At 67.9% G+C, this 55,384-nt stretch carries 59 protein-coding genes (1 of these 59 cut by a window edge); 20 read left to right on the top strand and 39 right to left on the bottom strand.

The window, feature by feature from the left end:
* On the bottom strand, positions 1-225 hold the start of the coding sequence (locus AC5Y5Z_RS21640) for an ATP-dependent helicase (RefSeq protein ID WP_499927437.1). 2,874 nt of this gene lie to the left of the window's left edge; 225 of the gene's 3,099 nt are visible here — the first part of the coding sequence; the start codon lies at positions 223-225; the stop codon falls past the left edge of the window.
* 82 nt (positions 226-307) lie between these two features.
* On the opposite strand from AC5Y5Z_RS21640, the gene AC5Y5Z_RS21635 reads away from it, so the two are divergent.
* Positions 308-1,093: an alpha/beta fold hydrolase gene (locus AC5Y5Z_RS21635; RefSeq protein WP_499927435.1), complete on the top strand. Its 786-nt coding sequence runs from the start codon at positions 308-310 to the stop codon at positions 1,091-1,093.
* A gap of 2 nt (positions 1,094-1,095) precedes the next feature.
* A complete protein-coding gene (locus tag AC5Y5Z_RS21630) occupies positions 1,096-1,404 on the top strand; it encodes an MGMT family protein (protein WP_499927433.1) in 309 nt (102 codons plus the stop codon).
* On the opposite strand, the gene AC5Y5Z_RS21625 is transcribed toward AC5Y5Z_RS21630, so the two are convergent.
* The 4 genes from AC5Y5Z_RS21625 to AC5Y5Z_RS21610 form a co-directional block, all read right to left on the bottom strand.
* Positions 1,401-2,255, bottom strand: a complete 855-nt coding sequence (locus tag AC5Y5Z_RS21625; protein WP_463828229.1) for a TIGR02569 family protein — start codon at positions 2,253-2,255, stop codon at positions 1,401-1,403. The genes AC5Y5Z_RS21630 and AC5Y5Z_RS21625 overlap by 4 nt on opposite strands.
* Positions 2,256-2,369: 114 nt before the next feature.
* The gene (locus tag AC5Y5Z_RS21620) at positions 2,370-3,842 is read right to left on the bottom strand and encodes an APC family permease (RefSeq protein ID WP_463828230.1); all 1,473 of its coding nucleotides are present in this window, start codon (positions 3,840-3,842) and stop codon (positions 2,370-2,372) included.
* A 36-nt stretch (positions 3,843-3,878) separates the two neighbouring features.
* Positions 3,879-5,057 (bottom strand): adenylyltransferase/sulfurtransferase MoeZ, encoded by a 1,179-nt coding sequence (gene moeZ, locus AC5Y5Z_RS21615; RefSeq protein ID WP_463828231.1) that lies wholly within the window; start codon positions 5,055-5,057, stop codon positions 3,879-3,881.
* Between the two features lie 46 nt (positions 5,058-5,103).
* A complete protein-coding gene (locus AC5Y5Z_RS21610) occupies positions 5,104-6,129 on the bottom strand; it encodes a DUF3152 domain-containing protein (RefSeq protein ID WP_463828232.1) in 1,026 nt (341 codons plus the stop codon).
* A gap of 192 nt (positions 6,130-6,321) precedes the next feature.
* Here AC5Y5Z_RS21610 and fasR point away from each other — a divergent pair, with 192 nt between their 5' ends.
* Complete coding sequence (gene fasR, locus AC5Y5Z_RS21605; RefSeq protein ID WP_463828233.1) at positions 6,322-7,008, top strand: HTH-type transcriptional activator FasR; 687 nt, start codon at positions 6,322-6,324, stop codon at positions 7,006-7,008.
* Here the strand turns inward: fasR and AC5Y5Z_RS21600 are convergent.
* The gene (locus AC5Y5Z_RS21600) at positions 7,005-7,271 is read right to left on the bottom strand and encodes a DUF3107 domain-containing protein (protein WP_463828234.1); all 267 of its coding nucleotides are present in this window, start codon (positions 7,269-7,271) and stop codon (positions 7,005-7,007) included. The genes fasR and AC5Y5Z_RS21600 overlap by 4 nt on opposite strands.
* Before the next feature lie 196 nt (positions 7,272-7,467).
* Between AC5Y5Z_RS21600 and AC5Y5Z_RS21595 the strand changes: the two genes are divergently transcribed.
* Complete coding sequence (locus AC5Y5Z_RS21595) at positions 7,468-8,223, top strand: MmpS family transport accessory protein (RefSeq protein ID WP_499927503.1); 756 nt, start codon at positions 7,468-7,470, stop codon at positions 8,221-8,223.
* Positions 8,224-8,228: 5 nt separating this feature from the next.
* Here AC5Y5Z_RS21595 and AC5Y5Z_RS21590 read toward each other — a convergent pair whose 3' ends face one another.
* Positions 8,229-8,924, bottom strand: coding sequence for a ferritin-like fold-containing protein (locus tag AC5Y5Z_RS21590; protein ID WP_463828235.1), 696 nt, complete (start codon positions 8,922-8,924; stop codon positions 8,229-8,231).
* A 265-nt stretch (positions 8,925-9,189) separates the two neighbouring features.
* Here AC5Y5Z_RS21590 and AC5Y5Z_RS21585 point away from each other — a divergent pair, with 265 nt between their 5' ends.
* Both AC5Y5Z_RS21585 and AC5Y5Z_RS21580 read left to right on the top strand, forming a co-directional pair.
* Complete coding sequence (locus AC5Y5Z_RS21585) at positions 9,190-10,710, top strand: DEAD/DEAH box helicase (protein ID WP_499927429.1); 1,521 nt, start codon at positions 9,190-9,192, stop codon at positions 10,708-10,710.
* Positions 10,711-10,736: 26 nt separating this feature from the next.
* On the top strand, positions 10,737-11,951 hold the full coding sequence (locus AC5Y5Z_RS21580) for an Rv3212 family protein (RefSeq protein WP_473139225.1): 1,215 nt from the start codon (positions 10,737-10,739) through the stop codon (positions 11,949-11,951).
* Here AC5Y5Z_RS21580 and AC5Y5Z_RS21575 read toward each other — a convergent pair.
* Positions 11,948-12,748, bottom strand: a complete 801-nt coding sequence (locus tag AC5Y5Z_RS21575; protein ID WP_463828238.1) for a ParA family protein — start codon at positions 12,746-12,748, stop codon at positions 11,948-11,950. The genes AC5Y5Z_RS21580 and AC5Y5Z_RS21575 overlap by 4 nt on opposite strands.
* 86 nt (positions 12,749-12,834) lie before the next feature.
* Between AC5Y5Z_RS21575 and AC5Y5Z_RS21570 the strand changes: the two genes are divergently transcribed.
* From AC5Y5Z_RS21570 to AC5Y5Z_RS21560, 3 genes are read left to right on the top strand one after another with little or no spacing between them, the layout of a single operon-like run.
* Positions 12,835-13,446: an acid phosphatase gene (locus AC5Y5Z_RS21570; RefSeq protein ID WP_463828239.1), complete on the top strand. Its 612-nt coding sequence runs from the start codon at positions 12,835-12,837 to the stop codon at positions 13,444-13,446.
* Positions 13,416-14,531, top strand: coding sequence for an isochorismate synthase (locus AC5Y5Z_RS21565; RefSeq protein ID WP_499927501.1), 1,116 nt, complete (start codon positions 13,416-13,418; stop codon positions 14,529-14,531). Before AC5Y5Z_RS21570 ends, AC5Y5Z_RS21565 begins: the two co-directional genes overlap by 31 nt.
* Before the next feature lie 44 nt (positions 14,532-14,575).
* Positions 14,576-15,004, top strand: a complete 429-nt coding sequence (locus AC5Y5Z_RS21560; RefSeq protein WP_499927499.1) for a GNAT family N-acetyltransferase — start codon at positions 14,576-14,578, stop codon at positions 15,002-15,004.
* On the opposite strand, the gene AC5Y5Z_RS21555 is transcribed toward AC5Y5Z_RS21560, so the two are convergent.
* Positions 14,956-15,387: a hypothetical protein gene (locus AC5Y5Z_RS21555; protein ID WP_499927426.1), complete on the bottom strand. Its 432-nt coding sequence runs from the start codon at positions 15,385-15,387 to the stop codon at positions 14,956-14,958. The two genes, AC5Y5Z_RS21560 and AC5Y5Z_RS21555, sit on opposite strands and share 49 nt — an antisense overlap.
* A gap of 52 nt (positions 15,388-15,439) precedes the next feature.
* Between AC5Y5Z_RS21555 and AC5Y5Z_RS21550 the strand changes: the two genes are divergently transcribed.
* Positions 15,440-16,405: a diacylglycerol/lipid kinase family protein gene (locus AC5Y5Z_RS21550; RefSeq protein WP_463828241.1), complete on the top strand. Its 966-nt coding sequence runs from the start codon at positions 15,440-15,442 to the stop codon at positions 16,403-16,405.
* A gap of 285 nt (positions 16,406-16,690) precedes the next feature.
* On the top strand, positions 16,691-16,945 hold the full coding sequence (whiB1, locus tag AC5Y5Z_RS21545) for a transcriptional regulator WhiB1 (protein WP_036353357.1): 255 nt from the start codon (positions 16,691-16,693) through the stop codon (positions 16,943-16,945).
* A 66-nt stretch (positions 16,946-17,011) separates the two neighbouring features.
* Here whiB1 and AC5Y5Z_RS21540 read toward each other — a convergent pair whose 3' ends face one another.
* Both AC5Y5Z_RS21540 and AC5Y5Z_RS21535 read right to left on the bottom strand, forming a co-directional pair.
* Positions 17,012-18,514, bottom strand: coding sequence for a sensor histidine kinase (locus tag AC5Y5Z_RS21540; RefSeq protein WP_499927423.1), 1,503 nt, complete (start codon positions 18,512-18,514; stop codon positions 17,012-17,014).
* 9 nt (positions 18,515-18,523) lie between these two features.
* Positions 18,524-18,739: a biotin/lipoyl-binding carrier protein gene (locus AC5Y5Z_RS21535; RefSeq protein ID WP_463828350.1), complete on the bottom strand. Its 216-nt coding sequence runs from the start codon at positions 18,737-18,739 to the stop codon at positions 18,524-18,526.
* A 192-nt stretch (positions 18,740-18,931) separates the two neighbouring features.
* On the opposite strand from AC5Y5Z_RS21535, the gene AC5Y5Z_RS21530 reads away from it, so the two are divergent.
* On the top strand, positions 18,932-19,006 hold the full coding sequence (locus tag AC5Y5Z_RS21530; RefSeq protein ID WP_089025046.1) for a 50S ribosomal protein bL37: 75 nt from the start codon (positions 18,932-18,934) through the stop codon (positions 19,004-19,006).
* 3 nt (positions 19,007-19,009) lie between these two features.
* On the opposite strand, the gene rsrA is transcribed toward AC5Y5Z_RS21530, so the two are convergent.
* Positions 19,010-19,315, bottom strand: a complete 306-nt coding sequence (rsrA, locus tag AC5Y5Z_RS21525) for a mycothiol system anti-sigma-R factor (protein ID WP_473139229.1) — start codon at positions 19,313-19,315, stop codon at positions 19,010-19,012.
* On the bottom strand, positions 19,312-19,965 hold the full coding sequence (locus tag AC5Y5Z_RS21520) for a sigma-70 family RNA polymerase sigma factor (protein ID WP_463828351.1): 654 nt from the start codon (positions 19,963-19,965) through the stop codon (positions 19,312-19,314). Before AC5Y5Z_RS21520 ends, rsrA begins: the two co-directional genes overlap by 4 nt.
* A gap of 560 nt (positions 19,966-20,525) precedes the next feature.
* Here AC5Y5Z_RS21520 and AC5Y5Z_RS21515 point away from each other — a divergent pair.
* The 3 genes from AC5Y5Z_RS21515 to AC5Y5Z_RS21505 all read left to right on the top strand — a co-directional run bounded on the left by AC5Y5Z_RS21515 (position 20,526) and on the right by AC5Y5Z_RS21505 (position 22,065).
* Positions 20,526-20,699 (top strand): hypothetical protein, encoded by a 174-nt coding sequence (locus AC5Y5Z_RS21515; RefSeq protein WP_499927421.1) that lies wholly within the window; start codon positions 20,526-20,528, stop codon positions 20,697-20,699.
* 68 nt (positions 20,700-20,767) lie between these two features.
* Complete coding sequence (locus tag AC5Y5Z_RS21510; protein WP_463828245.1) at positions 20,768-21,616, top strand: SDR family oxidoreductase; 849 nt, start codon at positions 20,768-20,770, stop codon at positions 21,614-21,616.
* 26 nt (positions 21,617-21,642) lie between these two features.
* Positions 21,643-22,065, top strand: coding sequence for a YbaK/EbsC family protein (locus AC5Y5Z_RS21505; RefSeq protein WP_473139231.1), 423 nt, complete (start codon positions 21,643-21,645; stop codon positions 22,063-22,065).
* Positions 22,066-22,079: 14 nt separating this feature from the next.
* Here AC5Y5Z_RS21505 and AC5Y5Z_RS21500 read toward each other — a convergent pair whose 3' ends face one another.
* Positions 22,080-22,826, bottom strand: a complete 747-nt coding sequence (locus AC5Y5Z_RS21500) for an SDR family NAD(P)-dependent oxidoreductase (RefSeq protein ID WP_499927419.1) — start codon at positions 22,824-22,826, stop codon at positions 22,080-22,082.
* Positions 22,827-22,935: 109 nt separating this feature from the next.
* On the opposite strand from AC5Y5Z_RS21500, the gene AC5Y5Z_RS21495 reads away from it, so the two are divergent.
* Entirely contained in the window at positions 22,936-23,706 is a 771-nt protein-coding gene (locus tag AC5Y5Z_RS21495) for an SDR family NAD(P)-dependent oxidoreductase (RefSeq protein ID WP_499927417.1), read from the top strand.
* A gap of 50 nt (positions 23,707-23,756) precedes the next feature.
* Here the strand turns inward: AC5Y5Z_RS21495 and AC5Y5Z_RS21490 are convergent, their stop codons facing one another.
* On the bottom strand, positions 23,757-24,512 hold the full coding sequence (locus AC5Y5Z_RS21490; protein ID WP_499927415.1) for an SOS response-associated peptidase: 756 nt from the start codon (positions 24,510-24,512) through the stop codon (positions 23,757-23,759).
* A gap of 43 nt (positions 24,513-24,555) precedes the next feature.
* Here AC5Y5Z_RS21490 and aroA point away from each other — a divergent pair, with 43 nt between their 5' ends.
* On the top strand, positions 24,556-25,824 hold the full coding sequence (gene aroA, locus AC5Y5Z_RS21485) for a 3-phosphoshikimate 1-carboxyvinyltransferase (RefSeq protein WP_499927413.1): 1,269 nt from the start codon (positions 24,556-24,558) through the stop codon (positions 25,822-25,824).
* Positions 25,821-26,801, top strand: coding sequence for a ribosome small subunit-dependent GTPase A (gene rsgA / locus AC5Y5Z_RS21480; protein ID WP_473139236.1), 981 nt, complete (start codon positions 25,821-25,823; stop codon positions 26,799-26,801). The genes aroA and rsgA overlap by 4 nt, the downstream gene beginning before the upstream one ends.
* 142 nt (positions 26,802-26,943) lie before the next feature.
* Here rsgA and AC5Y5Z_RS21475 read toward each other — a convergent pair whose 3' ends face one another.
* The 11 genes from AC5Y5Z_RS21475 to AC5Y5Z_RS21425 all read right to left on the bottom strand — a co-directional run bounded on the left by AC5Y5Z_RS21475 (position 26,944) and on the right by AC5Y5Z_RS21425 (position 39,635).
* Positions 26,944-28,455, bottom strand: coding sequence for a GMC family oxidoreductase (locus AC5Y5Z_RS21475; RefSeq protein WP_499927410.1), 1,512 nt, complete (start codon positions 28,453-28,455; stop codon positions 26,944-26,946).
* 7 nt (positions 28,456-28,462) lie between these two features.
* Positions 28,463-29,329: a beta-keto acid cleavage family enzyme gene (locus AC5Y5Z_RS21470; RefSeq protein WP_499927408.1), complete on the bottom strand. Its 867-nt coding sequence runs from the start codon at positions 29,327-29,329 to the stop codon at positions 28,463-28,465.
* Positions 29,330-29,339: 10 nt separating this feature from the next.
* The gene (locus AC5Y5Z_RS21465; protein WP_499927406.1) at positions 29,340-29,876 is read right to left on the bottom strand and encodes a hypothetical protein; all 537 of its coding nucleotides are present in this window, start codon (positions 29,874-29,876) and stop codon (positions 29,340-29,342) included.
* Position 29,877: 1 nt separating this feature from the next.
* Positions 29,878-31,596, bottom strand: coding sequence for a GMC oxidoreductase (locus AC5Y5Z_RS21460; protein WP_499927404.1), 1,719 nt, complete (start codon positions 31,594-31,596; stop codon positions 29,878-29,880).
* Positions 31,577-33,055: a flavin-containing monooxygenase gene (locus tag AC5Y5Z_RS21455; protein WP_499927402.1), complete on the bottom strand. Its 1,479-nt coding sequence runs from the start codon at positions 33,053-33,055 to the stop codon at positions 31,577-31,579. Before AC5Y5Z_RS21455 ends, AC5Y5Z_RS21460 begins: the two co-directional genes overlap by 20 nt.
* Before the next feature lie 26 nt (positions 33,056-33,081).
* Entirely contained in the window at positions 33,082-34,191 is a 1,110-nt protein-coding gene (locus AC5Y5Z_RS21450) for an AraC family transcriptional regulator (protein WP_499927400.1), read from the bottom strand.
* A gap of 27 nt (positions 34,192-34,218) precedes the next feature.
* On the bottom strand, positions 34,219-35,499 hold the full coding sequence (locus AC5Y5Z_RS21445; protein WP_463828258.1) for a fatty acid desaturase family protein: 1,281 nt from the start codon (positions 35,497-35,499) through the stop codon (positions 34,219-34,221).
* An 87-nt stretch (positions 35,500-35,586) separates the two neighbouring features.
* Positions 35,587-36,732 (bottom strand): ferredoxin reductase, encoded by a 1,146-nt coding sequence (locus AC5Y5Z_RS21440; RefSeq protein WP_463828259.1) that lies wholly within the window; start codon positions 36,730-36,732, stop codon positions 35,587-35,589.
* Between the two features lie 83 nt (positions 36,733-36,815).
* The gene (locus AC5Y5Z_RS21435; RefSeq protein WP_463828260.1) at positions 36,816-37,316 is read right to left on the bottom strand and encodes a DUF6912 family protein; all 501 of its coding nucleotides are present in this window, start codon (positions 37,314-37,316) and stop codon (positions 36,816-36,818) included.
* Positions 37,313-38,176 carry a polyphosphate kinase 2 gene (gene ppk2 / locus AC5Y5Z_RS21430; RefSeq protein WP_463828261.1) on the bottom strand — a complete coding sequence of 288 codons (864 nt, stop codon included), beginning with the start codon at positions 38,174-38,176 and terminating at the stop codon, positions 37,313-37,315. The genes AC5Y5Z_RS21435 and ppk2 overlap by 4 nt, the downstream gene beginning before the upstream one ends.
* Before the next feature lie 40 nt (positions 38,177-38,216).
* Positions 38,217-39,635: a WS/DGAT/MGAT family O-acyltransferase gene (locus AC5Y5Z_RS21425; protein WP_473139245.1), complete on the bottom strand. Its 1,419-nt coding sequence runs from the start codon at positions 39,633-39,635 to the stop codon at positions 38,217-38,219.
* A gap of 170 nt (positions 39,636-39,805) precedes the next feature.
* On the opposite strand from AC5Y5Z_RS21425, the gene AC5Y5Z_RS21420 reads away from it, so the two are divergent.
* On the top strand, positions 39,806-40,270 hold the full coding sequence (locus AC5Y5Z_RS21420) for an Rv3235 family protein (RefSeq protein ID WP_463828263.1): 465 nt from the start codon (positions 39,806-39,808) through the stop codon (positions 40,268-40,270).
* Positions 40,271-40,318: 48 nt separating this feature from the next.
* Here the strand turns inward: AC5Y5Z_RS21420 and secA are convergent, their stop codons facing one another.
* The 3 genes from secA to AC5Y5Z_RS21405 all read right to left on the bottom strand — a co-directional run bounded on the left by secA (position 40,319) and on the right by AC5Y5Z_RS21405 (position 44,857).
* Complete coding sequence (gene secA, locus AC5Y5Z_RS21415) at positions 40,319-43,165, bottom strand: preprotein translocase subunit SecA (RefSeq protein ID WP_463828264.1); 2,847 nt, start codon at positions 43,163-43,165, stop codon at positions 40,319-40,321.
* Positions 43,166-43,231: 66 nt separating this feature from the next.
* Positions 43,232-43,915, bottom strand: a complete 684-nt coding sequence (gene hpf / locus AC5Y5Z_RS21410; RefSeq protein ID WP_463828352.1) for a ribosome hibernation-promoting factor, HPF/YfiA family — start codon at positions 43,913-43,915, stop codon at positions 43,232-43,234.
* Positions 43,916-44,224: 309 nt separating this feature from the next.
* Positions 44,225-44,857: a ComF family protein gene (locus AC5Y5Z_RS21405; RefSeq protein ID WP_499927396.1), complete on the bottom strand. Its 633-nt coding sequence runs from the start codon at positions 44,855-44,857 to the stop codon at positions 44,225-44,227.
* A gap of 155 nt (positions 44,858-45,012) precedes the next feature.
* On the opposite strand from AC5Y5Z_RS21405, the gene AC5Y5Z_RS21400 reads away from it, so the two are divergent.
* Positions 45,013-45,876, top strand: coding sequence for a L,D-transpeptidase (locus AC5Y5Z_RS21400; RefSeq protein ID WP_499927394.1), 864 nt, complete (start codon positions 45,013-45,015; stop codon positions 45,874-45,876).
* Positions 45,877-45,879: 3 nt separating this feature from the next.
* Here AC5Y5Z_RS21400 and AC5Y5Z_RS21395 read toward each other — a convergent pair whose 3' ends face one another.
* From AC5Y5Z_RS21395 to AC5Y5Z_RS21350, 10 genes are all read right to left on the bottom strand, one after another.
* Entirely contained in the window at positions 45,880-46,383 is a 504-nt protein-coding gene (locus AC5Y5Z_RS21395) for a hypothetical protein (RefSeq protein WP_463828267.1), read from the bottom strand.
* A 146-nt stretch (positions 46,384-46,529) separates the two neighbouring features.
* Positions 46,530-47,357: an LmeA family phospholipid-binding protein gene (locus AC5Y5Z_RS21390; protein WP_463828268.1), complete on the bottom strand. Its 828-nt coding sequence runs from the start codon at positions 47,355-47,357 to the stop codon at positions 46,530-46,532.
* Between the two features lie 25 nt (positions 47,358-47,382).
* Positions 47,383-49,125, bottom strand: a complete 1,743-nt coding sequence (gene lpqB, locus AC5Y5Z_RS21385) for an MtrAB system accessory lipoprotein LpqB (protein WP_473139289.1) — start codon at positions 49,123-49,125, stop codon at positions 47,383-47,385.
* A 14-nt stretch (positions 49,126-49,139) separates the two neighbouring features.
* Complete coding sequence (mtrB, locus tag AC5Y5Z_RS21380) at positions 49,140-50,834, bottom strand: MtrAB system histidine kinase MtrB (protein ID WP_463828269.1); 1,695 nt, start codon at positions 50,832-50,834, stop codon at positions 49,140-49,142.
* A 26-nt stretch (positions 50,835-50,860) separates the two neighbouring features.
* The gene (gene mtrA / locus AC5Y5Z_RS21375) at positions 50,861-51,547 is read right to left on the bottom strand and encodes a two-component system response regulator MtrA (protein WP_015354856.1); all 687 of its coding nucleotides are present in this window, start codon (positions 51,545-51,547) and stop codon (positions 50,861-50,863) included.
* A gap of 80 nt (positions 51,548-51,627) precedes the next feature.
* Positions 51,628-52,260, bottom strand: a complete 633-nt coding sequence (locus AC5Y5Z_RS21370; RefSeq protein WP_473139248.1) for a dTMP kinase — start codon at positions 52,258-52,260, stop codon at positions 51,628-51,630.
* 537 nt (positions 52,261-52,797) lie between these two features.
* Entirely contained in the window at positions 52,798-54,276 is a 1,479-nt protein-coding gene (gene ahcY, locus AC5Y5Z_RS21365; protein WP_463828271.1) for an adenosylhomocysteinase, read from the bottom strand.
* Between the two features lie 109 nt (positions 54,277-54,385).
* Complete coding sequence (gene alkX / locus AC5Y5Z_RS21360; protein ID WP_463828272.1) at positions 54,386-55,036, bottom strand: TetR family transcriptional regulator AlkX; 651 nt, start codon at positions 55,034-55,036, stop codon at positions 54,386-54,388.
* The gene (locus AC5Y5Z_RS21355) at positions 55,033-55,215 is read right to left on the bottom strand and encodes a rubredoxin (protein WP_463828273.1); all 183 of its coding nucleotides are present in this window, start codon (positions 55,213-55,215) and stop codon (positions 55,033-55,035) included. The genes alkX and AC5Y5Z_RS21355 overlap by 4 nt, the downstream gene beginning before the upstream one ends.
* Before the next feature lies 1 nt (position 55,216).
* On the bottom strand, positions 55,217-55,384 hold a 168-nt coding region (locus tag AC5Y5Z_RS21350), incomplete at its 5' end, for a rubredoxin (RefSeq protein ID WP_499927495.1).

Here is a 55,384-nt window from a genome sequence, read left to right as displayed (position 1 = left end):
CGAGCGCAGCAAGGCGGTGGTCACCGCGCTGCGTTCCCGCGTGCCGAGCCGGCCCGAACCGGTAAGCAGCAGAACAGCTTCCGGATCCACGCCCGAAGAGATCCGGGCGACGGCCGCCTCAACCAGCAGGCAGCTCTTGCCGGTTCCGGGGCCACCCAGCACGCGCACCAGGCCGCGCCAATCCGGGTGCACCAGTTGCTGCGCCGCGCCCCAGCTGTATGACATACCGGCATGCAACCACGCAGGTCCGACAAGTAGCGCTGACCAGCCCGGATGCCGGGATGAGACCGCCTGGCATCATCGACGCGTGACCACCGTCCTTCATGCGCACCGGTTCGGACCGCCCGGCCCGGTCCGGCTGCTGGCGCTGCACGGGCTGACCGGTCACGGCGAACGCTGGCGACACTTTGCCAACTACGTGCCCGAGATCGCCGTGGCCGCACCCGATCTGATCGGGCACGGCAGGTCGTCGTGGGCCGCGCCGTGGACGATCGAGGCCAACGTCGCGGCGGTGGCCGCATTGCTGGACGCCGAAGCCGACGCACCGGTGCTGGTGATGGGCCACTCTTTCGGCGGCGCGGTGGCGATGCATCTGGCTGCGGCGCGGCCGGATCTGGTGGGCGCCCTGTTGTTGCTCGACCCGGCGATCGGGTTGGACGGCCACTGGATGTCGCAGATCGCCGAGGCGATGCTGGCCGCCCCCGATTACCCGGACCGCGATGAGGCCCGCCAGGAGAAGGCCGGCGGTTCCTGGGCCGACGTGGACCCGGCCGTACTCGAAGCCGACCTGGCCGAGCACTTGATCCGACTACCCAACGGACGATACGGCTGGCGGATCAGCCTGCCGGCAATGATGTCCTACTGGAGCGAGTTGGCTCGCGACGTCGTGTTGCCACCCACCGGGATTCCCACGACTGTGGCGCGGGCCACGTGGACCGCACCGCCCTACGTCAGCGACGGGTTGATCGCCGCATTGCGTGACCGGCTGGGCGGCGAGTTCGAATTGGTGGACTACGAATGCGATCACATGGTGCCGCACGCCAAGCCCGATGCGGTCGCCGCGCTGGTGCGCAGGCTGTTGACAACGCGGTAGCGATGACGCAGATCACCGACGAGCAGATCGAGCGGGTGCGCTCGCTGGTCGCTGCCATCCCCCCGGGCCGGGTCGCCACCTATGGTGATATTGCCGCTGCCGCAAGACTTTCCAGTCCACGCATTGTCGGTTGGATCATGCGCACCGACTCCGCGGACTTACCCTGGCACCGGGTGATCACCGCGTCCGGGCGACCGGCCCGGCATCTGACGTCTCGGCAGCTGGAACTGCTGCGTGCCGAAGGGGTATTGTCGGTCGACGGACGGATCGCGCTGAGCGAGGTCCGCTACGAGTTCGATTCCAGGACTTAGAGATTCATCCGGACCAGTGCCGCAGTGCGGGCCAGCCCGGGAAACGCCTCGGCGGTGGAACGCGGGTGCAGAGCATGAACGGCCAAACGGAATATTAACGCGCGCAACAACATCTGCGACCACTCGGGCAGTGCGTTCCACCGTTCGATGAGACCGTCGTCGGCCTCCCCCCACGACAATGCATCGACGACGACGACCCCGGCCGCCCAGGAGGCGGGACGCCAGTACGGGGTGATGTCGGTGACGCCGGGCGGGGCGGTGCCGGCGAACAGCACTGTGCCGTACAGGTCGCCGTGTACCAGCTGGTTGGGGCTGCGGGTCGGCTTGCGCAACGTCGCGAGTTGGTTGATCAGCTCGACCGATCGTTCGGCGTCCGCCGAGGGCGGGGCGGTCCGCGCACCCGGCGGCACCGACTGCAGCGGACGTTCCTCCCAGGCGGCGCGATCGGCGGCGATGAAGACGTCGACGTCAGCCCAGGGGGCGGTGGGACCCTGGGTCAGAAAGCGGGGCCGCTCCAGTTTGCCGGTGGCCTCGTGCAGCCGGACCGCCGCAGAGACGACCTCGTCATGGCGGGCTTCGGGGGTGCCGGCGACGAAGGTGTCCGCCCGCCAGCCAGACACCACGTAGCGCCCGTCGGTGGACCGGACCGGGCGGGCCAGGCGCACCCCGTCGACGAACAAGGTCTCGCGCACCCGGGCCGACCACGCCGCACGGGCGTTGTCGGCAACCATGGATAACACCACCTCGCCGCACCGCCAGCCGCCCTCCCAGGCGGCACCCAGCGCCGCGGGCTCCGTACCGGTCAAGCCGAACGCCGCGAGCACGTGCTCCGGCGGCGGCTCGACACTCACGCCGGTCAGCCTAGTAGAGCCTGGCACAGCTACCACAGCTAACACCCGAATGCACCCGAGCTGATTCTGGCCGCCGGCAAGAAGGACGGATCTTCCGGCGGGTCCGCCGGCAGGTCAGTGTGAGAAAACGGTGGCTTCACCGGGTTCGTGGTCGAGAACCCGGCGGTTGAAGATCATCAGGTAACCGAAGTACAACCCACCCACCCCGAGCAGGCTCGTCACGATAATCAGCGGCACCACCGCGTCGGCGGGCGAGAGCAGTATGACCAGCGCGCATATCGACCAGATCAGCGCGAAGATCGCCACCGGCAGCTCGAACCGGCCGATGTCGAATGCCCCTTCCTGCCGGCCCAATTTGTTGCGCACCACGAGGTAGAGAACAACGATCATGCCGTACGTCAGCGCCGGGAAAACCGTCCCGGAGGTGATCAACTCCAGCAGAGCGTTGCCCGGCAGGACGGCGAGTACCGCAATCCCGATGACGACGGGCACGATGGTGGCTGGTATCGGCGTCTGCGTGCGGGGATTCACCCGTCGCATCAGTCGGTGTGCGGGAAACCGGTCATCGCGCGCCATCGCGAAGATCATGCGCGAGCAACTGGTCAGCGTGACCATCCCCCCGCCGAAGAAGGCAATCGCTATGGCGGACAGAAATATTCGCTCGGTCGCCGCTCCCAGTTGGTCGTGCATGATCATCGCGACGGGCGAGTCTGCGGCCGAGACCCTGGGAATGTTGTCGATGGCAATGGTCAGTGCGATCAGAAACAGCATGCCCAGCACACTGGCCGCCAACACCGATCCCACGATCGCGCGCGGCACGCTTCGGAAGGGGTCCTTGGCCTCCTCGGCCATGTTCGCTGCCGAGTCGAAGCCCACCAACGTTCCCAGTCCCACGATCATGACCGCCATCAACCCTCCTCCGAAGGCGAAGTAGTCCGTCGTGTTCGCGGTGATGCCTCGTGAAGTGAGATTGCCGACCGAGCCGTCTCCGGTCACGGCCACCGCCACCAGGAGCGCGACCACGAGGACCACAACGATCGTCAGCTCGACGGCAACCGCCGCCGAATTGATCAGCGCGACAATCTTTGTCGAGACAATCGCAAGCACGGCCTGGATCACCATCACCACTGCGGCGATCAATCGCGCCGTGTGCTCGTCGGGCGCCATGTTGAACAACGGCATCAGGCAGGTGCTGGACATCGCACTGTCGATCGCCATCAGCCCGGTGATCAGGTAGCAAAAGGTGAGCCAGCCGAAGAACCAGCCGATCTTGGGGTTGGCCAGCCGCGAACCCCATTGGTAGGACGAGCCGCTGAGTGGGATGCGGGCAGCGAACTGCGCGACCACCAGCGCAATGAGCAACTGGCCGACCGCAGCGACGATCCATGTCCAGATTCCCACCGGCCCGGCATTACGGAGAAGGTCGTCGTAGGTACCGAAGATGCCCACCGCCACCGAGATGAACGCGAAAGACACCGCGAACACCTGGAAAGAGCCCAGCGTTCGTTTGAGTTCTGGCTCGTACCCGAATTCTTCGCAGAACTCGTCAGAGGAGCCCGCGTCCGGCGCTGGCGATGTGTCTGTCATTCCTGGCCTCCGTCTCAGTGAGCACGAACTCTGGCCCTAGTACATGACCATGTCCGGCTGCATCTGCTTCGCCCAGGCCATGATTCCGCCCTGCAGATGCACCGCGTCGGAGAAACCGGCCCGCTTCACCGCGGCCAGCGCTTCGGCCGACCGCACGCCGCTCTTGCAGTACAGCACCGCCTTGCGATCCTGCGGCAGCTGCGACAAGCCCTCCCCGGACATGATCAGCGACTTCGGGATCAGCGTGGCGCCGTCGATGTGGTTGATGTCCCACTCGACCTGTTCGCGCACATCGATCAGGGCCAGCGAGGTGCCGGAGTCCAGCATCGTGCGCAGCTCGGCCGGGGTGATGGTCGAGCCCGCGACGGCGGCAGCGCCGTCGTCGGACACCGCGCCGCAGAAGTACTCGTAGTCGATCAGCTCGGTGATCGTCGGCGTCGACGGGTCCTTGCGGATCCTGATCGTGCGATAGCTCATCTCCAGCGCGTCGTAGATCATCAACCGGCCCAGTAGCGTCTCACCGATCCCGGTGATCAGCTTGACCGCTTCGGTCCCCATCACCGATGCGATCGATGCGCAGATGATGCCCAGCACACCGCCTTCGGCGCAGGACGGCACCATCCCCGGTGGTGGCGGCTCCGGATACAGGTCGCGGTAGTTCAGGCCCAGTCCGTTCGGCGCGTCCTCCCAGAACACCGACGCCTGGCCTTCGAACCTGTAGATCGACCCCCAGACGTAGGGTTTGCCCGCCAGCACGGCGGCGTCGTTCACCAGATACCGGGTGGCGAAGTTGTCCGAACCGTCCAGGATGAGGTCGTACTGGGCGAAGAGCTCGAGCGCGTTGTCGGCCTCCAGCCGGAATTCGTGCAGCCGCACGTCGATCAGTGGGTTGATGGTGGCGATCGATTCGCGGGCCGACTGCGCCTTGGGGCGCCCGACATCGGCGGTGCCGTGAATGACCTGGCGTTGCAGATTGGATTCGTCGACCACGTCGAAGTCGACGATGCCGATGGTGCCGACGCCGGCCGCGGCCAGGTAGAGCAGCGTGGGCGACCCAAGCCCGCCGGCGCCGATCACCAGCACCCGGGCGTTCTTGAGCCGCTTCTGTCCGTCCACCCCTAGCTCGGGAATGATGAGGTGGCGGCTGTAGCGGGCCACCTCCTCGCGGGTCAGCTCAGCGGCGGGTTCGACCAATGGCGGCAGCGATGACGACACATGACTCAGATTAGGCGCGTCCCCATGGCCGACGATGGAAAACGACTCAAGCGATGGGGAACGGCCAGGGGTTGAACCGGCAGGTTTTGCCGTCGGCCTTGACCTGATCGGGATCGAACTTGGCCCCGTCGTTATTGGCGGTGGAGAACGTCTGCTGCATCATCACCGGCGCCAGACCGCCCTGTTGGTCGCACGGCTCGTGCCGCACGTATCCGATGGCGTGACCGACTTCGTGGTTGACCACGTACTGCCGGTAGGAACCCACATCACCCTCGAACGGCAGCGCCCCGCGCACCCAGCGGGCTTCGTTGATGAAGACGCGCGATTCGCGGTCTGAACCGAATGACGGGTTGTAACACGACGTTTCCAGCGGAAATTCGTATCCGCAGCCCACCCGCACCGTCATCGGCGAGACCAACGAGATCCGGAAGTCCGGCTTGCCGCTGTCGATTCGGATGAACGCGAACTGCGGGTTGTGTGTCCAGCCCTTAGGGTTGTCCAGCGTCCGGTCGACCATCTGGGCGAACGCGTCGTCCCCGCCGTACATGGTGGGGTCCAGACCGTTCTCCACCTCGACGGTGTAGCGGAAGACTTTGGCGGTGCCTTGCCCGATCTGCGGCGTGGCGCCGGGAATCACCCGCCAGGTCTTGTCGCCGGCCTGGGTGAAGGCACCGCCCTCGGGCAGCGTGCCGGTCGGCAGGTTCGCGTCGAAAGCGGCCAGTCCCCGCGGCGGCATGTCCAGAATCGAGGTGCCGACCGCGCCGATGGTCGGCGGGTCTTTGTGGATCGAACTGGCCGACGGCCTCGGCGTATTGGTACCCGTCACCGTCTGGTAGGCCACCACCAGGGTGAGCACCGTGAGAAACGGCAGCGCGTAGGCGCGCCAACCGTAGGTCGATACGAACCGCCCCAGCCAGGATTGCTTGCGCCATTGGCGCGGACGGTCGCGGTCGGCGCGGACCCGTCCGGCGCTCTGACCCAGCGGGTCGCGCTGAGCCCGCAGCGGCTCGCGCCAGTCGTCACGCAGCACCGGCACCCGACCGGTATTGCGATCTGGCCGCGGCGACGTCATTTCCCCAGAATGGCACAGCTGCCGGTGGCATCCGGCCCTGGCGCGCCCGAAAACCGCCCTCGGTCAGGTGCTGCGACGCACTCTGACACCGGTTCGGATCGGCCGGACGCCGCAGGTAGTAGTCTTCTTGCGAAACACTGCGCGCCTTCGGGGATGGCAAAATGGGCGCACCACCAATGGATTGAGGGAGTGATGAGCGATCTCGCCAAGGCGGCGCCGCGACGCGCTGTCCGATCGGCCGACGGTGTCCGGCCGGGCGAAGGCGCAGCCCCCTCCAACCGGCGGGGCAGCCGGCTGCCGCGCGACGAACGTCGGGGTCAGCTGCTGATCGTCGCCAGCGACGTGTTTGTCGACCGCGGCTACCACGCCGCCGGGATGGACGAGATCGCCGACCGCGCCGGCGTCAGCAAACCGGTTCTTTACCAGCACTTTTCCAGCAAGCTCGAGTTGTATCTGGCGGTGCTGAACCGGCACGTGGACAATCTGGTGTCCGGCGTGCAGCAGGCGCTGGACCGGACCACCGACAACCGGCAGCGGCTGCATTCAGCGGTGCAGGCGTTCTTCGACTTCATCGAACACGACAGTCAGGGTTATCGACTAATTTTCGAGAACGACTACGTCACCGAGCCCGAGGTGGCCGCGCAGGTGCGGGTGGCGACCGAGTCGTGCATCGACGCGGTATTCGCGCTGATCGCTGAGGACTCGGGACTGGACCCGCACCGCGCCCGGATGATCGCCGTCGGCCTGGTCGGCATGAGCGTGGACAGCGCGCGGTACTGGCTGGACTCCGATCGACCGATTTCGAAGTCAGCTGCCGTGGACGGGACCGTGCAGTTCGCCTGGGGTGGTCTGTCGCACGTGCCGCTCACCCGCTCCTAGGATTTGGCCCCGCTGTCCGCCTTGGCCGCGACCTCCGCGCCGACGCCGAAGCCGACCCGCCGCGCATCGGCGACCCCGATCTCCACGTAGGCAATCTTGGCCGCGGTGACCAGGAACCGGCGTCCGCGCTCGTCGTTGAGGGCCAGTACACCCGCTTCGTCGCGCACCGCCGCGCCGACCAGTTCTTCCACCTCAGCCGGCGTCTGCGCGCTGGAGAACACCAGCTCGCGCGGACTGTCCGTGATTCCGATCTTGACCTCCACGCAGGCCCCTTCCGTTGGCGTATCCGTCGCAGGCGTCTCTCTGCAGCAGGCTAGTGGACGGGTCTGACCTACCCCGCCCCGCGCCCCCCGACTCGCAGTTCGCGGTAAGCGAACGAACCCGTCACGATTCGGTCTAACCGCCCCCGGATCCGGGCCGCACCCGAATCACATCGATACCATCGGCAACATCAGTACCATACGTAACACCCTCCACGATTTCTTCCGGGACCTCGAAGACTTCCCGGACGAGGAAGGCTACCCAGCCGACGACGACGGTTACGTCGAAGACGGCGACGGATACGTCGAAGACGAGGACGCCGACGAGACCTGGGACGACGGGGACGACGAGTGGGCCTGGCCGGCCGACAACCGGTGGCGGTCAGCCGCTCTGCTGGTCGGCGCGGTGGCAGCTGTCGGCGCCGTGGCCACCGCGGTCATCATCAACAGCGGCGACAGCGCGACCACCAAGGCCACCGTCGGGGCCCCGACACCGAAGTCGGTGATTTCCACCACATCCCGGCCCTCCCCGCCCACCATGTCCCCGGCACCGACCAACCCGCCGACGACGCGACAACTGCCGCCGGAGACCGTCACCACCTTGGCGCCGCCCAGCATCGGGCCGACCAGGCTGCCCACCGCGGCGCCGCTGCCGACCACCACCCCGCCGGGAGCCGCCCTGAGTCCGCGCACCGTCGTCTACAGCGTCACCGGCACCAAGCAGATGTTCGACCTGGTGAACATCGTCTATACCGACGCGCGCGGATTCCCGGTCACCGAGTTCAACGTGGCCCTGCCCTGGTCCAAGATGGTCGTGCTTAACCCGGGCGTGCAGACCGAATCGGTGATCGCGACCAGCATCTACGGCCAGCTGAACTGCTCGATCGTCAACGCCCAGGGTCAGTTGGTCAAAGCTTCGGCCAACAACTCGGCGCTGGCCACCTGCACCCGCTGACCCGCTCAGCTCAGGCCGAGTTCGTGCATCCGCTGATCGTGCGTCTTCTGCAGCCGATCGAAGAACGCGCCGAGCTGACCCAGCCCGCCTCCGCCGGAAAGTACCAGGTCAACCAGCTCATCGTGGTCGGCCAGCAGGTACTGAGCCTGGGTGATCGCCTCGCCGAGCAACCGGCGGGACCACAGCGCCAGCCGACTGCGCTGTTTGCCGCTGGAGGTCACCGCGGCGCGCACTTCGGCCACCACGAACTGGGAATGCCCGGTCTCGGACAACGTCGCGCGGACCACGTCGGCGATCTCGTCGGGCAGGCCGCCCGCGATCTCCAGATACAGATCGGCGGCCAGCGCATCCCCGACATAGGTCTTCACCAGAGCTTCCAGCCACGTACTCGGAGTGGTCAGCCGGTGGTAGTTCTCCAGCGCGGACACGTACTTCGACATCGCCCGGACGACGTCGACACCACGGCTCTCCAGCGCGTCGCGCAGCAGTTCGTAATGCCCCATTTCGGCGGCAGCCATGCTGGCCATCGAGATGCGGCCCTGCAGATTCGGCGCCATCCGCGCCTCGTCGGTCAACCGGTAGAACGCCGCCACCTCGCCGTATGCGAGCAGCGCGAACAGCTCGTTGACGCCGGGATGATCGGCGGAGAGCTGGGATCCGGGCGAATCCGCCACCTCGTCGGCAGATGAAGGTGGAGGCATGGCAACACTCTAATAGGCCGGCTCCGAAGAGTACGGGTCACGCCGGATGAGCAGGTATCATGGGTAACTGGTAGTGGCTGAATCTGTGCTGCCACCGCCGAGGAAATGTGCGTGCACGTAGCCGCCCGCCCAAAGATCGACCAGGAGCGCGGGCCCGGCGAAGTAGTCGGAATCGGATTTCGTGCGCGCGTGAACCGCGACACAGACAGAGCACGAACTAATCCGAACCAGTTCGATTACTTCACCGGAAGGCTTCAACCCGCGTATGACCGCACTCAAAAATGCCCCTGAACTCACCTTTGCCCAGCTTGGAGTGCGCGACGAAATAGTTCGCGCACTCGCCGAGAAAGGCATCGAGACGCCCTTTGCCATCCAGGAACTGACCCTGCCGCTCGCGCTCGACGGCGAAGACGTGATCGGCCAGGCCCGTACCGGCATGGGCAAGACCTTCGGGTTCGGCGTGCCGCTGCTGCAGCGCGTCACCTCCGAAACCGCGACGCGACCACTGACCGGCGCCCCGCGCGCCCTGGTGGTCGTGCCCACCCGCGAGCTGTGCCTGCAGGTCACCAACGACCTGGCGTCCGCGGCGAAGTATCTGACCGCGCCGAAAGACCCCGAGGTCGCCGACGGGGCGCAGCGCCCGCTGGCGGTGGTCTCCATCTACGGCGGCCGGGCCTACGAGCCGCAGATCGAAGCGCTGCACAAGGGCGCCGACGTCGTGGTGGGCACGCCGGGCCGGCTGCTCGACCTGTGCCAGCAGGGCCACCTGCAGCTGGGCGGACTGTCCGTCCTGGTGCTCGACGAAGCCGACGAAATGCTTGACCTGGGCTTTCTGCCCGACATCGAACGCATTCTGCGGCAGATCCCGGCCGACCGGCAGTCCATGCTGTTCTCGGCGACCATGCCGGATCCGATCATCACGCTGGCCCGCACCTTCATGGTCCAGCCCACCCACATCCGCGCCGAGGCGCCGCACTCGCTGGCCGTGCACGACACCACCGAGCAGTTCGTCTACCGCGCCCACGCGCTGGACAAGATCGAACTCGTCAGCCGCATCCTGCAGGCCGGCGGCCGCGGCGCGACGATGATCTTCACCCGGACCAAGCGCACCGCCCAGAAGGTGTCCGACGAGTTGCAGGAGCGCGGTTTCGCCGTCGGCGCCGTGCACGGCGACCTCGGACAGATCGCGCGCGAAAAGGCCCTCAAGGCATTCCGCTCCGGCGACATCAACGTGCTGGTCGCCACCGACGTCGCGGCCCGCGGTATCGACATCGACGACGTCACGCACGTCATCAACTACCAGTGCCCCGAGGACGAGAAGATGTACGTCCACCGGATCGGACGCACCGGCCGCGCCGGACGCACCGGCGTGGCGGTCACCCTGGTGGATTGGGACGAGCTCGAACGCTGGTCCGCGATCGACCGGGCACTGGGCCTGGGCTCGCCCGACCCGGCCGAGACCTACTCCAACTCCCCGCACCTGTACACCGAGCTGTCCATCCCGGCCGAGACGGGCGGCGCCGGCGGCGAACCGCGCAAGGCCCCGGTCAAGCGCCGCGAACCCGGCGACGAGAGTTCCAGCCGTCCCCCCCGTCGCACCACCAAACGCAAGCGCACCCGCGGCGGCAAGCCGGTCACCGGACATCCCGTCGCGAGCGGTGACGCTGCTGACGACCCGGGCACGCCCGCGGCACCCGGGACGACCTCCGGTGCCACGTCCAGCTCGCCGGCCCGGCGGCGGCGGCGTCGTCGCAAGCCGGCCGATGCCGCCCCTTCGACGATCTAGCCGACCAGCACAGCCATACTCAGCGCATGGTCCGACCTGAGCGCCGAACCAAGGCCGACATCGTGGCTGCCGCGACCATTGCGATCGTCGTCGCGGTCGCGGCGGCGCTGATCTGGTGGACCAGCGACGCGCGGGCCACCGTCAGCCGGCCGGCGGCCACCCCCGCAACCGCGCCCACGCCCGTCCGTGAGGTTCCTACCACGCTGCATGAGCTCTGGAGCGCACCCAGTGCGGCGACCCGGGTTCCGGTGGTGGTGGGTGGAACGGTGACCACCGCCGCTGGACGCCTGGTGGAAGGGCGCGACCTGACCACCGGTCAGCCACTGTGGAGCTACTCGCGCGATACCGACCTGTGCGGGGTGACCTGGATCTATCGCTACGCCGTCGCGGTCTACCGGGACGACCGCGGCTGCGGTCAGGTCAGCACCATCGACGGATCGACCGGCCGCCGCGGACCTGCCCGCAGCAGCTATGCCGATCCGCAGGTGCGGCTGTCCTCCGACGGCACCGCCATCCTGTCGGCGGGCAGCACCCGGCTGGAGATGTGGCGCTCGGACATGGTCCGGATGCTGGCGTACGGCGAGACCGACGCCCGGGTCAAACCGTCGGCGCGGGGTTTGCACTCGGGCTGCACGCTGGAATCCGCCGCGGCGAGTTCATCGGCGGTGTCGGTCCTCGAATCGTGCGCCGACCAGGCCGACCTGCGCCTGCTGCTGCTGCGTCCCGGCAAGGACGACGACGAACCCCAGCAGCAGGTGGTGCAGGAAGCCGGCGTGCGGCCGGGCACCGGGGCGCGGGTGCTGGTGGTCTCGCAGAACCGCACCGCGGTGTACCTGCCGACCCCGCAGCCGCACGTCGACGTGGTCGATGAGACGGGCGCCAGGGTGGTAAGCCTGCCGCTGGACGGTCCGCCGTCGGCGTCGTCGGTGGTGTCCACGACCGGCAGCCTGGTCACCTGGTGGACCGGAGATGCGCTGCTGGTGTTCGAAGCCGGCGACCTGACCCTGCGCTACACCATCGCCGCAGGAGATTCGGCGGTTCCGGTGGGGCCCGGGGTGATGATGGCGGGCCGGCTGCTGGTGCCGATCACCGGTGCGATCGGCGTCTACGACCCGGTCAGCGGGCAGCCCAGTCGCTATATCGACGTGCAGCGATCGCCCAGCAGTGCCGCGGTGATCCCGGTGGTGTCCGGTTCGCGGGTGATCGAGCAGCGCGGTGACACCGTGGTCGCGCTGGGCTAATACTCCACGCTGAAGGTGGGCAGCGGCTTACCGGTCTTCCAGTGCTTGAGCAGCGCCTCGGCCAGCTCGCGGTAGGCCATCGCCCCTTTGTTCTTGCGCCCGGCCAGCACCGAGCAGCCCGACGCACTGGCTTCGGCGAAGCGCACCGTGCGCGGGATCGGCGGTGCCAGCACCGGCAACTCGTAGCGGTCGGCCACGTCAAGCAGCACGTCCCGGGTATGGGTGGTCCGCGAGTCGTACAGCGTCGGCAGGGCGCCGACCAGCCGCAGATTCGGGTTGGTGATCTGCTGGACGTCGGCGACGGTGCGCAGGAACTGGCCGACGCCGCGGTGCGCCAGGGTCTCGCACTGCAGCGGCACCATCACCTCGTCGGCGGCGGTGAGCCCGTTGAGGGTGAGCACACCGAGCGACGGCGGGCAGTCGATGATCACCACGTCGAACGCGTCGGCGAGTTTGGTCAGCGCCCGCTTGAGTGCGTATTCGCGGCCGGCCCGCATCAGCAGCATCGCCTCGGCACCCGCCAGGTCGATGTTGGCCGGGAGCAGCGTCATGCCCTCCGAAGTCGCCACCAGCGCCGCGTCGGGCTCCACCTCGCCGAGCAACACCTCGTGCACCGACACGGGCAACTTGTCGGGGTCCTGGCCCAGCGAGAAAGTCAGACACCCCTGTGGGTCGAGGTCGACGAGCAATACCCGCTTTCCTTTGTCCACCATCGCCGCACCGAGCGACGCGACCGTCGTTGTCTTGGCCACCCCGCCCTTTTGATTGGCCACCGCCAGCACGCGCATGTCGCTCATGGTGCCCATACTGGCATGTATCAGATCGTCTGGTTCGGGTGGCGGGCCCGGCGGGGTCCCGGCGTGTCTCGGGCACAATCGCTGGCATGGGCGTGCAGAACCACCGGCTGTTGTTGTTGCGCCACGGCGAGACCGAATGGTCGAAATCCGGCCAGCACACCGGGCGCACGGATATCGAGCTGACCGACGCCGGCCGGGAGCAGGCGGAGTTCGCCGGGGTGGTACTCGGCGACCTCGGCCTGACGGACCCGTTCGTGATCTGCAGCCCGCGGCGCCGCGCGCTGGCCACCGCCGACCTGGCCGGCCTCATCATCGATCAGGTCACCCCGCTGCTCGCCGAATGGGACTACGGCGAGTACGAGGGTCTGACCACCCCGCAGATCCACGAATCGGACCCCGACTGGCTGGTGTGGACGCACGGATGCCCCGGCGGGGAAAGCGTCGCGCAGGTCAGCGAACGCGCCGACCGGGCCGTAGCTCTGGCGCTGGAGAACATGCAGAACCGGGACGTACTGCTGGTCAGCCACGGCCACTTCTCCCGCGCGGTGATCACCCGGTGGGTACAACTGCCGGTGCGCGAAGGCAGCCGCTTCGGCATGCCCACCGCGACGATCGCCGTGTGCGGGTTCGAGCACGGCATCCGGCAGCTCAGTCAGCTCGGGTTGAGCTGTCATCCCCGACCGAATGCGCTGACGTGAACCCGGAACCGCCTTTCGCGCTGATCGGACCGCGGGGGACCCTGGTTGCCGACGGCGTACGGGCACGTTACGACGATCTGCGGGCGGCCCAAGCGGCCCTGCGTTGCGGTGCCGCACCAATAGTGTTGGGCGCGTTGCCATTCGACGTGACCCGAGCGGCCGCGCTGGTGGTCCCGGAACACGTCGGCGCGCTTCCCGACTGGCCGACGGGTCCGCTGCCGACGGTTCGCATCGACTCGGCCGTGCCGCCCCCCGCCGAGCACCGCTCCCGGATCAGCCGCGCCCGCGAGCAGCTGGCCGCCGACGACAACCCGCTACACAAGGTGGTGCTGGCCCGGGCGTTGCAGTTGTCCGCCGACGCGCCGCTCGACCCCCGCGCGGTGCTGCGCAGGCTGGTCGCCGCCGACGCCGACGCCTACAGTTTTCTGGTCGACCTGAGCGCAGCCGGCGGCGACTACGTCGGGTCCGCGCTGGTGGGCGCCAGCCCGGAACTGCTGGTCGCGCGCTCCGGCGAGCGGGTGGTGTGCCGGCCCTTCGCCGGCTCGGCACCGCGCTCCCCGGACCCGGACACCGATGCCGCCAACGCCGCCGCGCTGGCCGGATCGGCCAAGGACCGACACGAGCACCGGTTGGTCATCGACGTGATGCGGGCGGCGCTGGAGCCGCTGTGCACCGACCTGACCATCGCCGCAGAGCCGCAGCTGAGTCGTACCGCGGCGGTCTGGCACCTGTGCACCCCGGTGACCGGCCGGCTTCGCGATACCTCAACCACTGCAATCGATTTGGCGTTGGCGTTGCATCCCACCCCGGCGGTCGGGGGGGTGCCGGCCGACGCGGCCGCCCAGCTGATCGCCGCGCTGGAAGGCGACCGCGGCTTCTACGCCGGCGCGGTGGGCTGGTGCGATGCCCGCGGGGACGGTGACTGGGTGGTGTCGATTCGGTGCGCACAACTTTCGGCCGACCGGCGTACCGCGCTCGCCCACGCCGGCGGCGGCATCGTGGCCGAGTCCGACCCCGACGACGAAGTCCTGGAAACCACAACGAAATTCGCCACCATCCTCAATGCGTTGGGAGTCGCGCAGTGACCATCCGTCGCGCCGCACCGGGCGATGTCGCCAACATCACCGCCATGATCCACGAACTCGCTGCCTTCGAACATGCCGCCCAGCACTGCACCGTCACCGAAAAGCAAATAGCCACAGCACTTTTCGATGACACGCCGACGGTGCACGCGCACGTCGTCGATGTCGACGGACAACTCGCCGCGATGGCGTTGTGGTTCCTCAACTTCTCCACCTGGGACGGCGCGGCGGGCATCTACCTGGAAGACCTCTACGTGCGGCCGGCGTTCCGGCGCCGCGGTCTGGCCCGCGACCTGCTGAGGACCCTGGCCGCCGAATGCCGCACCCACGGCTACACACGACTGGCGTGGGCGGTGCTCAACTGGAACGCGGACGCGATCGCCCTGTACGACGGGATCGGGGCGGCGCCGCAGCGCGAGTGGACGACCTACCGGTTGTCCGGTCCGGAGTTGGCCGCGCTGGCCGGACCCCGCTGATCGTCGCCGGCGGCCCAGCGCACCGCCGGCGGGCTGAACAGCAATCCCAGGGTGCCCAGTGCCACCAGCCCCAACGGGATGCCGTACACCGGCCGGTGGGATCCCACCGCCAGATACCAGGCCACCGGCAGCAGCAACAGCTGGGTGAACACGGCCAGCCCACGGCCCCACCGCTTGCCGGTCACCAGGGCCCGGCCCCCGGCCAGCACCGCGGCACCCACCACGGCGAACCACGCCGCGGCGCCCAGCCCGTTGACGACGTGCTGATCGGCCCCGGCCAGACCACGGACCACCAGGATCACGGCCACCACCAGCGCTGCCGCGCCCTGGGCCGCCACGACGAAGCCGGCGCGACGGACGGTGGGCGGGACGGGGATGCGCACAGAGCCAGCGTAGAGCGTGATCCGCACCGCATACCGCCTAAGCTCATGGCTCATGCGTGCCATGTTGATCGCCAACCCGATCGCCACCAGCATCACTCCGGCCGCCCGGGCGCTGGTGACGCACGCACTGGAAAGTCGCGTACAGCTCACCATCGCCAACACCGAACACCCCGGTCACGCGGAGGAACTCGGGCACACCGCAGCGGCGCAGGGGTACGACCTGGTCGTCGTGCACGGCGGTGATGGGACGGTGAGCGCGGTGGTCAACGGCATGCTCGGCCGTCCCGGTTCCACTCCGGCCGGGCCGGTGCCGGCGGTGGCGATCGTGCCCGGCGGCTCAGCCAACGTGCTGGCCCGGGCGCTGGGCATGCACCGCGACCCCACCGAGGCGACCAACCAGCTCATCGACCTGCTAGACGCGTACGAACAGCACCGGCAGTGGCGGCGCATCTCCCTGATCGACTGCGGCGAGATGTGGGCTCTGGTCAACGCCGGGATGGGCGTCGACGCGGAGGTGCTGGAGGCGGTCGAAGCGGCGCGCGAGCGGGGCGTCAAGGTCACGCCGATGAACTACTGGCGGATCGCGGTGCCCGTCTCGGTGCGGTTCAGCCGGCGTGACCCCAACTTGATCCTGGAATTGCCCGACAAGGAGCCCGTCTCCGGCGTGCACTTCGTCTGGGTGTGCAACACCAACGTATGGACCTACAGCGACGACCGGCCGATGGTCACCAACCCGGGTTGCAGCTTCGACTCCGGCCTGGGCATCTTCGCGCTCACCAGCATGAAGCTGATTCCGACCATCAAGGTGTTGCGCCAACTGCTCGCCAAGCGTCCCGATCCGCGGGGCAAGCAACTCATCCGCGACGACGATGTGAGTTACGTGACCGTCACCAAGATGGCTACGCCCGCCGCCTTCCAGTGCGACGGTGAGTACCTCGGTCTGCGCGATTCCATCACGTGCCGGGTCGTTCCGAGCGCCTTGGCGGTGGTTGCTCCGCCGCCGAATTCAGGTCCGTGACCTGCGCAGATCAAGCTGTGACGAGCTCGCGACGAAAATGTGGGGCGAAATTCGCCGAGTAGTGTAGTACAACTGGTTAAGGGCATGGGTAAGAGATCGGTGAAGTGAGATAGCCCACGAGCCCGCGTAACACTATTGACATCTGTTGAGCCTGTGAAACGATCAAAAGGTTGCATGCACAGAGATATGCAGAGGTACGGAAAATCCCTTTCTTGCGCACGCTTTAACAGCCAAGAAGAAAATGCCCGTGTGCAGTGCTGCGCACATAGTGAGGAGTAGAGACTAATGGATTGGCGCCATAGGGCGGTGTGTCGCGACGAAGATCCGGAACTGTTCTTCCCGGTTGGGAACAGCGGCCCGGCACTCGCGCAGATCGCTGACGCGAAACTGGTCTGTAATCGGTGTCCGGTGACCACGGAATGTCTCGGATGGGCTCTGAACACCGGTCAGGACTCGGGCGTGTGGGGCGGAATGAGCGAAGACGAGCGGCGCGCACTCAAGCGCCGCAACGCCCGGACGAAAGCCCGAAGCGGAGTCTGAACCCAGACTTCACAGCTAATGCGGCCCCGGAGATTTCCGGGGCCGCATTGCTGCGTGCGACCACAGTCACAGCAGCAACCGGCCCCGTCGACCGATCGGCACCCGCAGCACCACGTCGGTGCCGCGCTCGGCGCTTTCCCGCATGTCCAGGGAGCCGTCCAATTCCGCGGAGACCAGCGTCCGGACGATCTGCAGCCCCAGGCTGTCGGACTTCTCCAGACTGAACCCGTCGGGCAGGCCGCGTCCGTCGTCGTGGACCACGACGTCCAGCCAGCGGGCCGAGCGTTCGGCCCGGATCGTCACCGACCCGACCGCGGCCGTCGGATCGAACGCGTGCTCGATCGCGTTCTGCACCAGTTCGGTGATCACCATGATCAGCGCTGTCGCCCGGTCGGAGTCCAGGACTCCCAGGTCGCCGACCCGGTTGATCCGGATCGGGCGGTCCACCGAGGCCACGTCGTTCATGATCGGCAGGATCCGGTCGATCACCTCGTCGAGGTTGACCTGCTCGTCCACCGACATCGACAGCGCGTCGTGCACCAGCGCGATCGACGACACCCGGCGCACCGATTCGATCAGGGCCTCGCGACCCTCGGCGTTGACGGTGCGGCGGGCCTGTAGCCGCAGCAGCGCCGCCACCGTCTGCAGGTTGTTCTTCACCCGGTGGTGAATCTCACGGATGGTGGCGTCCTTGGAGATCAGCGCGCGGTCCCGGCGCTTGACCTCGGTGACGTCGCGGATGAGGATCGCCGCCCCGGCGTTCTCCCCGTGCACCACCAGCGGCAGCGTGCGCAGCAGAACGGTGGCGCCGCCCGCGTCGACCTCCATGCGCATGCTGGATCCGCCGGCCAGCAGGTTGAGGATGTGCTCGGCCACCTCCTGCGCCTCGAACGGATCCGAAATCAGCGGCCGGGTGATCTTGATCAGGTTGTGGCCCTCCAACTCGCTGGTCAGGCCCATCCGGTGGTAGGCCGACAGCGCGTTGGGACTGGCGTACGCCACGATGCCGTCGACGTCGAGGCGGATGAAGCCGTCCCCGGCGCGGGGCGTGGACCGCGACATGGCGACGTCGCCGACGTCGGGGAAGGCGCCGTCGGCGATCATGTGCAGCAGATCGTCGGCGCAGGCCCGGTAAGCCGTTTCCAAGTGGCCGGACATCCGCTCGGCTGCGGTGTCGGTTTGGTGCTGAGTCAGCACGGCCACCACGTTGTCGCGAAACCGCACCGGCGACGCGACGACGTGCGGCCCCGGCAGCGGCCACGAGTGTGGTTCACCCACGTCGCTCTCCTGCACGCCGACGCCGGCCGCGAAGGTCTGGGAGACCAGCGGCAATTGGTCGGCGGGCACGACGCTGCCCACCGCGTCGGTCTGCAGGACCGTCGGCGCGGTATTGGGCCGGCACTGCGCGACGCAGACCAGCACCTCGTCGTCGCGACGCACCCACATCAGGTAGTCGGCGAACGACAGGTCGGCCAGTAGCTGCCACTCCCCTACGACCGCGTGCAGGTGATCGACGGCGTTGCCGGGCAGCACCGTGTGTTCGGCGAGCAGATCACCGAGAGTGGACATGGGCTTCGGTCAGCTGATGACAGCGATCAGGTCGCCGGCCTGGATCACGTCACCGACCGACACGCTCACCTGACTGACGGTTCCACCGACTTCGGCCAGGACCGGGATCTCCATCTTCATGGACTCCAGCAGCACCACGATGTCGCCCTGGCCGATTTGGTCGCCTTCGTTGACCACGACTTCGAGCACGCTGGCCACGATCTCGGCGCGAACCTCCTCGGACATCATCACCCCACTCGTCTCGGCCAACTGCGCATGCTGCTCTCGGCTTTGTATATCGAACCATAAGGCCGTTGGCGACCGCGGCGCGCGGGCGGTGGACAGCGCATCGGTGTCCGCATGAGACACTGGACGGTAATCGAGCGGCCGCTGGCCGCCCAGCAGCTGCCCAGAAGCTTCACGAAACGAGGTTCAGACATGGCCAAGCGAGGCCGGAAGAAGCGCGACCGCAAGTACAGCAAGGCCAACCACGGCAAGCGGCCCAACGCCTGAGGATCAGAACTCGCCCTGGACGATCGTGGTCCGGCTGATCTGGATCCGCAGCCGCTCCCGTAGGCCGTCCGGAGCCTTCTCACCGCTGCATTTCATCGCGATCAGTTCTTTGATCCGCTCTTCGATGCCGTAGTGCTGCAGGCAGCCGGGGCAGGCATCGAGGTGCCGTTGCAGAATCGCCTTCTCGTCCGGCTGGCATTCGCCGTCGAGCAGGGTCCAGATCTGGGCGATGACCTGCGCGCAGCCCAGATGACGGTCGGAGTCGTGGCTACTCGAGCACGAACCGGCGGCGCCGGGTTGTTCACTCATGACGACACCTCCTCGTGCGCCTGCCCACGGACGAAGCCGCGGTCCTTGGCGACGTCGGCCAGCAGTTCGCGGAGCTGACGTCGGCCGCGGTGCAGCCGAGACATCACGGTACCGATCGGGGTGCCCATGATCTCGGCGATCTCTTTATAAGGGAAACCTTCGACGTCGGCGTAGTAGACGGCCATCCGGAACTCTTCCGGTAAGGCCTGCAGGGCCGCCTTGATCTCGGTGTCCGGTAGTGCTTCGAGTGCCTCGACCTCGGCAGAGCGCAGCCCGGTGGAGGAATGCTCGGCGTTGGCGGCCAGCTGCCAGTCGGTGATCTCGTCGGTCGGGTACTCCGCCGGCTGCCGCTGCTTCTTGCGGTAGCTGTTGATGTAGGTGTTGGTCAGAATGCGGTACAGCCACGCCTTGAGGTTGGTGCCCTCCCGGAACGAGCGGAACCCGGCGTAGGCCTTGACCATCGTCTCCTGCAGCAGGTCTTCGGCGTCGGCGGGGTTGCGGGTCATCCGCAGCGCACCGCCGTAGAGCTGGTCGAGCAGCGGAATCGCGTCACGCTCGAAGCGTGCCGTCAGTTCGGCGTCGGTCTCCTGGCGCGCGGGCGGCCCGTTTTCGGCGACCGAGGGTCCGGTCTCGCCATCGGTGTCGGCCATGTTGATTACCACGGTCCCTTCGGTTGCGGTGTGACCGGGCAACGCGGCCAGCGCCGCCGGACTCGCAAGGAAGCGATCCAACCGCGCGTCGCACAACAGGCTCGTCGCAGTTGACACCAGGTTCCTTTCTCCCAATCTAAAGGCCGCCACCGACAGTGTCTGCCTCGGACCGCTCGGCACGGATTTCACCGACGCCGATGTGAACGTCGCTTCAGTCAACGGCATTATCGGTCGAGGTATTTCCGGTCGGCAGTTGTCCGGCCATCCTGCAAGACTCGAGTGGTGCCAGTTGGCACGCACACCGTCTCCCGGCAGGTCCGCGGGCCATGGGCGCTCAGCGTCAGCCGCGAGTTCTGGGAGGGCTTCACTCCAGCCGCCCTGCGCCCGCAAGGTGCTCCCGGGCGCGTTGAGCACCACTTTTCTCGTCGAAGCGGACTGGTCAAGGGCCGAGGCGGTCGAACAAACGGCCCGCTTACTGGCGTTGGACGTGGATGCACGGGGGTGGGTCGACGTTGCGCAGCGGGATCCGGTGATCGCCGATGTCCAGCAGGAGCTGCCGGATGCTGCGATCGATGCAGGCCGAAGCAGCGGTGCTCGCGGTGCGGGAAATCAACGAACTGGGCCCGTTCGCCGCGGAACTCGTCGTCCTGCGCGGCGCCAACGTGCCCGACGGGTTGCCGACGCACGAACGCCGCCTGGACGCGGAGATCAGCGAACGGTACGGACCGTGGTGACGCTGCGCGCATCACGGGAGCGACGCACCGGAGAAATGGCCGGTCGAAGCGGAGGTTAGTGTGACGCCATGTCGCTGAATGGGAAGACCATGTTCATTTCCGGCGCCAGCCGCGGTATCGGCCTGGCGATCGCCAAGCGCGCCGCGCAGGACGGCGCCAATATCGCGCTGATCGCCAAGACCGCCGACCCGCACCCGAAGCTGCCGGGCACCGTCTACACCGCCGCCAAGGAACTCGAGGAGGCCGGCGGCCAGGCGCTGCCGATCGTCGGCGACGTGCGCGACCCGGAGTCCGTCGAGTCCGCGGTGGCCAAGGCGGTCGAGCAGTTCGGCGGCATCGACATCTGCGTCAACAACGCCTCGGCCATCAACCTCGGATCCATCACCGAGGTGCCGATGAAGCGCTTCGACCTGATGAACGGCATCCAGGTGCGCGGCACCTATGCGGTCTCGCAGGCGTGTCTGGCGCACATGAAGGGCCGCGAGAATCCGCACGTGCTGACGTTGTCGCCGCCGGTGCTGCTGGGCAAGGAATGGCTGAAGCCGACCGCATACATGATGGCCAAGTTCGGTATGACGTTGTGCGCGTTGGGCATTGCCGAGGAGATGCGGGAGGAGGGCATCGCGTCGAACACGCTGTGGCCCCGCACGATGGTGGCCACCGCCGCGGTGCAGAACCTGCTCGGCGGCGACGAGGCGATGGCCCGGTCCCGCAAGCCCGAGGTGTACTCCGATGCCGCATACGTGATCCTGAACAAGCCGTCGCGGGAGTACACCGGCAACATGCTGCTGTGTGAGGACGTGCTGGTCGAGTCCGGCGTCAGCGACCTGTCGGTCTACGACTGCGTACCGGGTTCGCAGTTGGGTGTGGACTTCTGGGTGGACGGGGTCAACCCGCCGGGGTACTCAGGCTCCTGAGCGCCGCCACGCCTGCGATTGCGGCGTTGGTCAAAGCCGGTGTGCGGCATGAGGTTCGGCAGTTCGAGATGGTTGCCGACCTGTCGCGGGGCACCGGGATCGCGCCGGCGCAGGTGTTCAAGACGCTGATCATCGCGCTGCCCGCTGAGCTGGCGGTCGCGGTGGTGCCGGTGCCGGCGAAGTTGTCTTTGAAGGCTGCCGCGGCCGCTTTCGGGGTGGCCAAGGCCAAGATGGCCGAACCCGCTGCGGCCGAGCGCTCGAGTGGCTATGTCGTCGGCGGGATTTCGCCGTTCGGTCAGCGTAGGCGGCTGCGGACCGCAGTGGACAGTTCAGTTGTGGAGTGGGACCGGGTGTTGTGCAGCGCGGGCCGACGGGGCTGGGATCTGGTGGTCGCGCCGGCAGATCTGCTCCGATTGACCGACGCGATCACCTGGGATCTGGCGATCTGAGCAAATGATGCCGTTCACACTGTCAGGTATCCGCCGTCGACGGCGATGGTGCTGCCGGTGATGTACGAAGCGGCATCGGTGCACAGGAACAGCGCTGCACCTGCGCAGTCCCGGGGGGTCCCCGGCCGGCCGAGCGGGGTGTGAAAGCCGATCTCGACGTCCCGGATTTGCGGGATCTGTATCGCCGGCTGCGTGATCCGGGTATCGATCAGCCCGGGCGCGACCGCGTTGACGCGAATGCCGTCGTCGGCCCAGCGGCGGGACAGATTCATCGTCAAAGCAAGCAGGCCCATCTTCGCTGAGGCGTAACCGGGAACGAACACCGCTGAACGGAAGGCGGACATCGATACGATGTTCACCACACTGGCACCGCCGGACACGTTGCTGGACTTGAGCTTTTCGTGACAACCCATGGTGAGCCGCATGGGACCGAACATGTTCTGCGCCACCGATGCGATGTAGCCGTCGGGATCGTATTCGTCACCCGCCGGGTAGGGGCCGCCAGCGTTGTTGACCAGGATGTCCAATTCGCCCAGTGAGTTCACCAGTGCGTCGACGGAGTCGGCCTCCTGAATGCGGCACTGCCGGTAGGCGAAAGAGCTGAGGTCGGCGTCGTATTCGGTTGGTGCAGTGCGCGTTCCGGTGACTGTGACGGAGGCGCCGGCCTGGGCAAAGGCCGCGGCGATACCGTTGCCGATCCCGCTGGTGCCGCCGGTGACCAGGACGTGGGCCCCGGTGAAGTCGAACTTGACTGAATTCACTCGGTCGTCCTCCAGTCGCCGAACCCGGGCCGCGCTCGATCGATCTCAGCCATGAGGTGCGATCCTTTACAGTCCTGAAGGTGAAAGTCAAGACCCGAGAGGGGTAACCATGGGACTGCGCGGCCTGGCCGACCGGGTCGCTGTCGTGGTGGGCGGCGCCACGGGCATCGGGGCGGTGACGGCGGCACGGCTGGGCGACGAAGGATGCCCGGTGGTGGTGGGTGACGTCGCCGCCGGTGCCGCCCGGCAGACCGCCGAGCGCATCGTCGCGGCAGGCGGTACGGCGTCGCATGTTGTCTTCGACTTGTCCGACACGGACTCCGTGGCCGCGCTGATGGACTGCGCAACAACGACTTTCGGTGGTGTCGACCTGTTGTTCAACGTGGGTGCGGACATGTCGACCTTGCGCGCCGACACCGACGTCGTCGACATCGAGTTCGACGTGTGGGATCGCGTCATGGCGGTCAACCTGCGTGGGTACGTCGCTGCCATGAAGTACGCCATCCCGCACATGCTGGACCGGGGCGGCGGGGCGATCGTGAACATGTCGTCGGCGGCGGCCTTCCAGGGCGAGCCCGCGCGTCCGGCCTATGCCACCGCCAAAGCCGGCATCGGCGCACTGACCAGACACGTCGCTGCCCGGTGGGGCAAGGAGGGGATCCGCTGCAACGCCGTCGCACCGGGCTTCACCGCAACCGACGCGATCCGTGCCGCCCCGCAGTGGTCACAACTGCAAGCCGGTGCACTCAAACGGATTCGAGGACACCGCGTCGGCGCTCCCGATGACATCGCGGCCTTGGTCGCCTTTCTGTTATCCGCGGAAGGCGAGTGGATCAATGGGCAGGTGATCAACATCGACGGTGGCACGGTGCTGCGTTGATCGGCAATCCTGAGCTCGCCAGGCGGCGCCGCATGGTCACGAGGACGCGCCTACAGCAAAGTCATCTGCCCAGGCTGCGACTCGGCCGGCTGCAACAGCTCCGGCCCGTTGTTGCGGACGCTGTTGACCAGCGTCGACACCTGGCGCACCGCAATGCCGCCGATGTCCGGCGGACGGGCAAGCAGTTCGGGGTCCAGCGGTGCGTCCGGATCCAGCCAGGCATCCCACTCGTCCTCGGCCAGGATCAGCGGCATCCGGTCGTGGATCTCAGCCAGTTCACCGACCGCGTCGGTGGTGATGATCGTACAGCTCAGCAGCGGATCCGCTTGCTTGTCTGGCTTCCATACCGACCACAGCCCGGCCATGAACAACGGCTCACCGTCGTTGCGGTGCATGAAAAACGGCGTCTTGGGCGACTTGCCGGTCTCCGGATTGGGCTGCCATTCATACCAACCGTCCATCGGGACCAGGCAGCGTTTGCTCTTTGCCGAGCCGCGGAAGGCCGGCGACGTGGCGACCTTATCGGCGCGGGCATTGATCAGCAGGGGGCCTTTGGTGTCCGGCGCACCGTCCGGGCCGGCTTTCACCCAGGGCGGCAGCAGGCCCCAGCGCATCAACCGCACCCGGCGGGTGGCCTCGTCGTCCGGCTCATCGTGCCGGGTCACCACGGTCGCGATGGCAGTGGTGGGTGCCACGTTGTAATTGGGCTCCGAACTGCGCTCGGAGGTACCGGTCGCTTCGTCGATCGCCTTGATTTTCTCGGCCAGCAGTGCCGGATCGGTGGTGACTGCAAAACGTCCACACATATCTCCATGTTGGCAGAAGCCACCGACACGAGATGATGGAGCGGTGAGCGCATGGCAGGCCCCGTCCGCACCGGCCCCGGTGCACGCGACCGTGACCGTCCCGGGCTCGAAGTCGCAAACGAATCGCACCTTGATTCTGGCGGCGCTCGGCGCCGGCACGTCGACCATTGCCGGAGCCTTGCGCAGCCGTGACACCGACCTGATGATCGGGGCGCTGCGAGCCCTGGGCCTGCGCGTCGACGGCACCAGCACCGACCTGACGGTGGACGGCCGCATCGAACCCGGCCCCGATGCCCGCATCGACTGCGGGCTGGCCGGCACCGTGCTGCGCTTCGTCCCCCCGCTGGCCGCACTCAGCGCCACCCCGGTCACGTTCGACGGCGACGAGCAGGCCCGTTCCCGACCCATCGCGCCCCTGCTGGATGCGCTGCGGGGTCTGGGCGTGCCGGTCGACGGGACCGGGTTGCCGTTCCGCGTGCAGGGCAGTGGTTCGGTGGCCGGCGGGACGGTGGCCATTGACGCCTCGGCGTCCTCGCAGTTCGTCTCGGGCCTGTTGCTGTCCGGGGCGTCGTTCACCGACGGCCTGACCGTGCAGCACACGGGTGAGTCGCTGCCCTCGGCGCCGCACATCGCGATGACAGTGGCGATGCTGCGCCAGGCCGGCGTCGACGTCGACGACTCGGTGGGCAATCGTTGGCACGTGCATCCGGGCACGGTGCAGGCCCGGCACTGGCAGGTCGAGCCCGACCTGACCAACGCGGTCGCGTTCCTGGCCGCCGCCGTGGTCACCGGAGGTTCCGTGCGCATCACCGGCTGGCCGGCAACCAGCGTGCAACCCGCCGGGCACATCCTGGACGTGTTGGCCAAGCTGAATGCGGTTGTCGAGCAGTGTGATTCGGCTCTGGAGGTGCAGGGTTCCCCCGGGTACGACGGGTTCGACATCGACCTGCGCGACGTCGGCGAACTGGCGCCTTCGGTGGCGGCGCTGGCGGCGCTGGCGGCGCCGGGATCGGTGTCGCACCTGAGCGGGATCGCGCATCTGCGCGGGCACGAGACCGACCGGCTGGCCGCCCTGAGCACTGAGATCAACCGCCTGGGTGGTGATTGCCGGGAGACCGACGACGGCCTGGTGATCACCGCCGGTCCGTTGCGCCCCGGGCTCTGGCGCGCCTACGCCGATCACCGGATGGCAATGGCCGGCGCGATCGTCGGGTTGCGGGTCCCCGGCGTGACGGTCGACGACATCGGCGCCACCACCAAGACGCTGCCGGAGTTTCCCCGACTGTGGACCGAAATGGTCAGCAGCGCGTGAGAACTGGCGACTACGACGAGTCCGACGTCAAGGTCCGGTCCGGCAAGGGATCGCGGCCCCGGACCAAGACCCGTCCGCAGCACGCCGACGCCGAGGCCGCCATGGTGGTCAGCGTCGACCGCGGCCGCTGGGGGTGCGTGCTGGGCGGGCAACCCGATCGCAGGGTCACGGCGATGCGGGCGCGCGAACTGGGCCGCACCCCGATCGTGGTCGGTGACGACGTCGACATCGTCGGCGACCTGTCCGGGCGCACCGACACCCTGGCCCGCATCGTGCGGCGGGGTCCGCGGCGAACGGTGTTGCGGCGCACCGCCGATGATGATGACCCCACCGAACGCGTGATCGTGGCCAACGCCGACCAACTGCTCATGGTGGTGGCACTCGCCGACCCGCCACCCCGCACCGGCCTGGTCGATCGCGCACTGATCGCCGCCTACACCGGCGGGCTGACGCCGATCCTGTGCCTGACCAAGACCGACCTCGCCCCACCCGAACCGTTCGCCGAACAATACGTCGACCTGGACCTCACCGTGGTCGTCGCCGGCGTCGACGACCCTCTGCTCGCGGTGGCAGACCTGCTCGACGACACGATCACAGTGCTGCTCGGGCACTCCGGAGTCGGCAAGTCGACACTGGTGAATCGCCTTGTGCCCGAGGCGGATCGGGCGGTGGGCAACGTCACCGACATTGGGCGGGGACGGCACACCTCGACCCAGTCGGTCGCGCTGCCGCTGCAAAACGGGGGATGGGTGATCGACACCCCCGGCATCCGATCGTTCGGCCTGGCCCACATCAAACCCGACGACGTGCTGAAGTCGTTCAACGATCTCGCTGAGGCCATCGAGGACTGCCCGCGCGGCTGCGGACACATGGGTCCGCCGGCCGATCCGGAATGCGCGCTGGACCTACTCACCGGCACCGCGGTGCGCCGTGTCGGTGCGGCCCGGCGGTTGCTGGCCACCCTGAGGGAGGGGTGAGACTTCGCGCGGTGAGTTTCCCTTGCCGAGCGGCCCCACAAGTACGGTTAAACGCCGCGAAAACCGTACATGTGGGGTCGCTCGCGCGAACGAATGGAACCCCGCAATCAGCGCACCACTCGGACGGATTTGACGCGTCTGATCAGGCGAGCAGGAAGTCCGCGCAGCGTTCGCCGATCATGATGGCGGCAGCATTGGTATTCGCGCGCGGAATCCGGGGTAGCGCCGATGCATCGGCGACCCGCAGATTGTCGACGCCGCGCACCCGCAGATGCTCGTCGAGGGGACTCTCGGGGTGCGTGCCCATCGCAACAGTGCAGGCCGGATGGTAGGTGGTGATCGCGGTCTGCCTGATGCACGACTCGAGGTCCGTACCGGGACCCGGCAGCAGCTCCGGTCCGAGGGCGGACGCGATCGGTTCGGTGGCCATGATTTCGCGCGTGCGCCGCACAGCGCGGATCAGCGCTTCGACATCCTCGCGCTCGGAGAGCAGATTCATCCGGATCACCGGTGGCGTCGCGGGATCCGATGAGCGTGTCAACACCTCGCCACGACTCTTCGGCGTCCAATACGAATGTCCAATCGACAGAGCGGGTTTCAGCGTGTCCGCTGCTGGATCGGCCGTGGTGTCGGCGAGGATGGTCATCAACTGAAAGTCGCAGGCCGGCAGCTCTGGTGTCGACCGGATGTGGGCGACCGCCTCGACGCCGCTGTTCGCGAGCTTGCCGCTGCGGCCGAATACCCACTGCAGCAACCATTTCGGGTGCGACGCGTCCGATAGGCCGACGTAGCCCGGCGCGAGGGACCAGATCGCCCAGGCGTGCGGGTGGTCGGTGAGGCCCTGACCGACCAGGGGACTGTCGGTGACCGGATTGATTCCAACGCTTCGCAAATGGTCGGCGGGACCGATGCCGGACAGCTGCAGCAAGTGTGGCGTGCGGTAGGCGCCCGCGCTCACGACGACGTGGCCGGCGAAGGCCTGCTGGACCCGACTCCCCCGTCCCTGACGGCGGTATTCGATGCCGACGGCGCGGCCCTTACGGATGATCACCCTGCCGACTTCGGCCCGGGTCAGGACGGTCAGATTGGGCCGCCGGCGCAGATAGCCGCGCGGCGTGCTCCAGCGCCGGCCTCGGTGGATGTTGACCGGGGCGATCGCCGCTCCGTCGAGTTCGGGTCCGCTGACGTCGTCGTCTGCGCAGACGCCCGCCGCCCGTGCCGCAGCGACGAACCGCCCCGACAGTTCGTCGGGGCAGGGGTTTCGCCCAATCCGCATCGGGCCCTGCTCAATTCGGGCGAACACCGGCGCCACGTCCGTCCACGACCAGCCGGGCAGTTGCCAACCGTCGTAGTCGAGATGGCTGCCCTTGACCCACACCATCATGTTCATCGCGCTGGTTCCACCGAGCACCCGACCGGCGTGCAACGGCATCCGGCGATCGCCGCAGGCGGCCTCCGGCTCGGATTGGTAGCACCAGTCCAGCGCGGTGCCGAATAGCCGGACGTTCGCCAGCGGCGCGCGCACCTCCAGTCGTCGGTCCGAACCGCCGGCCTCGACCAGCAGCACCCGGGACGTCGACTCCGCAGCAAGCCTTCCGGCCACCGCACATCCGGCTGATCCCGCTCCCACGACGATGTAGTCATATACAGCCACGGAACACCTACCGTAGCGCCAGAATTCGTGCCGCTTGCGCTGGCGTTGCGACCGAGCGGCCCGAACGTTCGCACAGGCGAACGGCTTCCGCCACCAATTCGACATTGGACGGCGACCGGTCGCCGCGGTAGAACTCCAATCCCAGGTGCAGGTGGCCGCCGCGTGCGAGCGCCAGCTCAGCGATCGGACAAGCGCACAAGTCCCCGCCGACCACCGAAACAGCCCACGGAATGTCGCACCCGTCGAGCAGTTCCAGGTAGGCGTCGAGTGCGCGCTCGGTGGGCGGCAACCCGAAAGGGGCGCCCAGGTAACCGGATTCGGTGGCGAAGTAGAGCTTGATCATCGTCCCCTGCGGCAGCCGGCCCGCCCGCCACCACGCGAGCGCGGCCCGCAGGAACCCGGGTTCGTAGATGGCCAGACTGGGCCCGAGCCGGGCTTCGCGGCAGATCCGGAAAGCACGCTCGATCGTCTCAAATGAGTTGCGGTAGACGAAATCTCCGGCCGGCACCCCGTCAGCGTCGGTGCCGCCGAGATTGACCGATCCGGGGTCGGTGAGCCCCACGCGCAGCCCGGCCGCGGCCAGCGGCACCAGGTGTTCGTAGGAGATCGAGAGCTCCGCACCGAAATGCACCGTCGGGTACAGCAACGCGTCGGGTCGGGCGGCCAGGACCGGCCGCCATCCCTCGAGGTAGCGTTCGGCCGCTTCTGCCACGCTGACCCCATGCAGGTCGATGTGGTTGTGAATGATCGCCGCGCCCGCCTCGATGCACGCCAACGCGTCCGCGGCGATCTCCGAAGGCGTCACCGGCACCTGGGGATTGACCGACTTGGGGGTGACGCCGTTGATGGCGCATTCGATGATGACCGGAGTCATTTCGAGGCAGTCAGAGCCAGCCGGTGCGGGCGGCGGGTACCGGCTCGGGGGGCGACGGCGCCAAATGCCCGTCGCGCACCCCGTCGAGCATCCGTTGCACCGCGGCCACGATTTCCGGTGCCGCCGAGGCGATTCCGGCCACGTCGGCCTCGCTGACCTGGTCCGCACCGATGCCGGCCCGGGCCAGCACGGCGGGCGGGTCGGCCAGTTCCTCGGCCAGCCAGGCGACGGGGTCGGCGGACAGCTCCGGGACGAAGTGCCGGCCGCCGGGTTCCCAGCCGTCGAACCGGGGGTGGTGATGGGCCCGGTCCAGCGTGCCGGGCGGGCTTTCGGTGGAGCCGAACAGGTCCACCCGCCACACCGGGCGGTTGAAGGCGATCGGGATGCCGGCGTAGATCGATCCGTGCGGGTCGGCCCGGTCGACGATGCGCAGCTCCAGCCTGACTCCCCGTTCCGGGGTCTCCTGGCCGGTGCGCGGGTTCGGGTCGACGAAGTACATGTCCCCGACGACCACACCCAGGTTCTCGAATCCGAACGCGGCAAGCATGTCAGCGAGCGTAGTCCCGCTCGGAGCGCAGCGCGCCGGGCGCGGTCACCGGGACGGCCGGCCGGACCGGCGCCACCGGGGCGATGCGTTCGTAAGGTGACCCCAGCGGCGGCCGCGGGTCCGACTCGCCCTTGTTCGGCCACAGCGAGGTGGCCCGCTCGGCCAGCGCGGTGATGGTCAGGGACGGGTTGACGCCCAGGTTGGCGGTGATCGTGGACCCGTCGATGACGTGCAACCCGGGGTGGCCGTGCATGCGGTGGTAGGGGTCCACCACGCCAGAGTCCGCCGATTCGGCGATCACGCAGCCGCCGATGAAGTGCCCCGTCATCGGGATGTCCGCCAGGTCCGCCCAAGCGCCCCCGGCGATGCCGTCGAGGTGCTCGGCCGCGCGCCGGGCGACTTCGTGACCGACCGGGATCCAGGTCGGGTTCGGCTCGCCCACGCCTTGCCGGGACTTCATCCGGCGCCCGAACAGCCAGGGGCGGGTGTAGGTGGTCAGCGAATTGTCGTGGGTTTGCATGACCAGCAGCGGAATGGTCTGCTCCGACCAGCGCTTCGGGTTGAGCAGCCGGCGCAGGTCCCGACGTTGGCGGACAAGCTCTTTCATCCCGGTCCGCCATCGCCTCCCCCCGTCCAATCCGTCGACCAGGACGGTGCCCATCAGCCCCATCAGGTTCGAGTCGTGGCCGTAACGGCAGGGCTCGACGTGGGTGTGGTCGTCCGGGTGGATGGAGGACGTGATCGCGACACCCTCGGAATAGTCCACGTCGTCGCGACGGGCCCGCACGGCCAGGATCGCCTCGGAATTGGTCCGGGACAGCTCGCCGAGCTTGGGCGAGATGTGCGGCAGGCTACCGCGGTCGCGCAGCTTGTGTAGCAGCCGCTGGGTGCCTAGGGCAGCTGCGGAGAACACCACCTGCTCGGCGGTGAAAACACGCCGTCGGCGCCGCAGTTTGCCGCCGGTGCGGCGGGTCACCACGTCGTACCCGCCGCCGGCGCGGGGCCGCACGTCGACGACGGTGGTCAGCGGGTGGACCGTCGCGCCGAGGTTCTCGGCCAGGTAGAGATAGTTCTTGACCAGCGTGTTCTTAGCGTTGTGCCGACACCCGGTCATGCATTCGCCGCAGTGCCGGCAGGCGTTGCGGTCCGGGCCGGCCCCGCGGAAGTACGGGTCGCCCACCGGGGCGCCCGGCTCGGCCAGCTTGCCGTCGGACCCGGTGAAACACACCCCGACCGGGGTGGCGTGGAACGTGTCGGCGACGCCGAGATCGGTGGCGATCTTCAGCATCACCTTGTCCGACGGCGTGGTCCGCGGGTAGGTCTCGACGCCCAGCATCCGCTTGGCCTGGTCGTACCAGGGCAGCAGTTCGTCCTTCCAGTCGGTGATGCCGCTCCAGCGCGGGTCGGCGAAGAACCCGTCGCCGGGCTGGTAGAGCGTGTTCGCGTACACCAGCGAGCCGCCGCCGACCCCGGCGCCGCTGAGCACCACCGCGTCGGTGAGCACGTCGATGCGCTGGATGCCGTAACACCCGATCGAGGGCTTGAACAGGTAATCGCGGACGTGCCAGCTGTTCACCGCGTAGTCCTCGTCCCGGAACCGGCGTCCGGCCTCGAGAACGCCTACCCGGTAACCCTTTTCGCTGAGCCGCAGCGCGGTGACGCTGCCCCCGAAACCGGATCCGATGACCAGCACGTCATAGTCAAACGAGGCTTGACTCACGCGACAACACCTCCTGGAAATCGCCGAGGGCTGCGGTCCGGGTGCGACGCTGATATTCGTGCACCAGCCCGGGCCAGTTGGTGGTTACCCGGCCGGACGCGGTGCGATACCACGAGTCGCAACCGGTCCACACACCCTTGTCGAGGCGGGCCTGGACTTCGGCGTCGTAGGCCCGCTCGACGGAGGGCCGGACTTCGAAGGCGCGCCCGGGTCCGCGGCGGGCGAGCTCGGTCACGATCTGACGGATGTAGCCGGCCTGCTGCTCCATCATCAGGATGACCGAGCTGCTGCCGAGATTGGTGTTGGGGCCGTAGATCAGGAACATGTTCGGGAAGCCGGTGACCGCGATGCCGAGGTGTGCGCGGGCACCGTCGGCCCACTCGGCGTTCAGGTCCCGTCCGCCGCGGCCGGTGATCGTCATCGGCGCGAGAAACTCGGTGGCCTTGAAGCCGGTGCCGTAGATGATCACGTCCACCTCGTGCAGCCGGCCGTCGGCGGTACGCACCCCCGTCGGCGTCACCTCGGTGATCTCTTCGGTCTGCACGTCGACGTTGTCGCTGGCCAGCGCCGGATACCAGTCGCTGCTGAACAGCACCCGCTTGCACCCGATCGGGTAGTCGGGGGTGAGCTTGGCCCGTAGCTCCGGGTCTTTGATGTGCCGCTTCAGGTTCGCCGACGCCAGCGCCTGCAGCATCCGGGCCAGGGGTTTGGCCCTGGTCAGGGCCAGGCCCAGCAGTTCGGTGGTCTCCCAGATCACGCCACGCATGGCGGCAGCCCAGCCGGGCACCTTCTCGAACGCGGCGTGGTGCCGGTCGGTGTAGGCCCGGTCCACCTTCGGCACCACGTAGGGCGCGGAGCGTTGGAAGATGGTGACCTGTCCGGCGGTTTGGCGGATGCGCGGAACGAACTGGATGGCCGACGCCCCGGTGCCGAGCACCGCGACCCGCCGGCCGGTCAGGTCGACGTCGTGGCGCCACTGCGCGGAGTGGAAGGACGGCCCGGTGAACGAGTCCAGTCCCGGGATGTTCGGCAGCGAGGGACGCGACAGCTGGCCCACTGCCGGTACTAGCACCTCGGCTTCCAGGACTTCGCCGGATGCGGTGGTCACCCGCCAAGTGGCGGTGCCGTCGTCGTATTCGGCGGAGGTGACCTCGGCCCCGGTCCGGACCAGCTCGCGCAGGCCGAACTGCTCGGCGGTGTCGTGGATGTAGCCCAGGATGTCGGGTTGCTCGGCGTAGCGGCGCCCCCAGTCGTTCTTGCGGGCGAAGGAATAGGAGTACAGATTCGACGGGACGTCGCAGGCGGCGCCGGGATAGGTGTTCTCCCGCCACACACCGCCGATGTCGTCGGCCTTCTCCAGCACGGTGACGTCGGCGAGACCGTCGTGGGACAGTTCGTATGCGGCGGCCAGGCCTCCGAAGCCGGCGCCGATTACCAGGACACGGGGACGAAATCGCATGCTTTGAAACTACGAGCTATGGCACGTCACCGGAAGGCGATCGCGGACGCTGAATCCATAATTCCGGCCACGAACCGTTCCCGGGGCGCCACCGAACGCTGGTAGCGCGCAGGTGTGGTGCCGGTCCAGCGTTTGAACGCAGCGATGAAACTCGTCGCCTCCGCGTAGCCCAGCCGCAGCGCGACATCGTCCACCGACAGCGCACCGGTGGCCAGCAGCTCTTCGGCCAGCACCCGGTGCACTTCCTCAACCAGGTCCCGGAAGGTGGTGTTCTCCTCGGCCAGCCGGCGGCGCAGGGTGCGCTCGCTCATGGCGAGCTGCCGGGCGACGCTGGCGATGGTGTGGGTTTTACCGTCGATCTTGTCGTCCAGAGATGCCAACCGGTCCCGGACCTGCCGGGCCACCCCGGTGCGCTGCCGTCGGCGTTCCAGCAGAGCGGTGCACTGCTGCTCGCAGATGGTCACGCTCATCTCGCTGGCCTGGGGCAACCGGTTTTCCAGTAGCGCAGCCGGCCAGCGCGCCACATTGGCGGGCGCCTGGTATCGCGGGACCACCCCGAATACCTCCCGCACCGCGGTGTCCCCGGACGGCGGGGCCGCACCGGCGAACTCGATCGACATCAGCGGCAGCGGACCGCCCAGCAGCTCGGCCATCACCCGGCCGATCGCCGCGAGGTCGCGGCGCACCAGGAACTCGGCGACGGGACCGGTCAGATCGGGCAGATCGAGCCGCAGCGCCGCAACCGGTCCCTCCACCGTCACGCTGGGCAGACCGAAGCCGTAGCTGAGCTCGTAGAACCGGGCGGCGAACCGGACCGCGTCGCCCAGCGTCGAGCTGGTCAGGCAGGCGAACCCGAAGATCCCGAACGAGCCGACGTGGTAACTGCCGCCCACCCGCACCCCGAGGTCGGCCGGGTTGCCCAGCAGGCTCACCAGATTGGTCACCACCGCCAGCTCCTGGCGGCCGACGATCATCCGGCCCGGGTCGTGCAGGTCGGCCTCGGTCAGCCCGGACCCGCGCAGGACATCCTCGACGACGAGCCCGTTCGCGCAACCGAACTCGGTCATCAACGCGACGCTGCCGGTGTTGCGCGCGAAGTCCCAGTGCGACACCTGCTGTCCGGCGAAGACCTGCACGGTCTCCAGTATGGCGGCGCCTACCGGTTATGCGGCCAACTCACCGTTGACCGCCGCTGCGGCGGCACGCTTGGACTGCCGCCACCCGCGCACGGCCGCGATGGCAGATTTCAGCCCGCGGCGGCGGCCGGTCGTCGGGTCGGTCCCGGTGAACTCCGGTTCCAGGCCGACGAACATCCGCTCGCTGCGGGTCTCCGGCGCGTTGTCGGCGTCGTCGCGCAGGTACTTGTCCGGCAACGACAGCTTGGCGATGGTGCGCCACGTCTTGCCGTACTGCACCAGGAACGACCCGGTGGTGTAGGGCAGGTCGTACTTGTCGCAGATCTCGCGGACGCGCAGCGAGATCTCGTGCAGCCGGTTGCTGGGCAGGTCGGGATACAGGTGGTGCTCGATCTGGTGGCACAGGTTGCCGCTCATGAAGCGCAGCAACCAGCCACCCTCGAAGTTGGCGCTACCCAGCATCTGCCGCAGGTACCACTGGCCCTTGGTCTCGCCGACCATGTCCGTCTTGGTGAACTTCTCGGCGCCGTCGGGGAAGTGCCCGCAGAAGATGACGGCGTTGGCCCACACGTTGCGAATCACGTTCGCCGTCGCATTCGCCTTCAGCGTCGAGGTGTAGGTCGCGCCGGGCGACAGCGAGGTGAGCGCTGGGAACGCGAGGTAATCCTTGAGCACCTGGCGACCGGCCTTGGCCAGGAATTCGTCGATGCGCTGGCGGGCCTCGCCGTGCTCCATCCGCTTCTTGACGATTTTGCCGATTTCCACGTGCTGCAGGCCGACACCCCATTCGAACAGCAGCGCGAGCAAGGTGTTGTAGACGAGATTCATCAGGTTGAAGCGCTTCCAGCGCTGGTCACGGGTGACCCGCAGTAGGCCGTAGCCGACGTCGTCGTCCATACCCAGGATGTTGGTGTACTTGTGGTGCACGAAATTGTGGGTGTAGCGCCAGTGCTTGGACGACCCGCTCATGTCCCACTCCCAGGTCGAGGAGTGGATCTCCGGGTCGTTCATCCAGTCCCACTGGCCGTGCATGACGTTGTGGCCGATCTCCATGTTCTCGATGATCTTGGCCACACCGAGCGTGGCGGTGCCCGCCCACCATGCCGACCGCCGTTTGCTGGCGGCCAGCATCACCCGCCCAGCCACTTCGAGCGCGCGTTGCGCGGCGATGGTGCGACGGATATAGCGGGCGTCGCGCTGCCCGCGCGAGTCTTCGATGTCCTGGCGGATGGCATCGAGTTCGAAAGCCAGGTTTTCGATGTCGGCGTCGGTCAGATGTGCGAATTCTTCGACGTCGGTGATCGCCATAAGTTCTCCCTGCGTCTGTTGTGCTTAGGGCGTACCCGGGCCTACGCAATAGTAACCTACGACTCCGTAGGTTACCTGTCGGTAACTCTAGATATCGACCACGCAGTCGCCGGATGCGGCCGACACGCAGGTCTGGACGCGATGGCCCGGATCGTGCTCGACGCCGGTGCGCAGGTCACGGACGTGCCCGTCCAGCAACTCCACCACGCACGACTGACAGATGCCCATGCGGCAGCCGAACGGCATCTGCACGCCGGCACCTTCCCCGGCATCCATCACCGACGTCGCCGCATCGGCGGCGACACTCTTGCCGCTGCGGGCGAAGGTCACGGTCCCACCCGCTCCCGCCGGCGCGGCCCTGGACACCGCGAACCGCTCCAGGTGCAGCCGATCACCGACGCCGGCCGCCGACCACGCCTTCTCGGCCTGGCTGAGCATGCCCTCGGGGCCGCAGGCCCAGGTGTGCCGGTCGCGCCAGTCCGGTACCTCGTCGTCGAGCCGGGACAGATCGAGCCGGCCCCGCGAGCGGGTCTCGCGCACAGACAGGCGATAGCCGGGGTGATCGTCGGCCAACCCGGCCAACTCGTCGGCGAACATCACGTCGGAGCCGGTGGGCGCCGAATGCAGGTGTGCGACATCGGTGATCTGGTCGCGGCGCACCAACGTGCGCAGCATCGACATCACCGGCGTTATCCCGGACCCGGCGGTGAGGAAGAGGATGGACGACGGCGCCGGATCCGGCAGCACGAAGTTGCCCTGCGGTGCGGCCAGTCGCACGATGGTTCCCGGTTCGACACCGGCCACCAGGTGGGTGGACAGGAAGCCTTCCGGCATGGCCTTGACGGTGATCGTGATCGTCCGGGCCGAATCGGAACCCGCGGCCGGACTCGAGGTGAGCGAATACGACCGCCAGCGCCAACGCCCGTCGACCAGCAGCCCGATGCCGATGTACTGGCCCGGCTGGTAGTCGAAACTGAAGCCCCACCCCGGCTTGATGACCAGGGTGGCCGAATCCTCGGTCTCGCGGCGGACTTCCAGGATGCGGCCGCGGAGCTCGCGAGCCGACCACAGCGGGTTGGCCAGGTGCAGGTAGTCGTCGGGCAGCAGCGGGGTGGTGATGCGCGCGGCCAGTTGGCGCAGCGCGTGCCAGCCGGGATGCTGCTCGGCCCCGGCAACGCTCGCCCGGGTGGTGTTGACGACCCTGGCGGTGAGCGCCGCGTGCTTTGTGCTCATGAAAAGAAGCTCCTGCTCGTGCTCCGGCCGCGCCTGACCCAACCTACGGTACCGTAAGTTACGGTACCGTAGCCAGAGCGGCGTCACAGTAGCTCGAGCAGGAACGGGAGCTCCTGGTTGGCGTACCAGGCCAGATCATGATCCTGGGCGTCGCCGACGGTCAGCTCGGCATCCTCGTCCCCGAGATCGGCGGCATCGATCACGGCCATCGCCGCCCTGACGGCCGGCTCCGCGTCCGTATTGTCCACATATGCCGCGATTACCCGTTCCAGCTGAATCGACCCGTCGATCCTGACGACCGCGTCGTCCAGATCGGGACGGAAGGCCACCTCATCCACGTCGGCTTCCAGCACCACCCGGCGCAGCGGCAGCGCGCCGTCCTCCTCAGCGGCCAACAGCCGCAGCGAAGCCAGCGCAGCTTCGCGCAGCGCCACCTCGGCAAGCTCGTCGTCGTCGCCCTCGGCATAGGACTCGCGCAACGCCGGGGTGACCGCAAAGGCGGTGCCGTTGACCGGACGCAACGACCCGCCGGCGACGAGCTGCTGCAGCATGCCCAGGGTCGCCGGGATGTGGACCCGTGTCATGACATCAGAGTCGCCACGTGGTCGGTGACGAACTTCTGCAGCTCACGCGCCGGCCGCTGGTAGTTGCCGGTCACCACGGGACGGTCCGGCAGGGTGACCTTCGGGATTTCCACCTCCGAGTAGTTCACGGTCGAGAGCAGGTGGGCCATCATGTTCAGCCGTGCATGCTTCTTGATGTCGGATTCCACCACGTACCAGGGACTGACCGGGGTATCGGTATGCACCATCATCTCGTCCTTGGCGCGCGAGTAGTCCTCCCACCGGTACACCGATTCCAGATCCATCGGGGACAGCTTCCATTGCCGCACAGGGTCATTGAGCCTGGCCTTGAACCGGCGCAACTGTTCGGTATCCGACACCGAGAACCAGTACTTGCGCAACAGGATCCCGTCGTCGATCAGCATCTGCTCGAAGATCGGGGTCTGCCGCAGGAACAGCGCATGCTCGTGCGGTGTGCAGAATCCCATCACCTTTTCGATGCCGGCGCGGTTGTACCACGAGCGGTCGAACAGCACGATCTCGCCTTTGGTGGGCAGATGGGCGATGTAGCGCTGGTAATACCACTGTCCGCGTTCCCGGCCGGTCGGCACCGGCAGCGCGGCGACGTGGGCGATGCGGGGGCTGAGGTATTCGGTGATCCGCTTGATCGCACCGCCTTTGCCCGCGGCGTCGCGGCCTTCGAAGATCACCACCAGCCGGGCACCGGTGTGCCGCACCCATTCCTGCAATTTCACGAATTCGGTTTGCAGCCTGAACAATTCGGCTTCGTAGATGTCGTTGGGGATCTTCTGCACGGTGGGTGCGGCCGACTTCTTCTTCTTCGTCTTCGGCGACGCGCCGGCCTTGTTCGGGGTGCTCACATCAACGGATGTTATCGGTACCCGCCGATTCCGGCCGAAACTAGCGGGAAGCGCCCAGCAGCTCGTCCAGCGACTGCTGCAACAACCCCGGCAGCAGGTCCACGTCGCTCATCGCGTCGCGGTCGGCGTTGATGCCGAAGTAGAGCATGCCGTTGTAGGACGTGACGCTGATGGCCAGCGCCTGGTTGTGCAACAGCGGCGGCACCGCGTAGGTCTCCAGCAGCTTCGTGCCGGCGATGTACATCTGCGACTGGGCGCCGGGGGCGTTGGTGATCAGCAGGTTGAACGGTTGGCGCGACAGCGTCGGGAAACTGGTCGCCACCCGGATGCCCATTGCGTGCAGCGTCGGCGGCGCGAAACCGGACAGCGTGACGATGGTACGGGCGTCCACCAGGCTGGCGGCCGTCGGGTTCGATTCGGTGGCGTGCGCGATCTGGGAGAGCCGGACCACCGCGTTGCCCTCCCCCACCGGCAGATCCACCAGGAACGGGGTCACTTCGCTCATCGCCTGGCCCGGTCCGGACGGGTCGAGCTGGTCGTCGGGATACACCGACAGCGGCGCCATCGCCCGCACCACCGCGGTCTGCGTCACGGCTTCACCGCGCGACATCAACCAGTTGCTCAGGGCACCGGCTATTACCGCCAGCACCACATCGTTGATGTCGCATTCGTAGCGGGCCCGCACCGTCCGGTAGTCGTCGAGCTTGCCCCGGGCGACGGTGAAGCGGCGATTGCGGGACACGGTGGCGTTGAGCGGGCTGCTGGGCGCGGTGCCACGTGCCACGGTGCGCGCGACGTCGAAAACCCGGCGGGCAGAGTCGACGAGCTGACCGGAATTGGTCACCAGCCCCGCGACCGCGGAGCCGACGGCCTGCAATTGGGTACCGGGACCCACCAGCCACTCCCCGATGGCACCCAGCACCAACCGGCTGTGCCCCGGGTCGCGTTCCGGCACCCAGATGTCTTCGGGGAACGGCGGTGCCCGACGCGTCCGGTCGGCGATCACGTGGTTGATCTCCAGGGCGCCCATGCCGTTGATCAACGCCTGGTGCGACTTGGTGTAGAGCGCGAGGCGGTTCTTGGCCAGGCCCTCGACCAGGTACATCTCCCACAGCGGCCGCGACTTGTCCAGCGGCCGGGCAGCCAGGCGGGCGATGAGTTCATGCAGTTGTTCGTCGCTGCCCGGCGACGGCAGGGCCGAGCGCCGAATGTGATAGGTGATGTCGAAATCGGCGTCGTCGATCCAGACCGGCCGGGCCATGCCGACCTTGACCTCGCGCACCTTCTGCCGGTAGCGCGGTATCTGCGGCAAGCGCTTCTCGACGGTGGCCAGCAATGTCTCGTAGCTCAGACCCGATCGCGGCCGGCGCAGGATCGACAGCGACCCGACATACATCGGGGTCGCGGTGTTCTCCAGTCGATAGAACGACGCGTCCGCGGTGGACAACCGGGTCACCATTGCCGCAACGCCCTCCTGTTTCGCATTCTGGATATCAGGTCACGCTATCGGCTGGCGGGCGTCTGCGCCGAGCGGGCCTGTGGATGAGGACCGACGAGTGAATACCCAACGGCCCGACCGTCTGACACTCTTCAGGCGCTGCTCGGTCACAAGCGTCTGGAGATGCCCCATTGCCCACTGTCGCCGTCACACCGGTGATCGACTACGAACCCCCGACCCGCGGCCTCCCGCGGTGTGGACCATCATCGCACGCGCCGCCGCGGCCGGCCCGTCCGCGCCCGCAGCGCCAGCCGGACGGCGTGCCGCTGGACGCGCAGATGCGTCAGGCCGCGGTGTTCGCCGACGCCGCGCTGCGTCGGGTGCTCGAAGTCATCGACCGGCGCCGCCCGGCTGGGCAGCTGCGTGCGGTGCTGACACCGGATCTGGTCGACGCCGTACAGGCGGTGAGCCGCACGGTTACCGGACAGGCCGGCGCCGCGGTGCTGCGCAAGATGCGGCTACAGCCCACCGGGGGATCCGCGGCCGAGGTGTTCGGCTGCTACAGCCGTGGGGAACGGCTGCACGCGATCGCCGGTCGGGTGGAACGGGTGTCCGCGCCGGGACAGTGGCTGGTGGTCGCCCTGCAGATCGGCTGACCGGGCCGCCCGTGAGAATCAGTGCCGGGCAACAACTTTTCCGGATGCTCAGCGCTTCTTCACCGACTTGGGCGGCTTGGCACCGCGTCCCTGCTGGCGCGCAGCAGCCCGCCGTTCCCGACGGCTGCCGCCACTCGCGGCGCCGGCGGTGGTCTTGGCCGCCGCACCACCGTTGCGCTGCACCTGCGCCGACCCGTCCTCCGACGGACCTGAATAGGTCAGCGCGGGTCGGTCGTCGTCGTTGTCGATTCCCTTGGCCCGCAACGTGCTCACCGGTTCCTTGACGGCCGGCGCCGGTTGGCCCGCAGCTTCGTCCGCGGCCTCCGGGCTGCCCAGAGTCGCCAAGCCCTCCGGCGCGTCTACCGGGGTCAGTTCGACCTGCGGGGCGGGCACCGCCTCCACGCTGACGTTGAACAGGAAACCGACCGACTCCTCTTTCATGCCGTCGAGCATGGCCATGAACATGTCGTAACCCTCGCGCTGGTATTCCACCAGCGGGTCGCGCTGAGCCATCGCGCGCAGGCCGATGCCCTCCTTGAGGTAGTCCATCTCGTAGAGGTGCTCGCGCCACTTGCGGTCGATGACGTTGAGCAGCACGTTGCGCTCCAGCTGGCGCATAGCGCCCTCGCCGGCTAGCTGTTCCAGCTCGGCTTCCCTTGCCGCATAACACTTTTCCGCATCGGCGAGCAGCGCCTCGAGCAGTTCTTCGCGGGTCAGGTCGTCGCGGTCGGAGTCGTCGTCGGGGTGCATCAGCGACTCATGGTCGATGCCCACCGGGTAGAGCGTCTTGAGCGCGGTCCACAACGCGTCGAGGTCCCAGTCCTCGGCGTAGCCCTCGCTGGTGGCACCGTCCACGTACGCGGTGATGACGTCGGTCAGCATCTCCTTCGCCTGCTCCTGCAGGTTCTCGCCCTCCAGAATCCGCTTTCGTTCGGCGTAGATGACCTTGCGCTGCTGGTTCATCACCTCGTCGTACTTCAGCACGTTCTTGCGCATCTCGAAGTTCTGCTGCTCAACCTGGGTCTGGGCGCTCTTGATCGCCCGGGTGACCATCTTGGCTTCGATCGGCACGTCGTCGGGCAGGTTCAGCCGGGTCAGCAGGCTCTCCAGCGCCGCGCCGTTGAACCGGCGCATCAACTCGTCGCCCAACGACAGGTAGAAGCGCGACTCCCCGGGGTCACCCTGCCGACCGGACCGACCACGCAGCTGGTTGTCGATGCGCCGCGACTCGTGGCGTTCGGTGCCCAGCACGTAGAGACCACCGGCCTCGATGACTTCCTTGGCCTCTGTGGAGGCTTCCTCCTTGACCTTCGGCAGCTCCTGGTGCCAGGCCTCTTCGTACTCCTCAGGCGTCTCGATGGGGTCCAGGCCGCGCTCGCGCAGCCGCTTGTCGGTGAGGAAGTCGACGTTGCCGCCCAGCACGATGTCGGTACCGCGGCCGGCCATGTTGGTGGCCACGGTGATGCCGCCGCGCCGGCCCGCCTCGGCGATGATGCCCGCTTCCTGCTCGTGGTACTTGGCGTTGAGCACGTTGTGCGGGATGCGCCGCTTGGTGAATTGGCGAGACAGGTATTCCGAGCGTTCCACGCTGGTGGTGCCGATCAGCACCGGCTGACCCTTCTCGTAGCGTTCGGAGACGTCGTCGACCACCGCGATGTACTTGGCCTCTTCGGTCTTGTAGATCAGGTCGCCCTGGTCCTCGCGGATCATCGGCTTGTTCGTCGGGATCGGGACCACGCCCAACTTGTAGATCTCGTGCAGCTCGGCCGCCTCGGTCTGGGCGGTACCGGTCATGCCGGCGAGCTTGTCGTACAGCCGGAAGTAGTTCTGCAGCGTGATGGTGGCCAGCGTCTGGTTCTCGGCCTTGATCTCGACATGCTCCTTGGCCTCGATGGCCTGGTGCATGCCCTCGTTGTAGCGCCGGCCGACCAGCACCCGGCCGGTGAACTCGTCGACGATCAGCACCTCGCCGTTGCGGACGATGTAGTCCTTGTCGCGGTTGAACAGCTCCTTGGCCTTCAACGCGTTGTTGAGGTAGCTGACCAGCGGCGAGTTGGCCGCCTCGTACAAGTTGTCGATGCCGAGCTGGTCCTCGACGAACTCCACGCCCTTCTCGTGCACACCGATGGTGCGCTTGCGCAGGTCCACCTCGTAGTGGGTGTCCTTCTGCATCAACGGCGCCAGCCGCGCGAACTCGGTGTACCAGTTGGAGGCGCCGTCGGCCGGACCGGAAATGATCAGCGGGGTCCGGGCCTCGTCGATCAGGATGGAGTCGACCTCGTCGACGATGGCGAAATTGTGCCCGCGCTGCACCAGGTCGTCGAGCGAGTGGGCCATGTTGTCACGCAGGTAGTCGAAGCCGAACTCGTTGTTGGTGCCGTAGGTGATGTCGGCGTTGTAGGCGACGCGGCGCTCCTCGGGCGTCATCTGCGCCAGGATCACCCCGACCTCCAGGCCCAGGAAACGGTGCACCCGGCCCATCCACTCGCTGTCGCGTTTGGCCAGGTAGTCGTTGACGGTGACGACGTGCACACCCTTGCCCGCCAGCGCGTTCAGGTACGCCGGCAACACGCAGGTCAGCGTCTTGCCTTCCCCGGTCTTCATCTCCGCGACGTTGCCCAGGTGCAGCGCGGCCGCGCCCATCACCTGCACGTCGAACGGCCGCTGGTCGAGCACCCGCCACGCGGCTTCGCGGGCCACCGCGAACGCTTCGGGCAGCAGATCCTCGAGGGTCTCGTCTTTGTCCAGACGCTTCCTGAACTCGTCGGTCTTGGCCTTCAATTCGGCGTCGGTGAGTTTCTCCACGTCGTCGGACAACGTGTTGACATAGTCGGCGACCTTCTTGAGGCGCTTGACCATGCGGCCTTCACCGAGGCGCAGCAATCGCGACAGCACAGCTTGTTCCCCTATTGGGTGGGAGTCGTTCGTCTTGAGCGACCCCCATCCTAGGTGACGGGGTGATCAGGCCAATCTGATCAGGCCGTAGTCGTAGGCGTGCCGTCGGTACACCACGGAGGGTCGCTCGGTCTCCTTGTCGAAGAACAAGAAGAAGTCGTGCCCGACGAGCTCCATCTCGTACAACGCGTCGTCGACCGTCATCGGCGTGGCCGGGTGCTCCTTGGTGCGCACCACCCGACCCGGCAGGTGCTCGATGGGTTCGGGATCGACGCCGTCGTGGTCGTGCGGCTCGGCCGGAGCCGAGTTGAAGGCGTTTTCCGGCGGCACCACCGCGGTGGCCTCGGCCAGCGACACCGGGGTCTTGTCGCCGTAGTGCACCTTGCGGCGGTCCTTGCCGCGCCGCAGCCGGCTCTCCAGTTTGACGACCGCGGATTCCAGTGCGGCGTAGAAGCTGTCGGCACAGGCCTCACCGCGCACCGCCGGGCCGCGGCCGCGGGCGGTGATCTCCACGCGCTGACATGCCTTGCGCTGGCGGCGGTTGCGTTCGTGGTCGAGTTCGACGTCGAACAGGTAGATGGACTTGTCGAACCGCTCGCAGCGGGCGAGTTTCTGTGACACGTAAAGGCGGAAATGGTCGGGGATCTCAACGTTGCGGCCCTCGAACACGATCTCGGCAGTGGCGGTCGGTTCGGCCTGGTCTTCAGTTCCTGCAGAATCAGCCTTGTCCAGAACCTGCTGGGAATCCACGGAAAGCCTTGACATTCTTGACAACTCGTTTCTCTTTTCACGTCACACGCACTCTGCGTGCCCGGCACTCAGCTACGCGCCGACGGGGTTAGAACGGTTCTGGAGAAGCCACCGTCGCAGGCTGCCCGCCGGAGCTAGAAGTCGAATACTCACCTCCTCCCGCGGGTGTTGCTCAACCTGGCAATACAGCGACTGTGAGTCGGGAATCTGCTTTCGACGTTAGCCCGTGTTCGCCTTAACGTGCCACCCAATTCGCAGACCTGTTGCGAGTTCTTCACGTTCGCCCTGCGGTGACGCCCGGCGCAGCGGTCAGGCCGCCGCGACAGCCAGCACCGCCACCACCGCAACCCCGGCCGCCTGCAGCACCCGAACGGACTCGGCCGCGGTGGCCCCGGTGGTGACGACATCGTCGATGAGCAACACCTCACCGCGCGGCGGCGGCGCACGCAACACCACGCGGCCGGCGATGTTGTGTTCCCGCGCCGAGGTGCCCAGGCCCACCGAGTCGCGCACCAGCGCCCGCAGCCGCAACACCTGGGCGACGCGGATGCCGGGATGACCGGCCACCGCCACCCTGGCCAGCCGGGCGACCGGGTCGCCGCCGCGCCGGCGGGCCGCCGACCGCCGCGTCGGCGCGGGGACCACCGTCACCGGGATGTCCACCATCCCCCAGCTCAGCAGCCGGTGCACCGCGACGGCCAGCGCGTACGCCAACGGTGCCACCAGGTCGCGGCGGCCGCGCTCCTTGAGCGCCAGGATGGCCTGCCGCCGGGCACCGCGGTACCGGCCCAGCGCGAACACCGGCACCCCGGGGTCCACGCGGGGGCTCACCACCACGGGCTCCCCCGCCGACACCGCCAGCTCGCGGGCACACCCGTCGCACCAGCGCACCGCGGGGGCCCCGCACCCGCCGCACTGCAGCGGCAGCACCAGATCAAGCATGGTCCCAGTGTGGCGCCGAAGACTGACATGTTCGGACGGAGACCGAGCTGTAACCAAACCCTGACCGACTTACCAACGCGCGCTTACCCGTTCGCCGGTGTCGCGCATCCTACGATCCGACCGACAACACAGCAGCAACCAATCGGGAGTGCGCGATGCGGGCGGCAATTCGGTCTCTGGTCGTGGCGATCGGGATTTCCGCGACGGTGTTCACCAGTCCGGCCGGCGTCACGCTGACGGCGGTCAGCACACCGCACAGCGTGTTCGACATCGCCTCGGTGCTACCGGCACGCGGGGCGGTGGTGGGTGTCGCGCACCCGGTGGTGGTGACCTTCGGGCATCCCGTCACCGATCGCCAGGCCGCGCAGCGCGCGTTGGACGTGACGGCGACCCCGGCGATGACGGGACGGTTCGAATGGGTCGACAGCCGCGTCGTGCAGTGGGTTCCGGACCGATACTGGCCGGCGCACAGCACCATCGCGCTGTCGGTGGGCGGGCTGCGCACCGAGTTCGCCACCGGACCGAAGGTGGTCGGTGTCGCCGACATCGCGAATCACACCTTCACCGTGCGCATCGACGGCGTCGAGACGGGACCCCCGCCACCGCGGCCGGCACCGCACCACCGGCCGCATTTCGGTGAGGACGGGGTGCTGCCGGCTTCGATGGGCAGACCCGAGTTCGCGACCCCGGTCGGCAACTACACCGTGCTCGCCAAAGACCGCTCGGTGCTGATGGATTCGAGTTCGGTGGGCATCCCGGTCGACGACCCCGACGGCTACCAACTCAAAGTCGACTACGCGGTGCGCATCACCAGCCGCGGTCTGTTCGTGCACTCGGCTCCGTGGGCGGTCCAGTCGATGGGATTGGACAATGTCAGTCACGGCTGCATCAGCCTGAGCCCGGCCGACGCCGAGTGGTACTACGACACCGTCAACGTCGGCGACCCGGTGATCGTGCAGGCGGGCGAGGTCAGGGAAGAAAAGGTCGCCGACACCGTGCGCCAGCTCAAACCGTCGTAACCGTCACCGGGTCGGACCGGCGATGGCAGCGCACCCGGTCGCCGTCAGGGTCGACCCGGTCAGCACAGCGGAGATCGGTTGTTCCTGGGCGAGGGCCACCGGCACCGGCGGGCCCGGCAACACCACCGGATCGGCGGCCAGCGCCGGCGGTGCACTCGTGGGCACCCCCTTGCCCGCACCCGCGGCCTTGCTCAGCGGGGCGGCCGCCAGACCGTCGGCGGGCAGCGCGCCCGCCCCGGCGATCGGCACGATCGGCGCGACCGGCAGCGGCGGCGCGACAGGCGCGAGCGGCACCGCGGGGACGACCGGCGCCAGCGGCACCGGTGCTGCGACGGGGCCCGGCAACGCCATCGGCGCTACCGGCGCGGCCGCCGCGAGCTGGTCGACGCAGCCCGCGCCGCCCGTTCGCAGCGGGGTGGCGGCGCCGTCGGGACTCAACGCCAGCGCAGCCCCGCACAGGCCCGCGCTGACCGCAACCGCAACGCTGAATCGCTCCAAGTGCCGCAACGCCGTATCCCCTCATCAATGCCCGCTTCTGCGTGACGATTTCGAACGGTATCGGCGCATACGATCCGGGCAAACACGCGTTGCCGAACCGATACGGAGCTCGTGCCGTGCCGTGATCCGGCCGTTCCCGGCCGGAGATCCGTCCGCTAGTCGGAGCCCCACCACAGCGAGGGCCAGCTGAAGCTGAACGCGCCCTGGCTGAGCCGGGTGAGCAGTTCCTCGAGCGCCCGCAGCGGCAACTGCATCCGCCATTCCGGCAGCAACCCGGACACCTGCAGGGTGTCCGAGGAGAGCTCGACGCCGGTGATCATCAGACCGAGCGGCAGCTCGGGCAACGGCACCTGGTAGGCGGGCGTTCGCACCGGCAGCTTCCACCGGTGCCGGCCGGTCACCACCGCACGCGGCCGCAGCCACAGCGTGCGGCCCGTGACGTCGGCGTCGACCTCCAGCCCGCCCCAGGCCGGCTGCCGGGCCCACCGCAGGCGGGCCGTGCCGTCCTTGCCTAACTCGCTGCGCAGCTGTGGAGCCACCTGCCGCAGCACTCCGTCCAAAACCTCCTCGGAAAGCGCCGTGGACAGGTTTGCCGGAGCCGCCACCACCAGCGGCGGGACACCCGGGCGGATGTGCACGTTGCGCAGCACGGCGACGGCGCTCTGCAGCCGGTTCTCGTCCCATCTGATGTCGCGTGCGGCCACCCGGACCTCGCCCAATTGGCCGACCGGCAGGCCCTGCGGGTCCAGCTCCGACTCCAGTTCGGTCACCGTCAGCACCACGTCGTGATCACCGATGCGAACGGTCACCTCGTTGCCGACGAGCAGTTGCTGCAACGTCGCCAACAGCGTCCGGTAGGGCACCGCGGCCGCCTGCGCGGCACCGGCGCCCACCGACGGCAGGCCCGTCGACGACCACAACGAAGTCAGCGCCTCCAACGCGCGGAACGCTTCATCCCAACGCAGGAACGGAACCTTCGGCATCGCCTCAAAAGCTATGGCAGGGCGCTCAACCCGGCAATACCGGGGCGGCTCCACCGACCATCAGACCGGCCACCTCCGTCCAACCCTGCTGGTTCTCGGCGGCCGAAGCCGAGTACATCAGCACCCCCTGCGGCCCGGCGACGTACACCGCGGAGGGGTTGGCGGCGATCGCGAACAGCGGGATCTGCAGGCCGCGCGACGGCGCGTCGGAGTTCACCCCGTCGAGGTTGACGTAGGACACCGGGTGCGTGGCGTCGTTGCGGGTCACCACGACGTCGTCGCTCGTTCGCCAGTACAGCGACACCACCGAGGTGCCCAGACCGAAACCGAGCCGGCGCGGATAGGTCAGCGCGAACTGGCCGGCCTGGGTCTGCTCGACACCGGCCAGGATCACCTGTCCGTCGATCACCATCGCCGCACGGGTGCCGTCGCGGGACAGCTGCAGGTCGGTGATCGGTCCCGGGAAGCGGGCCGAGACCGCGGTGGAATCCACCGGGATGCGGGCCGGCTGACCGGACGCCGGCTCCTGGATGGCGCGCAGCACGATGTTGGCGTCGACCACCACCCACACCGCGTCGTCCAGCGACCAGCTCGGGCGGGTCAGGTTGTGCCCGTCGGCGGACTGCACCGCCTCACCGCCGAGGTCACCGATCCACAGCGACGCGGCCATGTCCGGTGCGCCGCGACGCAGCGTCACCACCGAGGCGACCTGGTGACCGTTGCGCGACAGCGCAGCACCGGTCTGATCGCCCATCCGGCCGAACGCGCCGGCCAGTGGGGCGATGTGCTGCCCGTCCAGGGCCACCATCGAGCCGTTGATCAGGGCATGCAGCCCCGCGCCGGCGCCGTCGGCGACCCCGGGATCGGTGGCCGCGACGTCGGAGGTGGTCCAACCCTGGGCGAACCTGTCCTCGAGCGGGGCGCCGTCGGCGTTGATCACATACGGACCGCGGATGTCGGCCCGGGCCAGCGTCCAGATGATCTGCGCGGCAAGCAATTGCCTGCTGTGCGGATCGGTGGTGGCCAGCTTCTCCAGATCGACCCGGGCGCCGCCGTAACCTTTGCCGATGCCGCTCTTGCCGCCGTCGGCGCGGGTCACCGGTCCGCGCAACCGCAACGGCGGGGCCAACAGGTTGCGCACCGTGTGCGCCATCTCCGGGCGCGGTCCGGCCAGCAGCTTGGAGACCAGTTCGGTGGCCAGCTGGTCGTGGTCGGACACCGCGACGTAGCGCGGGTCGGGCACCACGGTCTTGCCGGTGGGGTCGGCGAAGTACAGGGTGTTGCGCTTGTAGGTGGCCTGGAACTGCTGCCAGTCCAGGAAAACGCCGTTGGGCAGCTTGTCGATGCGCCAGCCGCCCGAGGTCTTGACCAACTCGATCGGACCCGGGTCCGGCAGCTTGCCCTCCGCGGTCTCGAACACCCCGATGTCGGACAGCGAGCCCAGGATGTCGGCCCGCATATTGGCCGAAACCCGTTCGGCGCCGCGGGTTTCGACGAAAACCACATGGTCGATCAGCAGGGCGCTGCCGGCGTCGTCCCAGCCGTTGGACGCCGACTGGGTGAGGAACTGCCGCGCCGCCAGGTGCCGGTTGGACGGGTCGGCGGTGGCCTTGAGGAATTCGCGCAACAGCACGTCGGGATCCATGCCCGGGGTGGGTTTGGGCAGGTTCGACGGCGCCGGACGGTCCACCGTGCCGATGGCCTGCGGCGCCGACGAGCTGGGCACGCTTGCGCAACCGGCGAGTAGCAGAGCCGCCAAGACGAGCATCAGCAGTCCCCGCATCAACCGCTCCACTCCGCGTGCTCGCGGTGCCGGGTGATCGGTTGCGGGCCGGTCGGGGTGAGCGGCTGCGCCGTCGGCTGCCCGTTGGTCTGCGGGATCGGTTTCATCGGCAACGGGCTGGTGGTCACTTTGTGCCCCCGCACCAGGGGCAGGGTCAGCCGGAAACACGCGCCCTCGCCGGGCTCCCCCCAGGCCTCCAGCCGGCCCTGGTGCAGGCGCGCATCCTCGATGCTGATCGCCAGGCCGAGCCCGGTGCCGCCGGAACGGCGCACCCGCGACGGGTCGGAGCGCCAGAACCGGCTGAACACCAGCTTCTCCTCGCCGGGCCGCAACCCGACGCCGTAGTCGCGCACGGTGACGGCGACGGTGTCCTCGTCAGCCGCCATCCGGATGCGCACCGGCTTGCGCTCGGCGTGGTCGATCGCATTCGCGATCAGGTTGCGCAGGATCCGTTCCACCCGGCGAGCGTCGACCTCGGCGATCACGCCTTCGGTGGGCATGTCCACCAGCAGCTCGATGCCGGCTTCCTCGGCCAGGTGCCCGACGTTGCCCAGGGCGCTGTTGACGGTGGTGCGCAGATCGACGGCCTCGACGGATAACTCGGCGACACCGGCGTCGTGCCGGGAGATTTCCAGCAGGTCGTTGAGCAGGCTCTCGAACCGGTCCAGCTCGTTGACCATCAACTCGGTGGATCGTCGCAACGCCGGATCGAGGTCGTCGGCGTGGTCGTAGATCAGGTCCGCAGCCATGCGCACCGTGGTCAGCGGGGTGCGCAGTTCGTGGCTGACATCGGAGGTGAAGCGGCGTTGCAGATTGCCGAACTCCTCGAGCTGGGTGATCTGGCGGGACAGGCTCTCGGCCATGTCGTTGAAGGACAGCGCCAGCCGGGCCATGTCGTCTTCGCCGCGCACCGGCATCCGTTCGGACAGGTGCCCCTCGGCGAAGCGCTCGGCGATCCGCGATGCCGAGCGCACCGGATTAACCACCTGCCGGGAAACCAGCAGCGCGATGCCGGCCAGCAGGACCAGCAGCACCACACCGCCGGTCGCCATCGTGCTGCGCACCAGCGAGATGGTGGCCTGCTCGGAGGCCAGCGGGAAGATCAGGTACAACTCCAGGTTGGCCACCCGCGACGACGTCGGACTGCCGACGATCAGCGCCGGCCCGGAGAAGCCCTCGGTGTGCACGGTCGCGTACTGGTATGCGGCCTGGCCCGCCTTGACGAAGCCGCGCAACGCGCTGGGCACCTGATCGACCGGCCCGGCGGTGGACGCCGCGCGCGGCCCGTCGCCGGGCACCATCAGCGCCGCGTCGAAGGCACCGGCCAGCCCCGCGCCGGAGGCGGGGTCGGTCTTCGATGTCAGCGTGTTGCGCGCGAGCTGCAGGCTGCTGTCCAGCGAGCGGGTCTCCTCACCGTTGACGATGCCGGTGACGGTGTTGCGGGCGCGCTCGATCTGATCGATCGCGGCTTTGACCTTGATGTCGAGGACCCGGTTGGTGACCTGGCTGGTCAACACGAAACCCAGCGCCAGGATGACCGCCAGCGACAGGCCGATGGTCAGCGCCACCACGCGCAGCTGCAGCGACCGGCGCCAGACGACGGCAACGGCGCGACTGACGGCGCTCATGCCCCGCGGCAGGGGACCCGAACGCCCCCAACGACCTCGACTACGTCGCGGTGAGCGCCAGATCACGCGTAACGCTCACTCATCGCGCGGGATCACGGAGGTCCGGCCTTGTATCCCACTCCTCGAACGGTCAAAACCACTGTCGGGTTTTCGGGGTCTTTCTCGACCTTGGCGCGCAGGCGCTGGACGTGCACGTTCACCAGGCGGGTGTCCGCCGGGTGCCGGTATCCCCACACCTGTTCGAGCAGCACATCACGAGTAAACACCTGGCGCGGTTTGCGCGCCAACGCGACCAGCAGGTCGAACTCCAGCGGCGTCAGCGAGATCTGCTCGCCGTTGCGGGTGACCTTGTGCGCCGGCACGTCGATGTCGACGTCGGCGATGGACAGCATCTCGGCGGGCTCGTCGTCGTTGCGGCGCAGCCGCGCCCGCACCCGCGCGACCAGTTCCTTGGGCTTGAACGGCTTCATGATGTAGTCGTCGGCGCCGGATTCCAGGCCGAGCACCACGTCGACGGTGTCGGTCTTGGCGGTCAGCATGACGATCGGCACACCGGAGTCGGCCCGCAGCACCCGACACACGTCGATGCCGTTCATGCCCGGCAGCATCAAGTCCAACAGCACCAGATCGGGGCGCAACTCGCGCACCGCGGTCAGGGCCTGAGTACCGTCGCCGATGACCGCGGTGTCGAAACCCTCCCCACGCAACACGATGGTGAGCATCTCGGCCAGCGAAGCGTCGTCGTCGACGACGAGAATCCTTTGCCTCATGGTGTCCATGGTGTCACCAGATCAGGACAAAACCGTCGCACCACACGGGCGTTTCGTGATTGATAAGCGCAAATGGCGCCCAAAATGCACTATTCGGCCACCACAGTGGCGGCCAGACCGTCCGGATCGACGTCCGCGTCCACGACCCGCCACCGCCCGCACCAGTGCGCGGCCGCCAGTTCGGCGTAGACCGCACCGGTGCGTCGCTGCAGTCCGTCGTCGCGTTCGTAGCTGTCGCGGGCCCGGCCCGGGTCGCTCGCGGCGCGGCTGCGCGCCCGCTGGTCGGCGAGTTCGGCCGGCACCGCGAGCAGGATCTGCCAGTCCGGCGCGGGCAGCGCCAGCCGGCGGTATTCGAGCTGTTGCACCCACGCCGCGGCCGGGCCGGACGCACCCTGGTGCAACCGCGCCGCGCTGTAGGCAGCGTTGGAGGCCACGTAGCGATCCAGGATCACCACGTCGTGCTGCTGCCCGAGCCGCGCGATCTCGTCGATCGCGCCGGCCCGGTCCAGGGCGAACAGCGTCGCCATCGCGTACACCGAGTCGGCGAGGTCGCCGTGCTGTCCGTGCAGCGCCTCGGCCGCGAGGTCGGCGGTGATCGACTGCCCGTAGCGCGGGAACGCCAAGGTGGTCACCGATTTGCCGGACGCCTCGAACGCCGTGCGCAGACCCTCGGTCAACGTCCGCTTGCCCGAGCCGTCGACGCCTTCGATCGCGATCAGCACGGCGCGAGCTTAACGCCTGCGCGTCACGCTGGCGTGACGCTCGACGTCCACAGCCACGCTGGCGTGACGCTCGACGTCCACAGCCACACTGGCGTGACGCTCGGCGGGCAGACGGGGTCCGGCGCGCGAGCTTAACGCCTGCGCGTCACGCTGGCGTGACGCTCGACGTCCACAGCAACGCTGGCGTGACGCTCGACGTCCACAGCCACGCTGGCGTGACGCTCGGCGGGCAGACGGGGTCCGGCGCGCGAGCTTAACGCCTGCGCGTCACGCTGGCGTGACGCTCGACCTCCACAGCCACGCTGGCGTGACGCTCGGCGGGCAGACGGGGTCCGGCGCGCGAGCTTAACGCCTGCGCGTCACGCTGGCGTGACGCTCGACGTCCACAGCCACGCTGGCGTGACGCTCGGCGGGCAGACGGGGGCCGGCGCGCGAGCTTAACGCCTGCGCGTCACGCTGGCGTGACGCTCGACGTCCACAGCCACGCTGGCGTGACGCTCGGCGGGCAGACGGGGGCAACGCCGGGCCCGCCGCCGCTCAGTAGCGGTAGTGGTCCGGCTTGTAGGGGCCCTCGACGTCCACGCCGAGGTATTCGGCCTGCTCCTTGGTCAGCTTGGTGAGCTTGCCGCCGAGCGCCTCGACGTGGATGCGGGCCACCTTCTCGTCAAGGTGCTTGGGCAGCCGGTACACCTCGTTGTCGTACTCGTCATTCTTGGTCCACAGCTCGATCTGCGCGATCGTCTGGTTGGCGAAGCTGTTACTCATCACGAACGACGGGTGCCCGGTCGCGTTGCCCAGGTTCAGCAGCCGGCCCTCGGACAGCACAATGACCGAACGACCGGTGTCGCCGAAGGTCCACAGGTCGACCTGCGGCTTGATGTTGGTCTTGGTGGCCCCGGAGCGCTCCAGACCGGCCATGTCGATCTCGTTGTCGAAGTGACCGATGTTGCCCAGGATGGAATGGTCCTTCATGGCCTTGATGTGCTCGAGCATGATGATGTCTTTGTTGCCGGTCGAGGTGATCACGATGTCGGCGTTGCCGATCGCGTCCTCGACGGTCACCACGTCGTAGCCCTCCATCAGCGCCTGCAGGGCGTTGATCGGGTCGATCTCAGTGACCGAGACGCGCGCGCCCTGGCCCTTAGCGGCCTCCGCGCAGCCCTTGCCGACGTCGCCGAAGCCGCAGATCAGCACGTTCTTGCCGCCGATCAGCGCGTCGGTGCCACGGTTGATGCCGTCCAGCAGCGAGTGCCGGGTGCCGTACTTGTTGTCGAACTTGGACTTGGTCACCGAGTCGTTGACGTTGATGGCCGGGAAGGCCAGGTCGCCGGCGGCGGCGAACTGGTAGAGGCGCAGCACCCCGGTGGTGGTCTCCTCGGTGACGCCCTTGACCGACTCGGCGATCTTGGTCCACTTACCCTTGTCGGTCTCGAACCGGTTGCGCAGGACGTTGAGGAAGACCTTCCACTCCGCGGAGTCGTCCTCTTCGGCGGGCGGCACCACGCCGGCCTTCTCGTACTGCATTCCGCGCAGCACCATCATGGTGGCGTCGCCGCCGTCGTCCAGGATCATGTTCGCCGGCTTGTCCTCGTCCGGCCAGGTGAGCATCTGCTCGGCGGCCCACCAGTACTCCTCGAGCGTCTCGCCCTTCCACGCGAAGACCGGGACACCCTTGGGCTCCTCCGGGGTGCCGTGCGGGCCGACGACGACGGCCGCGGCCGCGTGGTCCTGGGTGGAGAAGATGTTGCAGGAGGCCCACCGGACTTCGGCACCCAGCGAGGTCAGCGTCTCGATCAGCACCGCGGTCTGCACGGTCATGTGCAGCGATCCCGAGATCCGGGCCCCCTTCAGCGGCTGGACATCGGCGTACTCGCGACGCAGCGACATCAGCCCGGGCATCTCGTGCTCGGCGATGCGCAGTTCTTTACGGCCGAAATCCGCCAGCGACAGGTCGGCAACCTTGAAATCGATGCCGTTGAGGACGTCGGGGGTCAGCGAATTTTCGGTCGTGGTCATGGTCGTGTTTCATCCTTACTCAGGGCTTACGGGGACTGATGGAATAAACCGGGCGGCTACTGCGCCCGAGGTATGGTCCTCAGTCACTGTAGCCGCCCGGCGGGAGCCCTCAGGAAACGGCACTCACCCCGTGACGCTCGCCGAACGGCGTCAACAGCCGAGCCAGGTCCGCTGCGACGTCGTGGTCGGACTCCGGTGGCATCGACACGTAGCTCAGGCACAGCCGCACGATGGCGCGGGAGAGCACCTGCGCGTCGTCGTCGCTGGTGGCCAGCCAGGTCTGGGTGAACGCCGTCGACAACCGGGCCGAGGCCCGGGTGATGATGGGCGCGCTGTCGGTGGTGATGAGCTGTAGCAGGTCCGGCTTGGCCACGCCGGTCAGCAGCGAGATCACCAGCGGGTCGGCGGCCGACTCGGTGAAGAAGGCCCGGAAACCCTGCAGGAACGACTCGTAGATGTTGCCGACGTTGGCGTCCAGGGCAGCTCGGACGGTGTCGACCAGCCGGTCGGCCAGACGCAGGGCGTACCCCTGGGCCAGGCCCTGGCGAGAGCCGAACTCGTTGTAGATGGTCTGCCGGCTGATGCCGGCGGCCCGGGCCACGTCCGAGAGCGTGATGGCCGACCAGTCGCGGGTCAGCAGCAGGTCCCGCATCGCGTCCAGCACCGACTCCCGCAGCAGGGCGCGAGATGCCTCGGCGTAGGGAATCCGCTTCACAGGCGCGACAATAGCCGTATTCGTCGCGACATTGGTGCCGATCATGACCGGGCCACCTCCACCATCACGAAGTCGGCTTTGGCTGCACCGCAGTCCGGGCAACTCCAGTCTTCGGGGATGTCCGCCCAGCGGGTGCCCGGCTCGATGCCGTCCTCCGGCCAGCCCAGCTCCTCGTCGTACTCGAAACCGCACTGGACGCACTGGTAGAGCTTGTAGTCGTTCATGTCACTTTCCTCCTATCTCGATGAAGTCGGGCTTTTCGCGGACGGCGCAGTCCGGGCAGGTCCAGTCCTCGGGAATCTGCTCCCAGGGCGTGCCGGCCGGAAAGCCTTCGCGGGCATCGCCTTTGGTCTCGTTGTAGCGGTAATCGCACACCGGACACTGGTAGGTGGC

The sequence above is a fragment of the Mycobacterium sp. NGS29 genome (assembly GCF_059812965.1).
The sequence above is the reverse complement of the archived record's forward strand: the minus strand, read 5'-3'. Positions and strand labels throughout refer to the sequence as shown.

Bases quoted from the DNA above. Each gene is read 5' to 3' on its own strand.
- rsrA (WP_473139229.1), bottom strand. From the start codon at position 19,315: ATGAGTGAACAACCCGGCGCCGCCGGTTCGTGCTCGAGTAGCCACGAC.
- AC5Y5Z_RS21515 (WP_499927421.1), top strand. From the start codon at position 20,526: ATGCTGCGATCGATGCAGGCCGAAGCAGCGGTGCTCGCGGTGCGGGAA.
- AC5Y5Z_RS21440 (WP_463828259.1), bottom strand. From the start codon at position 36,732: ATGAGCACAAAGCACGCGGCGCTCACCGCCAGGGTCGTCAACACCACC.
- AC5Y5Z_RS21550 (WP_463828241.1), top strand. From the start codon at position 15,440: ATGCGTGCCATGTTGATCGCCAACCCGATCGCCACCAGCATCACTCCG.
- AC5Y5Z_RS21470 (WP_499927408.1), bottom strand. From the start codon at position 29,329: ATGACTCCGGTCATCATCGAATGCGCCATCAACGGCGTCACCCCCAAG.
- AC5Y5Z_RS21435 (WP_463828260.1), bottom strand. From the start codon at position 37,316: ATGACACGGGTCCACATCCCGGCGACCCTGGGCATGCTGCAGCAGCTC.
- AC5Y5Z_RS21580 (WP_473139225.1), top strand. From the start codon at position 10,737: ATGGTCCGACCTGAGCGCCGAACCAAGGCCGACATCGTGGCTGCCGCG.
- AC5Y5Z_RS21355 (WP_463828273.1), bottom strand. From the start codon at position 55,215: ATGAACGACTACAAGCTCTACCAGTGCGTCCAGTGCGGTTTCGAGTAC.
- AC5Y5Z_RS21560 (WP_499927499.1), top strand. From the start codon at position 14,576: ATGATCCACGAACTCGCTGCCTTCGAACATGCCGCCCAGCACTGCACC.
- fasR (WP_463828233.1), top strand. From the start codon at position 6,322: ATGAGCGATCTCGCCAAGGCGGCGCCGCGACGCGCTGTCCGATCGGCC.
- alkX (WP_463828272.1), bottom strand. From the start codon at position 55,036: ATGATCGGCACCAATGTCGCGACGAATACGGCTATTGTCGCGCCTGTG.
- AC5Y5Z_RS21465 (WP_499927406.1), bottom strand. From the start codon at position 29,876: ATGCTTGCCGCGTTCGGATTCGAGAACCTGGGTGTGGTCGTCGGGGAC.
- ahcY (WP_463828271.1), bottom strand. From the start codon at position 54,276: ATGACCACGACCGAAAATTCGCTGACCCCCGACGTCCTCAACGGCATC.
- AC5Y5Z_RS21610 (WP_463828232.1), bottom strand. From the start codon at position 6,129: ATGACGTCGCCGCGGCCAGATCGCAATACCGGTCGGGTGCCGGTGCTG.
- whiB1 (WP_036353357.1), top strand. From the start codon at position 16,691: ATGGATTGGCGCCATAGGGCGGTGTGTCGCGACGAAGATCCGGAACTG.
- lpqB (WP_473139289.1), bottom strand. From the start codon at position 49,125: ATGCTCGTCTTGGCGGCTCTGCTACTCGCCGGTTGCGCAAGCGTGCCC.
- AC5Y5Z_RS21495 (WP_499927417.1), top strand. From the start codon at position 22,936: ATGGGACTGCGCGGCCTGGCCGACCGGGTCGCTGTCGTGGTGGGCGGC.
- AC5Y5Z_RS21590 (WP_463828235.1), bottom strand. From the start codon at position 8,924: ATGCCTCCACCTTCATCTGCCGACGAGGTGGCGGATTCGCCCGGATCC.
- AC5Y5Z_RS21445 (WP_463828258.1), bottom strand. From the start codon at position 35,499: ATGGCGATCACCGACGTCGAAGAATTCGCACATCTGACCGACGCCGAC.
- AC5Y5Z_RS21630 (WP_499927433.1), top strand. From the start codon at position 1,096: ATGACGCAGATCACCGACGAGCAGATCGAGCGGGTGCGCTCGCTGGTC.
- AC5Y5Z_RS21425 (WP_473139245.1), bottom strand. From the start codon at position 39,635: ATGGTGACCCGGTTGTCCACCGCGGACGCGTCGTTCTATCGACTGGAG.
- AC5Y5Z_RS21510 (WP_463828245.1), top strand. From the start codon at position 20,768: ATGTCGCTGAATGGGAAGACCATGTTCATTTCCGGCGCCAGCCGCGGT.
- AC5Y5Z_RS21455 (WP_499927402.1), bottom strand. From the start codon at position 33,055: ATGCGATTTCGTCCCCGTGTCCTGGTAATCGGCGCCGGCTTCGGAGGC.
- AC5Y5Z_RS21620 (WP_463828230.1), bottom strand. From the start codon at position 3,842: ATGACAGACACATCGCCAGCGCCGGACGCGGGCTCCTCTGACGAGTTC.
- AC5Y5Z_RS21520 (WP_463828351.1), bottom strand. From the start codon at position 19,965: ATGGCCGACACCGATGGCGAGACCGGACCCTCGGTCGCCGAAAACGGG.
- AC5Y5Z_RS21490 (WP_499927415.1), bottom strand. From the start codon at position 24,512: ATGTGTGGACGTTTTGCAGTCACCACCGATCCGGCACTGCTGGCCGAG.
- mtrA (WP_015354856.1), bottom strand. From the start codon at position 51,547: ATGGACACCATGAGGCAAAGGATTCTCGTCGTCGACGACGACGCTTCG.
- AC5Y5Z_RS21535 (WP_463828350.1), bottom strand. From the start codon at position 18,739: ATGTCCGAGGAGGTTCGCGCCGAGATCGTGGCCAGCGTGCTCGAAGTC.
- AC5Y5Z_RS21585 (WP_499927429.1), top strand. From the start codon at position 9,190: ATGACCGCACTCAAAAATGCCCCTGAACTCACCTTTGCCCAGCTTGGA.
- AC5Y5Z_RS21405 (WP_499927396.1), bottom strand. From the start codon at position 44,857: ATGCTTGATCTGGTGCTGCCGCTGCAGTGCGGCGGGTGCGGGGCCCCC.
- AC5Y5Z_RS21540 (WP_499927423.1), bottom strand. From the start codon at position 18,514: ATGTCCACTCTCGGTGATCTGCTCGCCGAACACACGGTGCTGCCCGGC.
- AC5Y5Z_RS21390 (WP_463828268.1), bottom strand. From the start codon at position 47,357: ATGCCGAAGGTTCCGTTCCTGCGTTGGGATGAAGCGTTCCGCGCGTTG.
- AC5Y5Z_RS21400 (WP_499927394.1), top strand. From the start codon at position 45,013: ATGCGGGCGGCAATTCGGTCTCTGGTCGTGGCGATCGGGATTTCCGCG.
- AC5Y5Z_RS21575 (WP_463828238.1), bottom strand. From the start codon at position 12,748: ATGAGCGACATGCGCGTGCTGGCGGTGGCCAATCAAAAGGGCGGGGTG.
- AC5Y5Z_RS21570 (WP_463828239.1), top strand. From the start codon at position 12,835: ATGGGCGTGCAGAACCACCGGCTGTTGTTGTTGCGCCACGGCGAGACC.